The sequence below is a fragment of the Acidimicrobiales bacterium genome (genome assembly GCA_022452035.1).
Taxonomy (GTDB): Bacteria; Actinomycetota; Acidimicrobiia; order Acidimicrobiales; family MedAcidi-G1; genus UBA9410.
Genome location: JAKURV010000007.1, coordinates 1 through 57671, shown reverse-complemented (window position 1 = coordinate 57671; position 57671 = coordinate 1). Strand labels below are relative to the sequence as shown.

Genomic DNA, 57671 nt, shown 5'->3' with positions numbered 1-57671 from the left:
GCCGAAGTCCGCCTGAGGTCCGACGGCACGGTTCTGGCCTCCACCGGTGCTACACCGATCGGAACGGGCCACCACACAACATGGGCCATGCTGGTCGCCGACCGCCTAGGCCTGCCGTTGGACGCCATCGAGGTATTCCACGGCGACACCGATGCCATCCCCACCGGGAACACCACGGGCGGGTCCCGCTCCGTGCAAATTGCCGGCTCAGCCATGGCCGACGCCTCAGAAAAGCTGGTCGAGGTGGCCCGCGAAGCGGCCGCTGACCTCTTGGAGGCGGCGCCTGCCGACGTCGTCCACGACCGGGAACACGGGGCGTTCCACGTGGCCGGCACGCCGAGCATGGCCCGCACGTGGGCCGACGTGGCCGGAGCAGCCGACGGCGAGCTGGCCGGCCTATCCGACCACTCCCAGGACGGGGCCACTTTCCCCTTCGGCACCCACGTGGTAGTCGTGGAACTGGATACGGAGACCGGCCAGGCCGTCATCGACCGGGTGGTGGCAGTGGACGACTCGGGTCGGATCGTGAACCCGCTGCTGGCCGCCGGCCAGATCCACGGTGGCCTGGCCCAGGGCATCGCCCAGGGGCTGATGGAGGAGTTTCGCTACGACGAGAACGGCAACCCGCAGACCACCAACTTGGCCGACTACACAGCGGTTTCCACCATGGAGGTACCGAGCTACGAGCGAAGCTTCATGGAGACCCCGACGCCCCGGAACCCGCTGGGGGCCAAGGGCATCGGAGAGTCGGGGAGCATCGGCTCGACGGCCGCAGTCCAGAGCGCAGTGGTCGACGCTCTGGCGCCGTACGGGATCCGGCACCTGGACATGCCGATGACGCCGGAGAAGGTCTGGGCAGCCATCGACGCCTCCTGAGCGCCGACCCGGGCCGCCCCCGACCACCGGTAGCGTCGGCTGCCATGAACGACCCGAACCCGCACCTGGTCGAGCGGATGCAGGGCCACCGCCTGTCGATCTTCGCCGAGATGTCGACGCTGGCCCTCGAGACGGGATCCATCAACCTGGGCCAGGGCTTCCCCGACACCGACGGCCCTTCCGAGGTGCTCGACGCCGCGGTGGCCGCAATCCGAGCTGGCCACAACCAGTACCCCCCGGACCGTGGTATCCCAGAACTTAGGCAGGCCGTGGCCGACCACCAGCGACGGTTCTACGGCCTGGACGTGGACCCGGCCGACGTCATGGTGTCCACTGGGGCCTCCGAGGCCCTAGGCGCTTCGATCCTGGCTCTCGTGGAGCCCGGCCAGGAGGTCGTGGTCTTCGAGCCCTACTTCGACCTATACGCGGCGATCATCGAGCTGGCTGGCGGGGTACGTCGGTCGGTCACGCTTCGGGCCCCTGATTACTCGTTCGACCAGGCCGACCTAGAGGCAGCCATCGGACCCGACACCCGGCTGATCCTGCTCAACACTCCTCACAACCCAACGGGCAAGGTGTTCAGCTCCGACGAGCTGGCCGCCATCGCCCAGGTCGCCCTGCAGCACGACCTGTTGGTGGTCACCGACGAGGTCTACGAGCACATGACCTACGACGGGATACGCCACGTCCCGCTGGCCACGTTGCCCGGTATGGCCGACCGCACGGTCACCATCTCGTCGGGGGGGAAATCTTTCGGGACCACGGGCTGGAAGGTGGGCTGGGCCCACGCACAGTCGGACCTGATCCAGGCCGTCCATACCGTCAAGCAGCACCTAACGTTCACCAGCGGGGCGCCCTTCCAGCGGGCCATGGTCACCGCCCTGAACCTGGGCGACGACTACTTCACCGGCCTAGCCGCCGACCTCTGGGCCAAGCGGGATCGGGTGTCGGCCGGCCTGGCTGCCGCCGGCCTGGACGTCTATCCCGCTCCGGGCACCTACTACCTGACGGCCGACGTCCGGCCCCTCGGCTACGACGACGGCATGGACTTCTGCCGGGACCTCCCGGGACGATGCGGCGTGGTGGCCATCCCCAACCGGGTCTTCTACGACGACCAGCAGGCAGGCCGGTCCATTGTGCGCTTCGCCTACTGCAAGCGGATCGAGGTCCTCGACGAGGCCATGGACCGGTTGTCCGGTCTGGCAGCCTGAGGCCATGAGGATCGCCGCACTCCAGCACGACATCGTGTGGGAGGACGCCGCGGCCACCTGCGACCTCCTGGAGCCCCTTATCGCCGCCGCGGCGGAAGACGGGGCCCGGCTGGTCGTCCTAACCGAGATGTTCGGTCCCGGCTTCTCGCTGGCCGCCGACCGGATCGCCGAACCTCCCGGCGGCCCCACTGAGCAGTTCCTGGTAGCCCGGGCCGCCGAGCAAGACGTGTGGATCGGTGGGTCAATCCCGACCCGGGACCGCAACGACGCCCACCCGGTGAACCGCTTCCTGTTGGTTGGGCCGGACGGCACCCGACACCACTACGACAAACTGCACCCGTTCACGTTCGCCGACGAGCACAAGCACTACCGACCCGGTCACCGCCCGGTCACCGTGGAGGTGGACGGGCTACGGGTCTCGCTCTTCGTCTGCTACGACCTGCGGTTCGCCAATGCCTTCTGGGACCGGGCCGCCGACACCGACGTCTACCTGGTGGTAGCCAACTGGCCGGAGTCCCGGCGCCACCATTGGCGGACCCTGCTGCTGGCCCGGGCCATCGAGAACCAGGCCTACGTGGTAGGCGTTAACCGGGTCGGGGTGGCCGACGGGCTGACCTACTCAGGCGACACGGTGATTGTGGACCCGATGGGCGAAGTGCTGGCTGAGGGGGTCGACCACGCCGAGAGCGTCGTGGTGGCCGACGTGGACCCGGAACGGGTCGCCGAGGTACGCGACGCCTACCGGTTCCTCCCCGACCGGCGCGGCTGATGGCTGCCCTCGACTGCCTGGAACGAGCCCGCCTCCTAGTCGAGCCAGCCCTGGAGGAAGCGGTGGACCGGCTGTGCCCAGACCTTCGACTCCCGGCCCGTTACCACTTCGGGTGGGATGAGCACACCGGCTCGCCGGCTGGTGTCGGGGCGGGCAAGGGCCTCCGACCGACGCTGGCCCTCCTATCGGCCGAGGCCGTGGGCGCTCCAGCCGAGGTCGGGGTTCCCGGCGCAGTGGCCGTGGAGCTGGTCCACAACTTCTCGCTGGTCCACGACGACATCATCGACGGCGACACCGAACGACGTCATCGGGCCACCGTCTGGTCGGCCTTCGGGGTGGATGAAGCGGTGATATCCGGTGACGCCCTGCACACTCTGGCCTTCCAGGTCCTGCTGGACGACCCGACCCCCGAGCGGGTGGTGGCCACCACCCGGCTGGTTGACGCCACGGCGGCCATGATCGCCGGACAGGCTGCCGACATGGCCTTTGACGACCGGCTCGACGTGGACCTAGCGGCCTGCCTGGCCATGGAGGCCGACAAAACCGGTGCCCTGCTCGGATACGCCGCCTCGGTCGGTGCCGTACTGGCCGGGGCCGACACCACCCGGGTGAACGCCCTGGAAGCCTTCGGGCAGGAGATGGGCTTGGCCTTCCAGGCCGTGGATGACGTGCTGGGCATCTGGGGCGATCCGACGGTGACTGGGAAGGCGGCCGGCAACGATCTGCGGGAGCGCAAGAAGTCACTGCCGGTGGCCCTGGTGCTGAACGCCGGCGACTCGGCGGCTGACGAGCTGCGTGCCGTATACGCCGGCGACGGTGACCTTTCCGATGCCGACGTGGCACGAGCAGCGGCGCTCATCGAGGAGGCTGGGGGCCGGGACCGGACAGTGGTCGAGGCCCGGCAGCACCTGGAGACCGCCCTGGACACCCTGGGTGGCGTCGACCTGGTCGAAACCGTGGTCGTCGAGCTCGCCGGTCTGGCCTGCTTCGTGGCCGACCGCGACTTCTAGGACGGCCACCTCACAGGCGGTGGATTGCCCCTAGGCGGACTACGGCCCGACCCTCCTCGCGGGAAGCGGCCAGGTCCACCTCGCCGTCAAGCACCCACTCGTGGTGGCCCTCGGGGTCGGCGACAGTCTGGCGGACCGGCCACCGGTCAGGTCCGCTGTCATCCAGGGAAAAGAAGGCACCACCCCGGGCGTGGCTGTCGGTAGGGAGCTCGGGGTGCTCCTCCCAGTACGGGGCGATGGACTCCGTCACGTCGTCGGCCGTTCGCCGTACGTCCCCCACCGTGGGCACCCCAGCCAGCGCCTCGTGGTCATCGAGGCGGCGACGAGACAGCAACTGGACCCATCGGAAGACCTCGTTACGGACCATCACCCGGAAGGCCCGGGCGTTGCGGGTCACGTCCGGTCGGTCGGGTGCCTGGTCCTCGACCGTCTCGACCGTCTCATCGGCGGGGTGGCGGAGCTTCTCCCACTCGTCCAGCAGGCTGGAGTCCACCTGGCGGATCGTTTCTCCCATCCAGGCCTCCAGGTCGTAAAGGGCCTCGGTCTTGGAGTCCTCGGGCACATTCTGGACCAGCGCCTTGTAGGCCTCGCCTAGGTACCGCAGCACAGTCCCCTCGGAGCGCTTGAGGCCGTGATGTTCGATGTATTGGCGGAACTCGAAGCCGGTTTCGTACAGCTCCCGGGCCACCGACTTGGGCTTCACGTTCTCGTCGCCCACCCAGGGGTGATGCCTACGGAACACGTCGAACGTGCCGTACAGGAACTCCTTTAGCGGTCGGGGCGGCTCCACCTCGGCCAGACGCTCCATGCGTTCCTCGTATTCGACACCCTCCATCTTGAGCCGGGCCACCAGCTCAGAGCGGAGCCGGTTGACCTGGGCAGCCAGGATCACGCTGGGGTTCTCCAGCACCGATTCGATCACCGAAAGGACGTCCAGGGCGTGGGCCCGGGTCGTGGCGTCCGGATCGAGGTCCGGAGCGGCCGAGATCCCCGGGTCGTTGGGCCGGTCGGCCAACTCGGGGATGACCTCGAGGGCGAACAGGGACAGCGGTTGATGGAGGGCGAAGCGGTCCTGCAGATCGACGCCGACCGAGACCATCCGCCCCTCATCGTCCGGCTCGTCCAGTTCCACGACAATCCCAGCGTCGCGCAGTGACCGGTAGACGCCGATGGCCTTACGGACATGGCGGCGCTGGCGGTCGCGGGGCTCGTGGTTGTCCAGCAGGAGGCGCCTGAGGTCCCGGCGGCCGTCCCCGGGACGGGACAGCACGTTGAGCACCATCTGGTGGGAGACTTCGAACGAGGACGTGAGTGGCTCGGGCGCCCCGGAGACCAGCCGGTCGAACGTCTCCACGTTCCAGTGGGCGTAGCCCCGTTCCGGAGGCTTCTTCCTTACCAACTTTTTCCGCTTGGCGGGATCAGCAACCGCCTTGGCCTCAGCCCGCCGGTTTTCGATCCAGTGAACCGGTGCCTGGACCCACACGTGGCCCTCGTCGTCGAAGCCCCGTCGCCCAGCCCGCCCGGCGATCTGGGCGAATTCTCGGTTACCGAGCAGCCGGGTCGACACCCCGTCGTACTTGCAGAGCTGCGTGAACAGCACGGTCCGAATGGGGACGTTCACCCCCACCCCGAGGGTGTCGGTGCCGCAGATCAGCTTCAGGAGGCCAGCCTGGGCCAGCTTCTCGACCAGGAGTCGGTAGCGGGGGAGCATCCCGGCGTGGTGCAGGCCGATCCCGTGGCCGATGAACCGCTTCAGGTCCTTGCCGATCGGTGTGTCGAACCGGAACCCACCCACCGCCTCACGGACGGCCGCCTTCTGCTCCTTGGAGAGCACGTCGAGGCTGCATAGGTCCTGGGCCTTCTCAGCGGCCGCCTTCTGGGTGAAGTGGACGATGTAGACCGGCGCCCGGTCGGTCTCGACCAGCTCGGTGATGGACTCGTGGAGGGGGGTCTCCTGATACTGGAAGGTGAGGGGCACCGGCCGGACTGTGCCGGCCACGGTGACCGCAGGTCGGCCGGTCCGGCGGATCAGGTCCTCGGTGAACCGGGCCGTTGGACCGAGGGTGGCTGACATGAGCAGGAACTGGGCCTGCGGTAGTTCCAGCAGGGGGACCTGCCAGGCCCAGCCCCGTTGGGGGTCGGCGTAGAAGTGAAACTCGTCGGCTACCACCAGGCCAAACGGGCAGGCCGCACCCTCGCGCAGGGCCTGGTGGGCGAGGATCTCGGCGGTTGCGCAGACGATTGGCGCATCGGCGTTGACCGAGGCGTCACCTGTGACCATGCCCACGTTGGCCGCGCCGAAGTCTCGGGCCAGGGCGAAGAACTTCTCGCTGACCAGCGCCTTGATGGGGGCGGTGTAGATGCTGCGGTCGCCGCGGGCCAGAGCCGCCGCGTGGGCCGCTATGGCCACCAGCGACTTCCCGGATCCGGTGGGGGTGGCCAGCACAACGTGACTGCCGCCCAGAATCTCTAGGACGGCCTCCTCCTGAGCGTCGTAGAGATCCAGGCTCCGCTCGGCTGCCCAGTCGATAAACAGCTCGGCCACCCGGTCGGGATCGGTCCCGGCGGGGATCCGGTCGGCCAGGGAGGCGTCATACACGGCCATCAGGCGGCGTCGGGATGGACGCCGAACCGGGTAGCCAGCAACTCGTAAGACCGGACCCGGGCCTCGTGGTCGTGGCAGATGGTGACCACCATCAACTCCTCGGCACCGAACGCCTCGACCATGGGGTCCAACCGGTCGGCCACCCGGTCGGGTGACCCGTGGGCGACCGACCGGCGGCCCGGTTGAATGGGAACGGGACGGGAGGTCGACCCCCCTGGGGTGGCGGGGATGGGACCCCGGAGGCCGGAGGCCCGCCAGGCCCGAACGGCGGCCGCCAGAGCCTCGGCCTCGTCGTCGGTCTCGGCGCACAGCGCACTGGCACAGAGCAGGACCCGCGGTTCCGGACAGCGGTCCGATGGCTGGAACTGGCGCCGGTAGGCCTCCACGATTGGTGCCCCGTCGACCTGGGCGATGAAGTCGGCCCAGCCCAGCGGTAACCCAAAGTGGGCGGCGTAGGCGGCCGAGTCGGCGCTAGAGGCCAGCAGCCAGACCTCGGGGGGCCGCTCGGGTCGAGGGGTGGCCCGCACTCCCTGGATGGGGCTGTGGGCGGGCAAGGTGTCGTCCAGCAGATGGATCAACTCCTCCAACTGGTTGGGGTAGTGCTCCAGCGGCGTACGGGCACCGCCCCGGGCTAGGGCGGCCGCCGTGAGGTGGTCGGATCCCGGCGCCCGGCCCACCCCGAGATCGATGCGGCCCGGGTGAAGTGAGGCCAGTACGCAGAACGCCTCGGCCACCTTCAGCGGGGCGTAGTGGGTAAGCATCACACCGCCGGAGCCCACCCGGAGCCGCTCGGTAGCCCCGGCGAGGGAGCCAATCAGGACCTCCGGGCTGGACCCGGCCAACCCTGTCATGCCGTGGTGCTCAGCCACCCAGTAGCGGTGGTAGCCCATGGTCTCGCAGCGGCGAGCCAGGTCCAGGGTGTTGCGCAGGGCGTCGCCGGCGCTGGACCCCTCAGGGACTGGTGACTGGTCGAGCACCGAGAGGCGGAGGCTCACCTTGGGCCCCCGGCAACCACTGGCCGAATTAGGTCGGCCCGCTCGCCTTCGACCACGGCGTGTAGGGCACAACCCTCTAGGTGGTCGTTGACCATGCCCATGGCCTGCATCAACGCGTACGCGGTAGTCGGTCCGATGAACGTCCAGCCCCGCCGTTTGAGGTCCCGGCTAAGGGCGGCCGCGGCGGGCGTAGTGGTCGGGACGTGACCCTCGTTGGTCCGGGTCGGCCCGTCGGGTTCGAAGCCCCACAGGTAGGCGGCCAGCGAGCCGAACTCGGTAATCACCTCCAGGGCACGGGCAGCGTTGTTGATAGTGGATTCGACCTTGCCCCGGTGACGCACGATTCCAGCGTCGGCCAGGCATCGCTCCACGTCCTGATCGTTGAACTGGGCTACAAGGGTCGGGTCGAAGCCGGCGAAAGCAGCCCGGAAGTTCTCCCTCTTGCGCAGGATGGTCAACCACGACAAGCCGGCCTGAAATCCCTCAAGGCAGGCCTTTTCGAACAAGCGGACATCGTCAACCACCGGTCGACCCCACTCCTGGTCGTGGTAGGCGAGGTAGTCGGCCCGGTCTCCGGGCCACCAGCACCGGACGATGCCGTCGTGGCCGGTGGTCAGGTGCTCGCCCATGTCTTTGGTTCCACGCCGTCTCCGCTTCCGTCGGTCGGAGAGGCCGACAGTACGCTCCCTGTCGACACCACGGACCTACGGAGGTCTCCATGATCGTCATCGCTGGCACCATTGCGTTCGACCCCGACAAGGCAGAACAGATGCTGGCATCGGCGACCACGCTGATGGAGGCCACTCGGGTCGAGGAGGGGTGTCTCGACTACGTGATGGCTGCCGATCCGCTCATCCCAGGCTTGTTGAGGCTCTTCGAGCGGTGGGAAAACGAAGAGCACCTCGGAGCCCACATGGCTGCTTCCCACAGTCGGACCTTCCAGAAGTCACTTGGGGACTGCGGTGTCTCCGGCGTGTCGATAGACCGCTACGAGGTCGCCTCGGTCACCAAGCTGCTCTAAGCCACGGCGTCGCGCGGCTACTGAACAACCTGGGTTCTGACCACTTGGGGGTGACCACCGACCGGGGTCCGGGATAGATTTCGTTGCCATGGACCTCTCCCTTGTAAAGAATTTTGCCGACGTCATTGACCTCGGGGCAGCGGCCCTCGGGGACCGGGACATGATTGTCCTCGGCGATGACCGCCTGTCGTGGAACGACATCCAGGCTCGGGCCGGCCAGACGGCCAACGCCCTGGCCGCCGACGGCGTCGTCTCTCAGGACCGGGTGGCCTTCATTGACAAGAACTCGATCGAGTATTTCGAGTTGGCGTTCGGCGCGGCCTACCTGAACGCAGTGACCGTTGCCGTGAACTGGCGCCTAGCTCCACCGGAGATGGCTTACATCGTCAACGACTCGCAGGCGAAGGTCCTGGTAATCCACGAGGAGTTCGCTGAGCAGTTGGCGACCTTTGAGGCCGACCTGACCCACGTCCAGCGGATCGTGGTCATCGGTTCGGCAGGGGACCACGTCTCGTACGACGAGTGGCGAGATGCCCACGGATCGGATTGCGAGAGGTTGCCAGTGGCTGACGATGATGTCTGCTCACAGCTCTACACCTCAGGCACTACCGGCCTGCCTAAGGGAGCCCAGATCACTAACGCCAACTTCCAGGCCCTGTTCGACACGGTGGACTGGGACATGGACGAGAATTCCCGCAACCTCTGTGTCATGCCGCTGTTCCACATTGCTGGTAGCGGCTGGGCGCAGTTCGGCATGGCTAACGGGGCCACCACGATCATGATGCGGGAGTTCGATCCGGTGGCTGGACTGCAGATCGTGGAAGCGGAGGCGACCACGCACGCCATCTTCGTGCCCGCCATCCTCCAGTTTTTCCTGATGGTGCCCAGCGAGGGCGTCGACCTGTCATCGATGCAGTACATCGCCTACGGAGCCTCGCCCATCACTGAGGACGTCCTGGTGAAATCGATGGAGCAGTTCGGATGTAACTACTTCCAGGTGTACGGGATGACAGAGACCACCGGTGGAGGCACCACGCTGCCGCCCGAGGACCACGGGGGCGACGCCGACCCGAAGCTGCTGCGGTCGGCCGGCAAGCCCATCCGGGGCATGGAGATGAAGATTGTCGAACCGGAAACCGGTGAGGAAGTGGCTGACGGCGCGGTGGGCGAGGTCTGGATGCGTCACGGCGGGATCATGAAGGGTTATTGGAACATGCCCGAGGAGACGGCCAAGGCCCTGCCGGGCGACGGTTGGCTTCGGAGTGGGGATCTCGCCTATATGGAGGACGGTTACCTCTACATCCACGACCGGGTGAAGGACATGATCATCTCGGGTGGGGAGAACGTGTACCCAGCTGAGGTGGAGAACGCCCTGATGTCGCATGAGGGGATCGCCGATGTGGCGGTAATTGGCGTGCCAGACGAGAAGTGGGGAGAGGTGGGCAAGGCCCTGGTCATCCCGGTAGCCGACTCCGGGGTAACGGCCGACGAGATCCTGGTCCACGCTCGGGAGCACTTGGCCGGCTTCAAGTGCCCGAAGACGGTGGACTTCGTCGAGGCCATCCCCAGGAACCCGTCGGGCAAGATCCTCAAGCGTGAACTGCGCGAGCCCTACTGGGAGGGCCACGAACGCCGGGTTTCCTGACCGTGTCGGGTACGGCGCCCACTTCGGGACGGGCCGGACCCCGGCCCTAGGGTCGCCGGCCATGGACATCCGACTGGACGGCAAAGTCGCCATCGTCACCGGCGGCTCGCGAGGAATCGGTCGCGGCATTGCTGCGGCCATGGCGGAGGCCGGGGCGAAGGTGATGATCACCAGCCGCAACGAGGAGACCTGTGCGGCCACGGTCGAGGACCTCCGGGCCTCGACGGGTGGCGACCTGGCCTGGGTGGCCGGCCACGTGGGAAAATTCGAGGACATGCAACGGGTGCTGGACGGCACCATGGAGGCGTTTGGGGCCGTCGATGTACTGATCAATAACGCGGCGACTAACCCATATGCCGGGCCAGTCATCGACATCGACGTACCCAGGTGGGAGAAGACCTTCGCCACCAACCTGACCACTCCGTTGGTGTGGACTCAGGCCGTCTGGAACCTCTGGATGAAGGAGCACGGCGGGGCCGTGGTCAACGTCTCATCGGTTGGCGCCTTCGGCACCAACGCCATCCTGGGCGTCTACGACCTGACCAAGCGGGCCCTCATCCACCTGACCGAGCAACTGGCGGCCGAGGTGGGCCCAGCGGTTCGGGTCAACGCCGTGTGCCCGGGCCTGGTCCGCACCGACTTTGCCCGTGCGCTGTGGGAAGACGGACGGGGCGATGCCATCGCCGAGGTCCTACCGTTGAAGCGGCTAGGCGAGCCGGAGGACATCGCTCGAACGGTGCTCTTCCTTGCCTCAGATGCCTCGAGTTGGATGACCGGCCACGCCGTGTTGGTGGACGGCGGACAATTGGTCAGCCTTTCCTAGACAGACAGGCATCGAACCTGTCGGTTAGGAGTGCCGGTCAGATCTCGAGTTGGGTGGCTACCGCCTCGGCGGCGTCGATGAACTCCTCCACCATGTCCAGAACGACCTGTCCGGCGCCCCGGGTCCGGTTCATGGTCCCAACCACCTGGCCCACGAAGTAGGTGGCCAATTCCTCCGCTCCCGAACCCTCGCGGTGGGCCGCCCGGTTGATGCGTTCCATCACGGCGCTGGTCAGCATGGGCTGCAGTGGCATTCCTAGCGGCTCGGGAGTCTCGGCCCGGTCCCACTCGTCGGTCCATGCCGTGCGCAACATGCGGGCCGGTTTACCGGTAATCGACCGGGAGCGCAGGGTGTCTCCCGAACTGGCAGCAAGCATCTTGGATTTGACCACCGGGTGGGTCTCTGCCTCTTCTGTGGTTAGCCACACGGATCCGCACCAGACGCCGGACGCGCCAAGGGCCATGGCGGCTGCCATTTGGCGACCCCGTCCAATGCCGCCTGCTCCAAGGACCGGTACTGGGGCCACGGCGTCGACTACCTCGGGGAGCAGAACCATGGACCCGATCTGACCGGTATGGCCTCCACCCTCCGTGCCCTGGGCGATGATGACGTCAGCACCCGCCGCCACATGACGTTCGGCGTGTACCCGGGTACCGGCCAGAGCTGCCACCTTCACCCCTGCCTCCCGGCAGCGCTGGACCATTTCAGAAGGCGGAGGTCCGAGGGCATTGGCAACCAGCGAGGGTCGGTGAGCCAGGGCGATGTCGAGTTGTTGGCTTGCCCGGTTGGCCGAGAATGGGGCCTCTCCCGGACGTATGGCCCAGCCCGCCGCGTCGGGGTCCTCGGGGACCTGGTAGCGCTCCATCAGGTCGTCGAGGAACTCTTGGTGAGCACCCGGGATGGCGGCCACCAGGTCGGCGACGTCCAGTCCTCCCTCCTCAGAGCCTGCGTACCGTGCTGGCACGATGAGATCCACGCCGTAGGGGCGGTCACCGATCTCGGCCTCGATCCAAGCCAGGTCGGTCTCCAGCCCGCTGTCGCTGTGGCCGACGGCACCCAGCACCCCAAGTCCGCCGGCCTTTGATACAGCTGCCACCACATCACGACAGTGGGTGAAGGCGAGGATCGGGAACTCGATCCCGAACATTTCGGTGATCGGTGTCTGCATGGGGCTCCTCGGTTCAGAAGGCCACTAGTCCGTCGGGGTCTATTTCAGCTGTTTGGCCGACGTGCTCCTCGTCGACCATCGCTACGAGGCTGGCACGCTCGGTGCTTCCACCCCACACCCGGGCCCCCTCGTCGGTTAGGAGGGCTACCAGGGCACGCTCCGGCCGGCCATTTCGGTCATAGATAACCGTGTAGCCGTCGATGGTTCCCTTGCCTGTGAAGGCTGGATCCGGCACCCGGACTGGAAGTTCCTCCACCTCGGATTGGAGGTCCTCGCTCCGGTACCCGGCTATCGGGGGCTCCGAGCCGTATACGCCGAAAGCATGCTTGCCGAAATACCCGCCGTTGGCGTAGATCAATCCCATCCCGGGCAGTTCTCTCAGCCTCTCCACCATGGCAGCAAGGCTCTGGCCCACCGAGTTGGAGTGGGGGCCACCAGCAAAGGTCAGTCCACCGGTCACGGTTAGGGGCCGATCTCCGTCAAGGTCGATACCCAACTCGGTCGAGCACACCTGTACTGACGCCGGGAAACACGCGTAGAGATCCAGGTGGTCGACGTCGTCGACTCCTAGGTCTGCAAGGGCAAGGGCCCGGTGGCCAGCGACCCTGGCACCTGGGGACCGATGCAGGTCCCAACGCATACTGGGCGACGGCGGGTCCTCCGCACGTGTTCCCACCTGAGGGAAAATCCAGCGGTCCCGGGGAATTCCCAGAGCTTCGGCCCGGGCAACCGACAGGATCAAGACTGCTGAGGCCTGATCCACGCTGTTGTTGGCCATCATGGCTCGGGTGTACGGGGTGGCGACCATGCGATTGCCATCGATTGGTGTGGTGATCTCGTCAGGGGTCATCGGCGTGCGGACCGCAGCATGGGGGTTTTCCACGGCTACGGCGTTGAAGCGGGACCACAACTCGCCGACCCTTTGTCTGTGTTCAGACACTGATTCGCGCCGGGAGTATCGGATCGCCGTCTCGACAACGGGGTAGAAAACCCCGGGGGCCACAACGCCCCGGCTCACTTCATGGTCGGTGGCCATTGGCAGCATGCCCGCATACTTCTCGGCCGGCGGCAGAGATTCGTCTACGTCCCGGCGGAAGTCCACGCCCATCCGACGGGCCCGTCGGCGCGACCGATAGGACTCGCCGCCGACCATGGCCGCTGCCTCTATGCCTCCGCCGGCGATCTGGGTGGCCAGGTGGTCCAGCAGACACTGGGGCGAGGTCCCGGACAGCCCGGTGAGCAGGGTAGAGGCAATGCTGGCGCCAGCCTGGTCGGCTACTTGTCGTCCAGGGTCGGTATAACTCCAGATGCCACCGACCACGCCGACTACTTCGAGGCCGGCGATGCAGCCGGGGCTGCCTGCGTCGACTGCCGCGCTACGCAGGGCGTCGACCATTAACTCGATAGGGGTCCGGGCGACCGCTGGGTCACTTACCCGGTCGGTGACCTGGGCAACACCCACGATCACCGGGGCCCGGGGGTCGAGGGACATGGTCCAATCATCGCCCGTCCGTGACGACCTGTCTCACCGGGTCGCCCAGCCGCCATCGAAGACTGACGCCTACAATCGTCGGCATGCCATACCAGGCGCCCGAATACCACCCGGCCTTCGAGGAGTACTGCGAGACGATCTTCGAACTCGCCGAGGATGATCTAGAAGTGATCCAGGCTCGGATCGCCGAACGGCTCGAGGTCAGCCGTCCGGCCGTCTCCGAGATGATCAAGCGCATGGAGAAGGAAGGCCTAGTCACCAGCGACGCGGAGGGGATTTCGCTGACCGCTGATGGTCGGGACCTGGCTTCCTCGGTGGTCCGTCGGCACCGCCTGGCCGAGCGGTTCCTAACCGATGTCCTGGGCCTGACGTGGACCGAAGCCCACCATGAGGCCGGCAAGTGGGAGCACGTCATCTCTCCGTCCGTAGAGGACGCCCTGAACCGCCTTCTAGGGAGTCCGACGACCTGCCCCCATGGAAATCCCATCCCCGGAAGTTCCTACCGGGAGCCTGACACCCGCCACCTAGCCGATGTCGCCGTGGGTGAGTCCTTTACGGTGAACCGCATTCCCGAAGAGTTGGAGTTCGCCGACGGTCTGCTGCAGTTCTTGGAGGACTCCAGCCTGATGCCCGGTGAGATGGGTCGGGTGAGGTCGGCTGATGAGGGAACGATCACCGTGGAGATCGCTGGCCGACGAGTGGACGTCGGGTCCTTCGCCGCCGACCGCATCCTGGTCACAACACGTTGACGCCCCGTCCGGTCGGGCGGTCTTAACGCAGGTGCTCGCTTCGGCGTATGACGAGCAACCAAGTCATGGTGGCGCTGATGGCCAGCAGGACCAGTGCCAAGACGGCCATCTCGGGGAGAAACAGCGCCTCGTAGGTGTTCCAGATCTGGGTGGCCAGAGTCCGAAAGCCGATCGGTGAGGCCAGCAGCGTGGCCGGTAACTCCTTCATGGTGGACAGCATGACCAATCCAGCGCCGGCGGCCAGGCCGGGTGCCATGAGCGGAAGTTCGACGGTGGCTAGCCGGCGTAGTCGGCCAGCACCCAGTAGGCGGGCCGCGTCCTCCATGCGGAGGGGGACGGCTTCGACGGCCACCTGGGTCGTCCGGACGGCCTGGGCCCCGAAGTGCACCACGTAGGCGAATACCAGCACGGGCATCGAGCCGATTAGGAACTCGAATGGCGAAGCGTGCAGAGTCCAAAAGACCATGGACAGGGCGACCACCAGGCCTGGGATGGCGAAACCTGCTACCACCACGGCGTTGACCACGCCACCCACACGGGAGCGGTGGCGAGCTAGGAGGTACGCCACGGGAAGGACTACGGCCACGGCCACCACGGCCGTCACCGTGCTCACCCAGATGGTGTTCCACGTCGGCGCTACCACGTCGTCCCAGTCCAGTCGGAGCCCGGCGGCGCCGCGACGGGATCTGAACCATCCGAAGAGGCCCCAGTCGGCTAGCGACACGGCGGGAGCCACCAAGGCCAGTCCAACGACGACGGCCGTGGCCGCGGTGCAGGCCGCTTTCCACCGGCCCAGGGGAACGACGAGAGACTGGCGGTCGCCGATAGCACTGACCCGAGCACCCCTGCGGGTTCCGGAACGGGCCACCGTGCGCTCGGCGGCCACGACCAGAAGGGCCAGGACCAAGAGGAGCAGGGCCAGAGCGAACGACCTGTCCCGGTCGAAGAGGCGGGTGCGGAAGATGGTCTGGGTGAGAGTCTCGAACCGCATGAGGTGTACAGCGCCGAAATCGCTGAGGGTGTAGAGAAACACCAGTAGCGAGCCGGCGGCAATTGATGGCCCCACCTGAGGGAGGACGACGCGGAGAAATACCCGGCGGGGTCCGTCGCCAAGTAGGCGGGCGTTCTCTTCGAAGGCGGTGGAGAGGGTGGTCAGCCGGGCCGCCACCGGAAGGTACACGTAGGGGTAGGTAAAGAGGGTGAGGACCAGCCACGACCCAACCAGGCCGTGGAGGCGAATAGTTAGCTCAATGCCGAATACTCCAGCCAAGTCATGGACCACGCCGCCGGGAGTAAGACCGGAGATAAATGCCGCGGCACCTACGAAGCTGGGGTAAACGAGCGGCAGGGGGACGACGACTCGCCAGAGGCGGCGCAACGGCAGGTCCGTCCGGGTGGTTAGCCAGGCCAGCCCGGTGCCCAGTAGAGCGGTTGAGACAGAGACGAGAGCGGCCAGTTGAACGGTCCGCCAGAGGGGATCAAGGGTCTGGCGGGATCCGAGGAGAGCCAGCGGAGATTCCGAACCGCCGGCCGCTCGCCAAGCCACATACCCGCCGGGAAGGGCGAACAAGGCGGCAATGAGGATCGCCGTCCCCAGAAGTGGTTTCGGGGGCCGCCCGACGCCCGCCCGGCGTCGAGCAGCCCCTGTTCGTGGAACCTTGGTGATGTCCGTCATCCCGGCTGCTCCGCCCAGCGGAGGCCTCGTCGGCGGTTAGTCACCGTGGCCCCCCTGGTTCACTGATCGAGTACGCCGCTCGCCTCGATGATCTCGATCGTGCGAGTGAACTCGGCAGCTATGTCGTCGATGTCGACGGCGCCTATCCGGTCGACGGGAGCCGGTGGCAAGACGTCAGCCGGAGCCACGCCGAGGGCCAGTGGGTATTCGTAGACGCTGTCGGTCAAGTACCGCTGCTGTTCGTCGCTGAGCAGGTGGGTGAGCAGGCGATTGGCGCCATCCTGTTCGTTGCTCTCATTCAGTACAGCTGCCGTAGCGATGATCATCAGACCACCGTCATCCCCGGGGGCGAAACCGTGGTTGGCCGACCGCTGGGCGTCCCCGTTCGCGGCCACCTTCTGGAAGTTGTAGTAGTGGTTCACGAGCCCAAACTGGATCTCGTTGCGGCCCACAGCTTCCACGATGGCACCGTTCTTCGGGTAGAAGCGGGACCCGTTAGCCACCATGTCGTTCAGCCATCCGGTGGCAACGTTGTCACCGTTGCGGAGCCGGAACAGCGTGAACCAGTCCTGGAATGAGGAGTTGCTGCCTGGTACGGCAACTCTGCCTGCGTACTCAGGGCCGGTCAGGTCGAAGACCGAGCCGGGAAGGTCTCCGGTCGCCACCTCGTCCACGTTGTAGACAAGAACCCTTCCTCGCCCGGCGAACCCAACCCAGGTGCCGGTGGGAGATCGATCAGTAGCCGCCACGCGGTCCAATACGTCGTCGTCCAGTTTTGCCAACATGCCTAGATCATCTAGATACCCAGCGGGACCGGGGCTTCGGGACAAGAACACATCAGCCGGGGTCTTGGTTCCTTCCTCAGATAGGAGAAGGGCCAGGTCATTCGACGAGCCGTAGCGAACGTCTAGGGCGATGCCCGTGTCTGCGGTGAATGCCTCAAAGATCGGGCCTACCAATTTCTCACTTCGACCCGAGTAAACGGTCAACGACTCGGGATCGTCGCTCCCGCATGCTGTGAGCATTGCGGTGAGCCCAAGAACTAATAGGAGGGCGGCCGCTATGCGGCTTGGTTGTCTTGGGGTTCGCTGGTCCATGGGTAAGATCCCGTCCTTTGGCTCGATGTGTAAAGGTTCCCTAACAGATTGTGAGGGGAACCTAACAAGAGCAATTCGGGAATCAAACGTCGAGAGCTACCGCTCCAGGGCCGACATATGTCACATCCACCTGGTCCCCACGCTGGAATGCCACGTCGGGCTCAGTGCGCGCCTGGATGAATATGCCGTCGTGGAGCCGGACCAGGACCATTGCGTCGTGGCCGTAGTACTCCACCAGCTCGACGGTGCCGTCTCCACCGCTGGCCACCCGGATGTCCTCGGGCCGCAGCAGCAGCTCGGCTGGCCCGTCCACGTCACGTGACACCGGCACGTCACCCACTGGGGTCGCACAGATTCCGACGGCCGAGGGCACCGGGAGAAGGTTGGCGTCGCCTACGAAGCGGGCCACCCACCGGTCCACCGGGTGGCGGTATAACTCGTCGGGGGTTCCCACCTGGGCCAGGCGGCCGTCGTTGAGTACGGCCACTCGGTCGCCGAGGACGAACGCCTCTTCCTGATCATGGGTGACAAAGACCGTAGTGATGCCTAACTCCACCAAGAGGCGGTAGATCTCCCCCCGAACCTGGACCCGAAGGGAGGAGTCCAGGCCAGAGAACGGTTCGTCCAGGAGCAGTACGCCGGGGCGTGGAGCCAGGGCACGGGCTAGGGCAACCCTCTGCTGCTGACCCCCGGACAGCGATCCGGGCATCCGCCGGTCCAGGCCGGTCAATCCGACCATCTCCAAGGCCTCGACCACCCGGTCGGAGCGGCGCTCTGACCGCGGGAGGCCGTAGGCCACGTTCTGGCCCACGTTGAGGTGGGGGAACAGGGCGCCGTCCTGGAACACCATTCCGATTCGCCGCCGTTCTGGCGGGACGAATGTCTGGTCGTCGCTGAGGACCCGGTTGCCGAGGAGGACCGTTCCGGTCCGCTGGCGTTCCAGCCCGGCGATGGTCCGCAGGAGGGTGGTCTTGCCACAGCCGCTGGGTCCGAGGAGCGCTACCACCTCACCGGCCGCCACCTCGAGCGAGACGTCGTCGAGGACCGTTGGCCCGTCATAGGCCACCGAGAGGTCGGCCACCGTGAGGCCCTCGGCTGTGGCCCGGGGGACAGCCGTCCGCTTGTTCAGCATGCCTAACAGGCTAGGTCGGGTCGGACCACAGCCCACAGGCGGGATCGTCCGGCACGGTGTCCTCGGCTGGCTACCGTGCGAACGTGACTGGGGTTGACATCGGCTGGTGGGGGCTGGCGGCGTCGATTGTCCCGATGGTTGTCGTGGCCGGCATCTCGTTGCGGCGTCGCCTCGGCCTAGAACGCTCGCTGGCCGAGGCCACGGTGCGGGCTGTTGCCCAACTGGTGCTCGCTGGATGGGCCCTCACTCTCCTGCTGGACGGCGACACGCCGATGGTCTGGGCGTGGGCCTGGGTGGTGGCAATGGTCCCGGTGGCAGGCGACGCCGCCCGAAGGCGGGAACCCCGTCTGGCCGGCCTGGGGTGGATGACTGCTGTGGGCGCCTCCCTGGGCCTCGGCGTTTCGCTGGCCACCGTGTTCGCCCTAGGGATCTTGCCCCTGGAGGCCCGGGTGCTGGTCCCGGTGTCAGGGATGGTGGTCGGCAACTCGCTGAAGGTTGTGGTCGTAGCGGCTACCCGGTTGGTCGACGGCCTTCGGGACCGGGTCGGAGAGGTGGAGGCACTGCTGGCCTTGGGGTTCCGGCCAGCGTGGGCCGTGCGCGACGTTGCCTCCGACGCCCTTCGCTTGGCCCTCCTCCCCCAGATCGAGACCACCCGGTCGGTGGGTGTGGTGTTCCTGCCCGGCGCCCTGACCGGTCTGATCCTGGCTGGTGTCGATCCGATCCAAGCGGCCCTGGTTCAGGCGGCACTCCTGTTCCTGATCCTGGGCACGGCCGCCGTGACCGGCCTGGTTGTGGTGTTCTTCGGGGTGCGGGTCTTCCTCACCGACGATCAGCGGCTGGTTCCGCCGACCGTTTGAGCCCGACGGTGCTGAGCCCGACGGTCAGGAACCGGGCCTTCGCACCCACGGGTCGCCGTCGGCCTCCACTGAGGCCAGCAGCTCGAGTGTCGTGGTGACCGGTAGCCCGATGACGTTTTCCCTGCTCCCTACCAACGCGACCACGAAGTCGGCCCCTCCGCCCTGGATCCCGTAGCCCCCGGCCTTGTCGAGCGGTTCGCCGGAGGCCACGTAGGACTCCACCTCGGTCTCGGACAGTGTCCGCCACATCACCTTGGTGGACACGGTGGTGGATGCCCGCCCGGACGGACCGACTACCGCCACTCCGGTCACCACGTGGTGGGTCCGCCCCGAGAGGCGCCGGAGCATGGTGGCCGCCCGCTCCGGGGTCCCGGGCTTGCCCAGCGCCTCGCCGTCCAGTACGACCACCGTGTCAGCGGCCACCACTCGCTCCCCGGGCCCGGCTACCGCATCCCGCTTGGCACACGCCAGGCGCTCCACGAGGGCTGCTGGGTCCTCGCTGGGTCGTGGCGTCTCGTCCACCTCGGCCACCCGGACCTCGGGTTCGATTCCGAGGTCACGGAGCAGGGTTAGACGACGCGGCGAGGCTGACGCCAGAACGAGCCGGTCGGAAACCATGGACGGACGGTCGGAGGTGGTCAGCCGCCGGAGACCAGAACCTCAGCCTCGGCTGATGGGGGCGTGGCGTCATCCAGGTCGTCCAGCCAGCCCTCAGGGAGAACCACGGGCCGGGGTCCGTTTCGGTGGCTCCGGGGCGTGCGCAGCGAGTTTGGGTCCAGGGCCATGTCCGGATCCAGGTCGTTCAGCAGGTCGGCCAGCAACCCGTCTAGGTGGTCGAGGTCGGTGATGGACTGGAGTTGGCTTCGAGCCGCTGGCCCGGTGGCGTAGCCCTTCAGGTACCAGGTGGTGTGCTTGCGGAAGTCTCGGATGCCGTGTGGTCCGGCCCAAGCCACCAGCAGTCGGGCGTGTCGGGCCATGGTTGTCGTTACCTGGCGCAACGATGGGGGAGGACCCGGCTCGCGGCCGCCAGACGACGAGTCAGTTCCGAACACGGAGGCCAGGTCGCCGAATAGCCACGGTCGGCCCAGGCAGCCCCTCCCCACCACCACGCCGTCGCAGCCCGTGACGCGCATCAGGCGTAGAGCGTCCCACGGCTCCCACACGTCGCCATTCCCGAAGACCGGGATGGTGGCTACCGCGGCCTTCAGGTCGGCCACCGCCGTCCAGTCGGCCTCCCCGGAGTACAACTGCTCGGCTGTCCGGGCGTGGAGCGACACGGCCGACGCCCCCACGGCCTCAGCGATCCGGCCTGCCTCGAGGAACGTCAGGTGGTCGTCGTCGGTTCCCTTCCGGAACTTCACGGTAACTGGGACGTCCCCCGAACGTTCGACGGCAGCCCGGACGATGGCTTCGAACAGGCGCGGCTTCAACGGGATGGCCGCTCCACCGCCCCGCCGGGTCACCTTGGGCATGGGACAGCCGAAGTTCATGTCGACGTGGTCGACCCGTCCCTCGCCGACCAGCATGTCCACAGCCCGGCCGATGCTGTCCGGCTCGGTTCCGTATAGCTGGATGCTCCGAGGCGACTCCTCGGGGGCGAAGTGGGCCAGGCGGGTTGTCTTGAGGTGGCCGTCGACCAGGCCCCGGGCGGTGACCATCTCGCTGACGTACAGGCCGGCACCGAACTCTCGGCACATGGTGCGAAACGGGGCGTTGGTGACCCCGGCCATCGGTGCCAGGACCACGGGCGGCCACACCTCTAGCGGACCGATGCGGGGCACAGCGAACTCGCCGGGAGTGGCCAGCTGGACGTCCCTGTTCACCTCGCTGCGCAGGCCCATGGGTTCAAGGCTACGGGCCGACCGGCGGTAGCCCGGTCGCGGGTTCACTGAGCCAGCCGGAAGCCCTGGTGGTCAGTGGTGCTGTCCGGGGTGGTGCCCGATCGGGCGGCCGGTCGGTAGCGGTGGCAGTAGCTGTCGTGACAGAGGTACGAGCCGCCTTTGACCACTCGGTCGACTCCCAATGGCGGCCCGACTGGGTCTTGGATCGGCGTCCCCGCCCCATGGTCGGTGCCGAACCAGTCGGCCGTCCACTCCCACACGTTTCCAGAACAGTTGTAAAGGCCGAAGCCGTTGGGTTCAAAGGCGTCCACCGGGCAGGTTCCGGCCCAGCCATCCTCCGCGCTGTCCTCTGTCGGAAATGTTCCGGTGAAGATGTTGAACCGGTGTCGGTCGGGGCCGTCGGGCTGGGTCTCGTCACCCCACGGCAGGCGTTTCTGGTCCAGCCCGCCTCGGGCCGCGTGCTCCCATTCGGCTTCCGTGGGAAGCCGGCCCCCGGCCCAGTCAGCGAACGCCTCGGCATCGAACCACGACACGTGGACCACCGGATGGTTTGACCAGTTGACGGGGTCGTCCTGCGGACCGTTGGGATGCCGCCAGTCGGCCCCGAACACCTGACGCCACCACTCGGCCCCCACCACGCCCCGTGTGGGCTCGAAGTCGTCGGGTAGGTGCCCGGCGAACACGAATGACCATCCCGCTCGTTCGCTGGTCGTGACGTGGCCGGTGGCTTCCACGAAGGCGCCGAACTCGGCCGTGGTCACCGTGGTGGCCGAGATAGCGAACGGTGACACTCGTACCTCGCGCACCGGGTCCTCGCCATCGGACGGGTACCCGCCGTCCTCGTTCCCCATGCGGAACGCACCACCCGGCAAATCAACCATGCGGGCCAGGGGATCAGTGTTCATTGGTGTTCCGGTCAGAGGCCGGCCAAGAACCGGCACACGGCCGCCGCGCATTCGGTCGGCGCCTTTACGTGGACCATGTGGCCCATGTCGGGAACGATCACTGTTTCTCGCACGTTTAGGTCCCGTTCGAACAGGCTGGCCGAAGCGGCGAAGCGCACGTCGTGTTCCCCGAGCAGCACCAGGACCGGAACCTCGATGTCGGCCAGGTGGTCGATGACGTGGGCATCGGTGTGCATCGAGAGCTCATCGGTTCCGACCGGGAGATCCAGCTTCTCCATGGAGGCCCGAACCGAGGCGTTCCACTGGTCTCGGGCCTCCGCCTTCCGAAACCCCGGTCCGGTGGCCACGAGCACCAAGCCAGCTACGTCGTCCGGGTGGTCCACGGCGTGGGCTAGCGACAGGTACCCCCCGAGGCTGTGGCCCATGAGCACGGCCGGTCGGCCGGCATGGTCCAGTACGGCAGTCAGGTCGCCCAGGGCGTGGGCCCGGGTGTACTCCCCGGGAGCCGGGGCCTCACTGTCGCCGTGTCCACGGAGATCCCAAGTGGTCACCGAGTGGGTTGCGGCTAGGTCGTCAACCATCGGTGACCAGACGCGGCGGTCATTGGCCCATCCCGTGGTGGCTACCACCGGGTGTCCGGTCGGCCCGTCAGGACCACGGGTTTCACTTGCTAGGGCGGTACCACCCGCCCCGACCAGCATCACCGGGCTACTCACCGGAGGGTCCGGAAGAACTCGCGGATGTCGGCCACGAACTCTTTGGGCCGTTCCATGGCGGCGAAGTGCCCTCCCCGGTCGTGTTCCCGCCAGAAGGTGATGTTGCGGTCGGCCTCCACCCACCGACGACGTCCTACCATCAACTCCTCCGGGAAGGCGGAAACTCCGAAGGGAACTTCGGTATTCGGTGGTGGGAGACGCCCCTCGGTCAGGTCCCGGCGGAACTCCAGATAGAAGCGGGCCGACGAGGTGATGGTTCCGGTGTACCAGTAGGTACTTACGTTGGCCAGCAGGTCGTCGCGGTCTACGACGTCCAGGGGATCACCGTCGTGGTCGGTCCAACCGTGAAACTTCTCGCCGATCCACGACAGCAGCCCAGCCGGCGAGTCCTGGAGGCCAACCCCCAGGGTGTGGGGGCGGGTCTCTTGGATACGGAAGTAGCCGTTGTCCTCGGCCTGGTACCAGGCGGATCGGTCGAGGTGTTGCTGCTCGACGGGGGTGATGTCGTCGAAGTCGCCGTCGCGACCCCTCGGGAAGGCGGCGAGCATGTTGAGGTGGCAGCCGACCACGTGGTCGGGATCGTGGCCGGCGATGTGTTGAGACACCAATGATCCCCAGTCACCGCCCTGCACGCCGTAACGGTCGTAGCCGAGGCGGTCAGCCAGCAGGGCGAAGGCCCGTCCCGTCCGGTCAGGCCCCCAGCCTGGCTGCGCCGTCGGGCCGGACCAGGCGTAACCGGGAAGCGACGGGGCGATCACGTGAAAGGCGTCTCCCGGTTCGCCTCCGTGGGCGGCCGGGTCGGTCAGTGGGCCCAGCACCTGCAGGAACTCCACGATCGACCCCGGCCACCCGTGGGAGATGAGTAGGGGGAGGGCGTCGGGTTCTGGGGACCGCTGGTGGATGGCGTGGATCCGCTGGCCGTCGATAGTCGTGGTGATCTGGTCGAAGGAGTTGATGCGGGCCTCGGCGTATCGCCAGTCGAAGCCGTCGGCCCAGTAGTCGGCCAGCTTCCGAAGCCACTCCAGGTCGCAGCCGTCATCCCACCCCGTGTCAGCGACCTGGTCAGGCCACCGGGTGTCGGCCAGGCGTCGTCGCAGGTCGAAGACAGCCTCGTCGGAGACTTCCACGGTGAACTGTTCGAAGAGATCTGCGTCGGCCATCGTGCTCCTGGAGTCAGGCCCCGCTCCCGGGGTGCCGGTCGACCGTACCCGTGGTGCTGGCGGGTCGGGAAGCCGGCTCGGTGGTGGGGCTACGGTCGCCAGCATGGAATTGGTCGGGGCACGGGTATTGGTGACCGGTGGATCGAAGGGGATCGGGGCCGCGCTGGCCCGGGCCTACGCGGCGGCGGGTGCCCACGTGGTGGTGGCCGCCCGGGCCTCCGATGAGCTTCGCGCCGTGGCGGCCGAGGTAGGTGGGCACGCTGTAGTCGTCGACCTGACCGACGTTGGCGCTGTCGAGGCCCTGGTTCGGGTCGTGGAGGCTGACTACGGGCCGATCGACGTGCTGGTGAACAACGCCGGGATGGAGACCACCGATATGGCGGCTGTGATCGACCCTGCTGTTGTTCGGGCCGCCACGCGGTTGAACTTGGAGGCACCTATGGTGCTGACCCGATACGTCCTGCCCGGGATGCTGGCCCGGGGACGCGGGCACTTGGTGTTCCTGTCCTCGATTGCCGGCACGGCGGGGTTTCCGACCATGGCCACCTACTCCGCCACCAAGGCTGGGGTGTCCAACTTCGTGCGGTCATTGCGGTTGGAGCTGAAGGCCACGCCAATCGGGACGACCACGGTGGCGCCTGGGCCGGTGGCCACCCGTATGTGGGACGCCGTGGAGGCCAACTCGCCCAGCGGACAAAAGGTGCTGGCCCGGATGAACCTGGTTCGCATGCTGCCTGTCGCCGATCCGGACCGCTTGGCCCGCCGGGTCGTACGGGCCACCGGTTGCGGGTCGCGCCATGTCCGGACGCCGCGGCGCCTGATGGGAAATTTCTTGCTCGCGGAGGCGGCACAGCGTCTGACCGAGGGCTTGCTGATTGGGGTGCGCCTGGACCCCTCCGACACTCGTCCCGGTACCCGGTAGCTCTGCTGCCGGGCGCTACGCGTGCTCGGCTAGTTCTCGGAGCCGTCCTAGGACGGCGGCCGGCTGGCCGCCGATGGGCGTCACGTTCAGCGACGTCACGCCGGCCTCCCGGTAGGCGGCCAGCCTGTCGATCACGTAGGCCTCGTCACCGCACAGCGATGTGTTCTCGACCAACTCGGCGGGCAGCAAATCAGCCGCCTCCTCCTTTCGACCGTCCAGGTAGGCATCCTGGACGGCTACCGCTTCGTCGACGAATCCGTAGGCCTTGCAGACGTCGTTGTAGAAGTTCTTTCCCCGGGCACCCATGCCGCCGATGTAGAGGGCAGCCCCTGGGCGGGCTAGGTCGCGGTATTGCGTCGCGTCGTCGCCGATGGCCACGAGGCCGCCCGCCACCACGTCCAGCTCTCCGAGGGAGGGGTCCCGGCGGTCCAAGCCGGCGGCCACGGCGTCACCCCAGACCAGGTCCATGCGCTCCGGGTATACGAGGAAGGGCAGCCAGCCGTCACAGGTGGCAGCCGTCTCCTCGACGCTCTTCGGGCCGAGGGCGGCGATGTAGATCGGGATATCGGCTCGCTTCAGGTGGTTGATGATCTTCAGCGACTTCCCTAGGCCGGTGCCCTGGTCAGCTGGGAGGGGCAGGGTGAAGACGTCTCCATCGTGGACTAGGCGTTCCCGGCGCCAGGCGGCCCGGCAGATCTGGACAATCTCTCGGGTGCGGGTCAGCGGCTTGGCGTACGGGACACCGTGGAACCCCTCGATGACCTGCGGGCCAGAGGCGCCTAGGCCTAGGACAAATCGACCATCCGACAGGGCATCCAGGCCGGCCGCCGTCTGGGCCAGGAGGGCCGGGGTACGGCTGTAGGTGTTAAGGATACCGCTGCCCAATTCGACAGTGGACGTGCTGGCCGCCAGATAGCCCAGCAGGCTTACCGCGTCGAAGCCGTAGGCCTCGGGTATCCAGATCCGGTCGACTCCGGCCGCCTCCAACTCCCTGGCCTGGGTGGCGGCTGTCTGAGGGTCGGTGGCGTAGTTGAGGGAGGTCGAGATGCGCATGGCCCGATCTTCGCATCCCCATCGGACCCGGGCCCCAGCCGGAGGGGAGGGGCTAGCGGTGAGGACACGCGGTGCACCGCGGCGGCTGTCAGGAACAACAGTACGGTCCTGACCACCATGGCCAGGCGGTAGCCATCGGCGAAGCTGAGCGGGCTGTCTCGGCCGGTCCTGACCGGACAGCCTCCGGGGCTTGCTAGGCAAGGTGGAGGGCGAAGTTTCCCCGCGAGCGGTTCCCCACGGGCTTGCCGAAGGACTCCACGCTTGAGGGGACGAGTCTCTGGTCACCCGTCACACGGCATCCGGGACCTGACGGACCGTCACCTACCATCAGTCCATGAACCCGGCGCGCCCCGGACCGACCCCCCTGGTTGATGGCTTCGAGCCGGCCTCACGGGCGGACTGGACCGCCCTAGCCGAGGCCGGCCTGCGGGGCCGTACCGTCGATGACCTAGCCATGGTTACAGCAGACGGGATCCGCATCGCCCCGGTGTACGGACCCGAAGACGGACAGCCGGCCGGTCTGCCCGGGGCAGCGCCGTTCACCCGAGGAGCCACGTCCACCGGGGCTACGCCCGACGGATGGGACGTACGAGCCCTGGTCGTAGACGAGGGTCCGGAAGACGCCAACCGGACGGTGTTGGACGAGCTGGAACGGGGTTCCACCTCGGTGCTGCTGGACCCCCAGGCCATCGGCATCGCTGGTCCAGCCGACCTAGCCGCCGTACTGAACGGCGTGTACCTGGACATGACGACCGTGGCCCTGGCGCCCGGGCCGGCAACAAACGAGGTGGCCGGCTGGCTTCTTGATCTCTGGGAGGCGAGCGGCGTTGCCGAGGCCGAACGGCGAGGCCACCTGGGCCTTGATCCCCTCGGGGTGGCCGCACGCTACGGCGGACCGCCGACGATTGACGCCGCTGCGCTGGACCTCGTGGCCCGGGCCCGATCGCTGCCTGGGGTCCGGGCGATGGAAGTCGACGCGACCCCTTACGCCGACGCTGGGACCAGCGACGTCGGCCAGCTGGCCTCCGCCCTGTCCACCGGAGTGGCCTACCTACGGGCCCTCGTCGACCACGGGATCGGCGTATCCGACGCCCTAGCAACCCTTTCGGTCACCCTCCCGGCCGACGCCGACCAGTTCCTTACCGTGGCCCGGTTCCGGGCCTTCCGCCGCGTGTGGGCTCGAATGGCCGAGGCCTGTGGAGCTGACCCGGCGGAGGGCGCCGCTTACCAACATGCCCTCACCTCGGCCGCCATGCTCAGCCGTCGCGACCCGTGGGTGAACATGCTGCGGTCCACAGTGGCTGCCTTCGCCGCCGGAATTGGCGGTGCCCGGTCAGTGACCGTGCGCCCTTTCGACAGTGCGTTGGGGCGGCCGGACGAGTTCGGCCGACGCACGGCTCGAAACCTGCAGCTCCTGCTCCTCGAGGAGAGCAGACTTTCCGCCGTCATCGACCCGGCCGGCGGTTCGTGGTACGTGGAGGACCTGACCAGCCGGCTAGCCGCCGCGACCTGGGAACGGTTTCGGGACCTAGAGGCCGAGGGAGGTATGGCCACCGCGCTGGCCTCAGGCCGGGCGACCGCCGAGGCGGAGGCCGACTGGGCCCGACGGTACGAACGCCTAGCGACCCGGGCCGATCCCCTTACCGGGGTGTCCGAGTTCCCCGACCTTAACGAGGCGGCCGTGCGGCGACAGCCGGGCCCTCCACCGGCGGAGGGCCCGCTGCCCCTTCGTCGGTCGGCTTCGGCGTTCGAGGCGTTGCGTGACGCCGCCGACGAGGCCGCCGATCAGCCGACCGTGCGGATCATCGCCCTGGGTCCCCTAGACGAGCATGCCGATCGGGCCACCTTCGCCCGCAACCTGTTCGCGGTGGCTGGGATTCGTGCCGTCGATGGTGACCTCGACAGCCTCGACTCAGACGGTCCCGCAGTGCTGTGCGGGTCCGACGACCGATACGCCGCAGAGGCTGCCCGGGCGGCATCCTCCCTGAAGGCCTCCGGTGCCGGATGGGTGCTGCTGGTCGGCAAGCCGGGTGACGACGAGGCGGCCTGGCAAGCTGCTGGTATCGACGAGTTCCTCCACCCGGGAATTGACGTGGTCGAGGTACTGGGTAGGGCCCTGGACTGGTGCGGGGTGAAGCGATGAACGCCATCCCCGACTTCAGCACTGTGGAACTGGGAGACAGCCCAGCTCCGAACGACCTGGACGCCTGGGCCGACCGGGTGGCAGCCGAGACTGGGCGGGGTCCCGAGCTACTGGTCCGTCAGACACCCGAGCAGATCGACGTCCCTGCCCTCTCCACGGAGGCTGACGTGGCGGGCTTGGACACCCTTGACGGATGGCCGGGGATCGCGCCGTATCTCCGCGGGCCGTACCCAACTATGTACGCCAGCCAGCCGTGGACCATCCGCCAGTACGCCGGGTACTCCACGGCCGAGGAAAGCAATGCCTTCTACCGGCGCAACCTGGCCGCCGGCCAGCGGGGCCTCAGCGTGGCCTTCGACCTGGCCACCCACCGGGGCTACGACAGCGACCACCCGCGGGTGGCCGGCGACGTCGGGATGGCAGGGGTGTCCATCGACTCCATCCTCGACATGCGCACGCTCTTTGAGGGGATCCCGCTGGACCGGATGAGTGTCTCCATGACCATGAATGGGGCCGTCCTGCCCGTCCTGGCCCTCTACATCGTGGCCGCCGAGGAGCAGGGGGTTGCGCCGTCGCAACTGTCGGGAACCATCCAAAACGACATTCTCAAGGAGTTCATGGTCCGGAACACGTACATCTACCCGCCCGCCCCGTCCATGCGGATCATCTCGGACATTTTCGCCTACACCAGTGCCGAGATGCCGCGTTTCAACTCAATCTCCGTCTCCGGCTACCACATGCAAGAGGCAGGGGCTACGGCCGACCTGGAACTGGCCTACACGTTGGCCGACGGGGTGGAGTACGTGCGAGCCGGTGTGGCTGCAGGGCTGGACGTCGACGCCTTCGCCCCGCGCCTTAGTTTCTTCTGGGCTATCGGCATGGACTTCTTTATGGAGGTAGCCAAACTGCGGGCTGCCCGGCTGCTGTGGGCAGATCTCATGAAGCAGTTCGAGCCGCGGGACCCCCGGTCGTCGTCGCTACGTACCCATTCTCAGACGTCGGGCTGGAGCCTCACCGCCCAGGACGTCTACAACAACGTGGTCCGCACCTGCGTGGAGGCCATGGCGGCCACCCAGGGCCACACCCAGTCGCTACACACCAACGCCTTGGACGAGGCGCTGGCCCTTCCGACCGACTTTTCGGCCCGCATCGCTCGGAACACCCAGCTGTTCCTCCAGCAGGAGAGCGGTACGTGTCGGGTAGCCGATCCGTGGGCCGGCAGTTACCACGTGGAGCGACTCACCCACGACCTGGCGGTCAGGGCCCGGGAGCACCTGGTCGAGGTGGAAGAGATCGGCGGGATGGCCCAGGCCATCGAGGCCGGCATCCCCAAGTTGCGGATCGAGGAGGCGGCGGCTCGCACCCAGGCTTGGATCGACTCCGGACGCCAATCGGTCATCGGGGTGAACTGCTACCGACCGGAGTGCCAGGACGAGGTTGAGGTGCGCCGGGTGGACAACGCCCGGGTCCTGGCCGACCAGGTGGCCAAGCTGGAGCGGCTCCGCGCCGAGCGTGACCCCGCAGCCTGTTCCGCGGCGCTGGACGCCCTGACCCGGGGTGCTGCAGACGTCCGAGCCAACCTGTTAGCTCTGGCCGTCGACGCGGCTCGGGCGAGGGCTACGGTCGGGGAGATCAGCGACGCCCTGGAGACGGTCTACGGGCGTCACGTGGCGGAGGTCCGCACTATCTCCGGAGTGTTCAACAGAGAGGTCGGCGACGGCGAAGCCGTCGGATCGGCGCGTCGACGGGTGGTCGACTTCGAGGCGAGCCATGGCCGGCGGCCCCGCATCCTGGTGGCCAAAGTCGGCCAGGACGGCCACGATCGGGGCCAGAAGGTCATCGCTACAGCCTTCGCCGACCTGGGATTCGACGTCGACATCGGACCCCTGTTCTCCACCCCGGCCGAGGTGGCCCTCCAGGCAGTGGAAAACGACGTGCACGTGGTGGGCGTGAGCTCACTTGCCGCCGGCCACCTGACGCTCGTGCCCGAACTCCTGGCCGAACTGGAGGCCCTGGGCCGGGACGACATCGCCATCGTGGTCGGTGGGGTCATCCCGCCAGCCGACCGCGACGTCCTGTTGGCCGCCGGGGCGGCGGCCGTGTTCCCATCGGGGACGGTGGTCACCGAGGCGGCTGTCGACCTGCTCGACTGGCTGGCCTGACCGGGACCAGGACCATGACCGTCCATGAACTGGTCGAGGGGGTTCTGGCCGCCGACCGAGCCGCTGTTGGCCGGGCCCTAACGCTGGTTGAGTCCACCCGGTCCGACCACCGGGTGCAGGCCCGTGAGCTGCTGGACGTCCTGCTTCTCCACGCCGTGGAGTCGCACCGGGTAGGCATCACGGGCGTTCCCGGCGTGGGCAAGAGCACGTTCATCGAGTCCCTGGGCACCAAGCTGACCGGCGCTGGCCATCGGGTAGCCGTGCTGGCCGTGGACCCGACCAGCAAGCTGACCGGTGGAAGCATCTTGGGCGACAAGACCCGCATGCTCCGCTTAGCAAACGATTCGGCGGCTTTCGTGCGCCCGTCGCCCAGCGCCGGGACCCTGGGCGGGGTGAGCCGGACGACCCGGGAGACCATGGTCGTCCTGGAGGCCGCCGGCTACGACGTGGTGCTGGTGGAGACAGTCGGGGTGGGACAGTCGGAGACCGTGGTAGCCGGCATGGTCGACTTCTTCCTGTTGCTGATGCTGCCCGGCGCCGGTGACGAACTTCAGGGCATCAAAAAGGGCGTCCTGGAGTTGGCCGACATGATCGCCATCAACAAAGCGGATGGGGACAACGCTCCGGCGGCCCGGACGGCGGCCCGCGACTACTCAGCCGCCCTCCGCCTCACCGAGGCAACCAGCCCGACCTGGACACCGAGCGTGGTGACCTGCGCCGGCCTGACGGGCGACGGTCTAGATGAACTCTGGGACCAGGTGGTGGCCCACCGGTCCGCCCTTATGGCCACCGGCGAGTGGGAGGACCGTCGTCGGGCCCAGCGCCTGGCATGGATGTGGTCGATGGTGGAGGACCGGCAGCTGACCGCCCTGCGGACTGACCCCGGGGTGCTGGACCTTCTAGGTTCCGTCGAGGCTGACGTCCGCGATGGGCGGACCTCGCCGGCGGCCGCCGCTGACCGGTTGCTCGACGCCTTCGGCGGCTGACCCAGTGGACCGGCGGGCCTTTCTGCGGAACGGCCTGGCAGCAACCGCCGGTTCGGTCCTCTTGACCACCACCCCAGCGGGCGCCACCGCAGCCCGACCCGGCGCCGGCCCGTACGGATCGCTTGACGGGCAGTCGCCCGACAGGAACGGGCTGGTGCTCCCCGAGGGGTTCGCCTCGCGGGTCGTCGCCGTCGGGGGTAGCCCGGTGAACGGGACGGACTACCGGTGGCCGGTCTTCCCCGATGGCAAGGGGACGGTTCCGATGGCCGATGGGGGTTGGAGCCTGGCCTGCAACCACGAAGTATTCGACTTCCAGACCCCCGGTGAGCGGTGGGGTGGGGCGTCGGCCGTCCGGTTCGCTGCCGACGGATCGATCACTGGCGCCTCGGCCATCCTCACTGACAGCCACTCCAACAGCCGGGGTGCCACCACCCCGTGGGGGACCTGGCTGTCTTGCCAGGAAGCCTTCGGAGGGGACGGTCTCGTCTGGGAGTGCGATCCGATGGGGCATGACCCGGCGGTGGCCCGTCATGCCCTGGGGGTGCGCACCCACGGGTCGGTAGCCGTCGACCCGGCCGGAGGACACTGCTACCTGACCGAGGCCCACCGTGACGGCCGGCTTTACCGTTTCACCATCCTGAACGAGGCGGATTCGGGCGCAGCGTTGGCCGACGGGCTTCTGGAGGCCATGGCCGTCGACCGGGACGGTGGCGTGTCGTGGTTAGCGGTTCCCGACCCGTTGGCGACCGTGATTCCCACCCGGGTCCAGGTCGCCGACGGGTTCGTGACCCCGGTGGGGGGTGGAGTCTGGGTCCACGACGGCGTGCTCCTGTTCACCACCGCGCTGGACGACCGGGTCCACGCCGTGGACCTAGCTGGGCAACACCACTCGGTGGTCTGGGACGGTTCAGGCCACCGCCAACCGCTGGTTGGCATCGGTGACCTGACCGTCCACGCCAGATCGGGAGACCTCTTCGTGGTTGAGGATCGGGGTGACATGGAGGTGGCGGTGATTAGCCCCGAGGGAGAGGTGGCCCCGTTTTGCCGCATGGTCGGTGCCGACCACCGCCTATCCCAGGCCACCGGGCCGTGTTTCGATCCGTCCGGGACCCGGCTCTACGTGAGCTCGCTCCGGGGGCGGGGCGAGGCGCTAGTTCGGGACATGGTGCCGGCCATCGACTGGGGGACCGGTGCCGAGGGCCGCCACGTTGGTGTGACTTGGGAGGTGAGCGGCCCGTTCCGTGCCAAACCCAGTGCATCACCGGAAGGAGGGCCGGGGGTTCCGAGTACCACCACGGAGATCCGGACCTCACCAGCCACGACGACCTCCCATGCCATTGCTACAACGACCTCCCACGCCGTCGGAACGACGACCGTTGCCACCGTGGAACCCGGGACGCCGTCCCCGTCGACGACGCTGGAGAGGGCAGGGGACCTCTCAGCATCGGAGGGATCGGTGGAGGCCGGTAGGCCTCGCCGGGAGCCAAGTGGGGGCCTGCCGGCGGTGGGGCTGGGGGCCGCTGCAGTGCTGATCGCTGGCGGAGCGGCCTTGGTGTTGCGGCGCCGACGGGGCGATCGCTGAACGGTTGTCCTGGCCGACGGCCGAGACTTCGGGCCTAGAAGTCCTCGTCGAACGCCACGTCGCCTTCGACGCCTACCTGGTAGGCGGCGACCGTGCGCTCGAAGAAGTTGGTCAACTCCTGGACGTCCTGCAGTTCCATGAAGCCGAACGGGTTCTTCACGTGGTACCGCCGGCTCAGGCCCAACTGGGCTAGCCGCTGGTCGGCTACGAACTGCAGGTACTGCTTGGTATCGGCGGTCGACATGCCGGGTACCCCCTGGCCGAGGAGGTCCTCGGCGAACCGGTACTCGCAGTCGATGGCCTCCTCGAGCATCTCGTAGATCCGGTTGCTCAGGTCCTCGTCGAACAGCTCGGGTTGTTCACGGCGCACTGTGTCGATGACTGCGAAAGCGAAGTTCATGTGGCAACTCTCGTCGCGGAACACCCAGTTGGTGCCTGCAGCCAGCCCGTTCAGGAGGCCCTTGGAGCGCAGGAAGTAGACGTAGGCGAAAGCGGCGAAGAAGAAGAGGCCCTCGATGCATGTGGCGAAGCAGATGAGATTCAACAGGAACGTCTTGCGTTTCTCGTCGGTGTCCAGCTCGTTGAGGTGCTCCACCGAGTTCATCCACTTGAAGCAGAATTCGCCCTTCTGGGCGATAGAGGGAATGTTGTGGATGGCCGCGAAAGCGTCCTCCCGCTCGGCCATGTCTGGGATGTAGTTGTCTAGCAGCGTCAGGTAGAACTGGACGTGGAGCGCCTCCTCGTAGAGTTGGCGCGACAGGTACATCCGGGCCTCGGGGGCGTTGATGTGCTGGTAGAGGTTCAGCACCAGGTTGTTGGCCACGATCGAGTCACCGGTGGCAAAGAAGGCGACTAGCCGGTTGATGAGGTGCTTCTCGGATGGAACCAGCTTTCGGTCTAGGTCGACCAGGTCGTCGGAGAAGTCGATTTCGTCGACCGTCCAGGTGTTCTTGATGGCGTCGCGGTACATCTCGTAGAACTCCGGGTACCGCATGGGTCGGAGCGTCAGGTCAAATCCCGGGTCCAAGATGTTGATCCGGCGGGCCGCGGCGTCAATGCGCGGGGCGGCCTCGTCAGCCGGTTCCTCGAACGGGACTTCTGCCAGGGCCATCAGTCGCACGCCTCGCAGGACTCGGGGTTCTCCAACGAGCAGGCCACGGTCTCGGCGTCCGTGAACGTGGGCTTTTCCACCGGTTCACCCTCGTCGGGGCCTCCAGCCGGGCCGCCGGTCGTTGTCTTGTTGATGCGGGTTGCCGGACGGGAGCGCAGGTAGTAGGTGGTCTTCACGCCGGACTTCCAGGCGTGAAGGTACATGGAGCTGAGCTTGCCGATGGTGGGTGACTCCATGAACAGGTTCAGTGACTGGCTCTGGTCAACGAAGGCACCGCGTTCGGCAGCCATGTCGATCAGGGATCGCATCGGGACCTCCCACGCCGTGCGATAGACGTTCTTCAAGTCGTCCGTGATGCCCTCCACGTCCTGGATGGATCCCTCGGCCATCTTGACCCGGTTGGCCATGGCTTCGTTCCACAGCCCCCGGTCTTGGAGTTCACGCACCAGGTACCGGTTGATCTGCATGAACTCGCCGGACAGCGTCTCGCGCTTAAAGAGGTTCGAGACCTGGGGTTCGATGCACTCGCAGCATCCGGCGATCGAGGCGATAGTCGCCGTGGGGGCGATGGCGATGAGCAGCGAGTTCCGGAGGCCATGCTCGGCCACTCGGGCCCGCAGGGTTTCCCAGCGGGCGGCGTCGGTTGGCTCCACTCCCCATAGGTCGAACTGCAGGTCGCCCGTGGCCGCCCGGGTGAGGGCGAAGTTGTCGTGGGGTCCCGAGGCCTCGGCCAATTCCGTCGAAGCCCATAGGGCGTTGAAGTAGATCTCTTCAGAGATCCGCTTCGAGAGGTCACGGGCCTCTGGGCCGTCGAAGGGGAGGCCGAGCTTGAAGAACACGTCCTGGAGGCCCATGAGACCCAGGCCGACCGGGCGCCACGCGTTGTTCGAGGTCGACGCTTCCTCAGTGGGGTAGTAGTTGATGTCGACCACCCGGTCCAGGAACGGAACAGCCAGGCGGACCACCTCAGCCAGGCGCTGGAAATCGAACACCCCGTCGGCCACTAGGGCCCCGAGGTTCACCGAGCCGAGGTTGCACACCGCGGTCTCCGACTGGTCGGTGACCTCCAGGATCTCCGTGCACAGGTTGGACAGGTGCACCACCCGTCCTTCGGTACCCGTCTGGTTGCACTTCGTGTTTGAGGCGTCCTTAAACGTCATCCAGCCGTTACCGGTCTGAGCCAGAGAGCGCATCATGCGGCTGTAGAGCTCGCGGGCCGGGACCTGGCGCTCGTAGATGCCCTCCTCCTCGGCCTTTTGGTAGGCAGCCTCGAACTCGGCGCCGTACAGGTCGGTGAGGTGGGGGACCTTTCGTGGATCGAACAGCGACCACTTCCAATCCTTTTCCACCCGCTCCATGAACAGATCGGGAATCCAGTTGGCCAGGTTCAGGTTGTGGGTGCGGCGGGTGGGGTCGCCGGTGTTCTCCCGGAGGTCCAGGAAGTCCTCGATGTCAGCGTGCCAGGACTCCAGGTAGACACAGGCCGCCCCCTTTCGCCGTCCGCCCTGGTTCACGGCGGCCACCGAACTGTCCAGAGTCTTCAGCCACGGGACGATGCCGTTGGACAGGCCGTTGGTGCCCCGGATGAGCGAGCCCTTGGAGCGGATCCGGTGCCAGGCCACGCCGATGCCGCCGGCGAACTTCGAAAGCTTGGCAATGTCGGTGTACCGCTTGTAGATGCCGTCGAGGCTGTCCTCCGGTGAATCCAGCAAATAGCAGCTCGACATCTGGGGGTGGCTGGTGCCTGAGTTGAAGAGGGTCGGGCTGGACGGGAGGTACTGCAGTGACGAGATGAGCCGGTAGAAGCGGATGGCCTCCTCGGGGCAGGTGGAGAGGCCGCAGGCCACTCGGAGGAAGAAGTACTGGGGAGTTTCCACCACCATGCGGTTCTCGGGGTGCCGCAGGAGGTAGCGGTCGTAAACGGTACGCAGGCCGAAGAACTCGAACAGTTGGTCCCGCTCGCCCTCCACGGTGTCGTTGAGCTTTCGGGCGTTGGTGGCCACGAAACCAGCCACCTCGGCAGCGATTAGGCCTTGGTCGACGCCCACGGCTACCGACTGGGAGAACGAGTGGATGTCCTGGTTTCGGACCTCCTTGTCGATCACGGTGGACAAGAGGCGAGCGGCTAGGCGGGAGTAGTTGGGCTCCTCGACAATGAAGGCAGCTGAGGTCCGGATGGACAGTTCGTCGAGCTCTTCGGTGGTGGCGCCGTCGCATAAGCCGGAGATGGTTCGGGTAGCCACCCGCATCGGGTCGACGCCGGGGAGACCGGCTGCGCACCGTTCAACGGCCCGCACGATCTTGTTGACGTCGACCGGCTCCAGGTCACCGTTGCGTTTCCGCACCCGCATGGCCGTGGCGCCGGTCGACTCGGTGTCCGGTCCCCCGATGCGATCCTCGGTGATGGTCATCGCCCAGTCCCTCTTTCCCCCGGTTGTCCCGCCGGTGTTCCCGCTGCCACGGTTCGCCTCGTCCGTTCCCGGAGCGACGCGTGTCCCCTCGAGTGGCCACCGGATGGTGGTTCGGGGAGTTCACGAGCGCGACCCGGAAATGAATTGCACGCATGTAATTACAACCGTGTCAAGAGAATCCCCGTCCTGTCGGACAGGTTTTCCTGGCGGTCGCGCGAGGTGTGGTTGAACCGGGCTCCGAGGTGCCCAGAATCGCGCGCCTCGTGGCCGTCTTCAGAGTGCCGGGACCTTGGGCCCGGCCGCCCATGGTGCTGGTCGGCCTAACGTGTCGGCCATGGCCCAGCCGTCTCCCATCCTCGACGTCGACCTCCCGGCCTTCGAGTCAGGCGATTCGGCGACCCGGGCGGCCGTGGTCGACGGCACCATGCGGAGCCTGGCCACCGGGTTCGTGTACGTCCGCCACGACCTCTCCGAGGACCTACTGGACGATGCCTACGGTCGCCTGGCTGCCTTCTTCTCGCTTCCCCAGGACCGCAAGGACCGGTGCACGGTACCGGGATCCAACGGGCAGACCGGCTACACGGGCCTGCTGGTGGAGACGGCCGCCGTATCCGACGTGCCGGACTTCAAGGAGATGCTCAACTGGAGTGCGCCGGTACCCGGTGGGCATCCGCTGCGTCTGCGCTACCCCCACCGCTACGGCGACCCGACCCTGCCCGAGGAGGACCTGCCCGGGACCACCGAGGTCCTCATGGCGTTCCACCACACGATCTTGGACCTGCAGCGTCGGGTACTGCGGATTCTGGCCGTTGGGCTGGGCGTGGACGAGGGCTACTTCGACGTCATGCTCCGCGACGGGGCGGCCCTCACCCGGGCCCTTCACTATCCGTCGATGGACCTGGCTCCTGGCGACGAGCACGTCTGGGCGGCCGAGCACGGCGACATCAACCTGATCACCGCCCTACCCCGGGCCACGGCGCCCGGCCTCCAGGTCCGGACCAACGACGCCTGGATCGACGCCGTCCCCCCCGACCGCCACCTCATTGTCAACACGGGGATCATGCTCGACCACCTGACCAACGGGTTGATTCCGCCGGGTATCCACCGCGTGGTATCCGATGGTCCCGGCGAGCGCCACTCGGTAGTCCAGTTCTGCCATCCGACGCCGTGGACGATGCTGGCCCCCCTCCCGACCTGCGTAACGCCTGAGAACCCGCTGCGGTACCCCACCATCACGGCTTCGGACCGCCTGGAGCAGGTGATCTGGGAGATCAACCTGGTGGAGTCCGGTCGCCGACTGGACGGCTGACCGGTCCGCGACGGTTCGAGGGTCCGGTCGGACCGCCCGATCAGGCGACGGCCAACGAGAACCGGAGGGTCGCCCCCTCCACGGTGGCTTCCGTGGAACCGTCAGCGTTCGGGTCGATGGTGTCGTAGACCAACTCAACGGCCAGCACCTGGCCGGCGACGTGGGTCTCGTGGGCCCGGATGGCCTCCATAAGGTCCTCGTCGCCGTCCAAGACCAGGCGGATGCGGTCGGTGACGACCAGCCCGGCGTCTCGTCGGGCTTGCTGAACCTGGCGGACTACGTCGCGGGCCAGACCCTCGCGGGTCAGGTCATCGGTGACTTCGGTGTCCAGGACCACGACGGCGTCGCCGCTACTCAGAGCGGCCGCCGTGACGCCGTCGGGCGACTCCACCCCCAGGTCGAACTCACCAGGCACCAACACCTGGCCAGCCACCGTCACCGTCCCGTCATCGTTACGTCGGTAGTCACCCGACCGGGCCGCCGCGAAGACAGCCTGGACGTCGCCACCCAGTCGGGGACCCAGGGCCCGGCCGTCGGGCTGTAGGACCAGGCGGGCATGGCCCTCCAGGTCGTCGGTCAACTCCACCGACCTCACGTTGACCTCATCGACCAGGAGGTCAACCAGGTCGACCAGCGTTTCGCTGTTCACGCCGGCCACCGTCAGGCGAGACAGGGGGAGCCGGACCCGTAGGCCGTGCTCCTCGCGCAGGCGGAGCGCCGTGGAGGCCACGTCGCGGATGCGGTCCATACGAGCCACCAGCGCCGGGTCCGAGGGGAGGTCGTCTAGGTCGGGCCAGTCGGCCAGGTGGACGCTCTGCCCGCCAGTCAGCCCACCGTGGATCTCCTCCATCACCAAGGGGAGGAACGGCGCTGCCACCCGGCTGAAAGTGACCAGGACGGTGTAGAGGGTGTCGTAGGCGTCCCGCTTGTCGGCATCGTCGGCGGTGGCCGTCTTGGCCCAGAACCGGTCCCGGCTCCTCCGGATGTACCAGTTGTTAAGGGCGTCGATGAAGGCCTGGATCTCATGGGCGGCACCCGACAGGTCGTAGGCCTCCATGTGGTCCTGAACCGCCTCGACCAGCAGGCGGGTCTTGGCCAGCAGATAGCGGTCCAGTAGACGTGGTGAGTCGTACCGCATCTCGGCCCGGTGGCCGTCGACGTTGGCGTACAGGGTGAAAAATCCGTAAGCGCTCCAGATGGGCAGCAACACCTGGCGCACCACGTCGTCGATGCCATCGTCGGAAATTCGCAGGTCGCCGCCTCGCACGATGGCCGACGACATCAGGTACCAGCGCAGGGCGTCAGAGCCCTGGTTGTCGAAGATGGCGGTCGGCTCGGTGTAGTTCCGCAGCTTCTTGGACAGCTTGGTGCCGTCCTCAGCCAACAAGATCCCGTGGCAGATGACGTTCTCAAAGGAGGGCAGGTCGAACAGAGCGCCGGCCAGGACATGGAGGGTGTAGAACCAACCACGGGTCTGGTTGCTGTACTCCACGATGAAGTCGGCTGGGAAGTGTTCCTCGAACCACTCCCGGTTCTCGAACGGGTAATGCACCTGGGCGAACGGCATGGAGCCCGACTCGAACCAGCAGTCCAGGACCTCGGGGACCCGACGCATGGTGGACCGGCCAGTCGGGTCGTCCGGGTTGGGTCGGGTCAGCTCGTCGATGAACGGCCGGTGAAGGTCATCGGGCCGGATTCCGAAGTCCCGCTGGATCTCGTCCAGGCTGCCGTAGACGTCTACCCGCGGGTACTTGGGGTCGTCGCTGCGCCACACGGGGATGGGTGATCCCCAGAAGCGGTTCCGGCTGATCGACCAGTCTCGGACGCCGTCCAGCCACATGCCGAACCGCCCGTCCCGGACGTGGTTCGGTACCCAGTTGATCTGCTGGTTGGTGGCCAGCAGACGCTCCCGGAGGTCGGTCACCTTGACGAACCACGAAGAGATGGCCTTGTAGATGATCGGCGTGTCGGTGCGCCAGCAGTGCGGGTAATTGTGCTCGTAGGTGTCGTGGCGGATGATCCGGCCCGCCTCCTTAAGGTGACGGATGATCTCCGAGTTGGCATCGAAAACGTTCTGGCCAGCCCACAGCCCGACCTCGTCGGTGAACCGGCCCCGGTCGTCGACTGGCACCACGCGGCCGATGGGAATCCCAGCAGCCTCGCAGACCTCCTGGTCGTCCTCGCCGAACCCGGGGGCCATGTGGACCGCCCCGGTGCCGTCGGAGGCGTCGACGAAGTCGGCGCCCAGCACCCGGAAGGCGTCGGTCCGGTCGTCGAAGAAGTCAAAGAGCGGACGGTAGGTACGCCCGACTAGGTCGTTGCCCGTGCACGCGCCGACCTCGGTGGTGTCCGACAACTGGTCCTCGTAGTGGGCCACCGCCTCGGCGCCCAGCACGTACACGGTGCCGTCGGCATCCCGGCGCAGGGAATAGGACACGTCGGGGCCCACGGCCAGGGCCAGGTTCGACGGGAGCGTCCACGGCGTGGTCGTCCAGGCCAGGATCCGCATCGGTCCGGGGTCCCCATCAGCCGGATCCAGGTCGAAGGCCACGGTGATGGCCGGGTCCTGCCGGGGTCGGGTGGCGTCGTCGAGGCGGATCTCGAAGTTGGACAGCGGCGTCTCGGCGCCCCACGAGTAGGGCATGACTTGGAAGGCCTCGTAGACCAGCCCCTTGTCCCAGAGTTGCTTGAACGCCCACATGACCGACTCCATGTAGGAGAGGTCCATGGTCTTGTAGTCGTTCTCGAAGTCGACCCACCGGGCCTGACGGGTGACCGTCTTCTCCCACTCACTCGTATAGCGCAGGACCGATTCTCGGCACGCGGCGTTGAAGCGTTCGATGCCGTACTCGATTATGTCGGCCCGCCCGGAGACCGGAAGGTCCTTCACGGCCTCCATCTCGGCCGGCAGGCCGTGGCAGTCCCAGCCGAAGCGGCGGTCGACCCGGTGGCCACGCATGGTCTGGTACCGGGGCACGACATCCTTCACGTAGCCGGTCAGGAGGTGGCCGTGGTGGGGCAGCCCGTTGGCGAAGGGTGGACCGTCGTAGAAGACGTACTCGGCCTCGGCTGGTCGGGCCTCAACCGACGCCGGGAACGTGCCCTCGTCCGCCCACCGGGCCAGCGCCCGTTCCTCCATGGCAGGGAAGTCGGCCCGTCCTACGTGCGGGTAGGGGTCGTTGGACGCGTCTGGGGCGTCGGCAGAGGGAGGGTGCTCGTCGGACATGACCTGGTGCAGGCTACTGGTACGTCCCTGCTGGCCGGGAGGAGGCGGTTCGGTTCAGAGAAGCGCCGCGCCGCGCTGGCGCAGCTCGAACTTGAGGACCTTGCCACTGGCGTTCAGCGGCAGAACGTCAATGACCTCGACCCGGCGGGGTGCCTTGTAGTTGGCCATTTCGTCGCGGCACCACGACACGATGTCCGCCGGGTCAGGGTGGGTGTCGGGGGCCGGTACGACGAACGCCATTCCCACCTCGCCGAGCCGGTCGTCAGGGATCCCGACGACGGCCACCTGACCGACCTCGGGGTGGGCCAGCATCAGGCGCTCCACCTCGGCCGGGTAGACGTTGAACCCGCCGTTGATGAACATGTCCTTCACCCGGTCAGTGATGTCTAGGTAGCCGTCGGCGTCCATGACCCCGATGTCGCCGGTGTGCAGCCAACCCTCGGCGTCGATGGCCTCGGCGGTCTGGTCGGGATCGTCCAGGTAGCCGACCATCACGTTGTAGCCGCGGACGACCACCTCGCCCGGCTGGCCGGCCGGGCACTCGGCTCCGTCGGGGGTGACGACCCGGACCTCGACGTCATCGATGGCCCGTCCCGAGGTCCCGGCGATGAGGGCCGGATCATCGTCGTGGCGACACATGGTGGCGATTCCCGACGCCTCGGTGAGGCCGTAGCCGGTCACCACCTTCTCGAAGCCGAGACGGTCGCGCATGGCGTGGATCATCTGGACGGGGATAGTCGCAGCGCCGGTCACAGCCAGTCGGAGCGAAGACAGGTCAAATTCGTCGAGGTCGGGGTGGTTCAGGATCGTCTGGTAGATGGCCGGCGGACCGGGGAGCATGGTGATTCGCTCCTCGCCGACCCGCCTCATCACTGCCGGGACGTCGAACACTGGGTGGGGAACGAGAGTTACGCCCTTCATCAGGCAGGCCAGGATCCCGGAGTTGAGGCCGAAGGCGTGGAAGAACGGATTGACCACCAGATAGCGGTCGCCGGCCTCCAGGCCGATGACCTCGCTCCACGCGAGGAAGGCCCGGCAGATAGCTGAGTGGCGGAGCATGGCGCCCTTCGGCGAGCCGGTGGTCCCCGAGGTGAACATGAGATGGCAGAGGTCGTCGCCTCCGACGGCTGCCGAACGAGTCGCCCGGTTGCCGTCGTCGACCGTGTCGCCTGCCTCCAGGAAGTCGGCCCACGAAGTGCACCCGTCGGGAACGGAGCCTCGGAGGATGACTACCTCGTCCAGCTCGGTTCCCCCGCCGACGTCGGCGAGCATCGCCACGTAGTCAGCGTCCAGAAAGTCAGTGACGGTGAACAGGACACGAGCCAGGGTGCGATCCAGGAGCTCGGCGGCTTCCCGGCCCCGAAAGCGAGTGTTGATGGGGACAAGCACGGCTCCCGCGCAGTGGGCACCCAGGGCAGCCACCGCCCACTCGGCCACGTTGGGCGCCCAGACAGCGATCCGGTCGCCCGCTCCGATCCCGTGGGCCATCAGGGCCCGGCTGGCGGCGTGGATCTGGTCGCGGTATTCGGCGAACGTCCATCGGAGATCCCCGTCGACGATTGCCTCTCGGTCGCCGAACCGGAGGGCGGCGTCGTCGACCAGGTCGGGGATGGTGGACCACGGCGCATTCATCAGTCGGACCCTAAGGGTCGTCGCCAGACCTCAGGACACCCAGGATGGTCAACCACCGGGTCGCCAGAGCGGACCTCGGCGTGGTGCGCCTTGGCAGGGGCCCCGGGCCGGATCTCGTATCGGACGCCGTCGCCGCAGTACCGGACCGAGACGGCCCGGCGCCGGCGGGTGGTCGACCGGTTGGGTCCTGCGCCGTGGAGGGTTGCGGCGTGGTGGACCACCAGATCGCCGGGCACGGTGTCGAAGCGAACCAGGCGAGGGTCGTCGAGGCGGACGGTGGGGACCGGCTCACCCCCGGTGCCCGGAAGGGGCTGATCGTCTACGAACCAGTTGGGGCGGTGGACCACCCCCGACCGGTGTGATCCGCGGAGGTACGACACGGCGCCGGTCTCGGCGTCAACCTCGTCGAGGGGCGCCCAGGTGGTACAGATCCGGTCCCCGGACAGGTGGAAGTAGCCCAGGTCCTGGTGGAAGGCGGTACGAGCCACGGTCCCCGGTTCCTTGACCAGCAGCGAGTCCTCGTAGAGGTGGATCCGGTCGGCCACCAGGAGGGTGCCGGCGATAGCCGGCAGAGGGGAGGCGGTTGCGAACCGGGCGAACGCCTCGTGGTGTCGCCAGTGGTCTACACCGGAGAGGAAGCGTCCGCCGCCAGGGTCGGCGGTCTCGGCCACCCCGGCCCAGAGGGCCGTCATGTCGGTGGTGGTTACCGGATCGACTAGGGCCTCCTCAACCGGGCCGGACAGCTGGTCTAGCCAGGCCGTGGGGAGAATCCCAGGGAGGTGGACGACGCCGTCCGCGGCGAAGCGAGCGACCTCAGCGGCCGTGACCGGCCGCAGGGGCTTCGAGGACAGCACCGGCATGGGCCGGCCGCCTACTCCTCTTCGTCGGAGGTCGGGGTGTCGGCGGTGTCTTCGGCCGGGGTGTCTTCGTCGGCGTCGGGTGTTTCGTCGGCGGTGTCTTCGGCCGAGGCTTCCTCCGGCTCCTCGCCGTCGCGCGCGCGCTGCCAGGCGTCGACGGCGGTCCGCCACTCAGCCTCCGCTTCGGCGACCGACTCCGCACCACCCCCGCTGTCCTGGGCGCGCTTCAGGGCCGCGGCCGCCTCGTCCTTAGCCTTGACGGCCTTGGCCAGGTTCCGCTCGGCAGCCTTGACGGCTTCAGCAGCCTCGGTCCGGCGGTTGAAGAGCAGGAGGGCCTTCTGGGTGTCGTCGTCGATCTTGACCATGGCCCCATGATCGCCGGTTCTGAGCCGACTCGCACCCCCGCCACGCGAAACTGTTCCGCAGGCGGTTAGAGCAGTGGCCTCACCTCAGCGCCGAAGGCGGCCAACTGGTCGAGGTACTCCTCTAGGGTTCGGCTGCGGAACTTGAGGTGGAAGGCGTTGGCTCCCGTTTCCCGGTCGGCTCGGAGTTCCTCGGCGATCCGCTCCGGAGAGCCGGTCAACCAGGCCGGCGGCAGGTCATCCGGAGGGTCGCCGATGTAGGCCCATCCGGGCATAATCCCGATGTCGAACCGGGCGTCGCCGCGTTCGGCCTCCTCGGCTGACCGGCGGATGGTGTCGATGATCTCCGGGTACTGGTCACGCGATGCGCCCATCGGGATGTAGCCGTCTCCCCGGCGTCCGGTCCGCTGCCAGGCGGCCTTCCCGGCGCCACCGACCCAGATGGGCAGGTCACCACTCGGCGGCCCGGGAGACACCCCGACGTCTGTATAGGAGAAGTGGTCCCCCCGGTAGCTGATGTAGCGGTCGGCATAAGCGCCTCGGACAGCGTCGATGCACTCGTCGAGGATCCGGCCCCGACGGTGGAAGTCCACGCCGAGCGCCTCGAACTCGGCCTCCACGTGGCCGGCCCCGACGCCGAGAATCACTCGGTCGTCGGTCAGGTGGGCCAGGGTGCCGAAGGTGCTGGCCGTCAGGAGGGGGTGGCGGTAGGCGGCGACCCACACCACCGATAGGAGGTGGATGGACCGAGTCTGGGCGCCTAGCCAGGCCAGGGTGGCCACTGGGTCGTACCAGGTGGTCCGCATGTGGGCTGCGTAATCGTTGTCGGGGACGGCCACGTGGTCGCACACCCCCACGAAGTCCAGGCCGGCCTCCTCGGCGGCCCGGGCCACCCGGGCCAGGTCCTCGGGGGTGGCGTCGTCCTCCCACGGATCGGCCAACGTTCGGGTCAGGGTCTGGATCGGCAGTTGGATGCCGTAGAACGCCTCACCCTCGGGAACCAGGCTGGCCATGTCGTCCTCCCCAGTCAGCCGGCGGCCAGAAGGGTGCGGGCCCGTCGGGCCACCGGCTCGTCGACCATCTCGCCACGAACCGAGATCGCCGCATCGCCACGGGCCACGGCTTCCCGGTAGGCGGCGTCCACCTCGCGGGCCCAGGCCAACTCCGCCTCGGTGGGTCGGAAGGCCTCGTCGGCCAGGGGCACCTGGGCCGGATGGATACACAACTTCCCGGCGAACCCGAGGGCTCGGGCCTCGGCGGCCTCGCGTCGGAAGCGATCGTCGTCGGCGAAGTCGGCCACCACCATGTCGACGGCCTGGACGTCGCCGAGCCGGGCCGCCTGTCCGATCTGAGCCCGGGCGGTGGCTACCTCGGTGTTGCCAGACGTACGGACCCCGCCCAGATCGGCCACGTAGTCCTCCGCCCCGAAGTAGCACCATCGGACCCGGGGGTGGGTGGTGATCGTGCGGGCATCGACCACGCCGGCCACCGTCTCCAGGCCGGCGACGATGGCCAGGTCGTGGTGCCCGGCACCGTCCAGGGCGACCGACACAGCGTCGACAGCAGCCGCCGACTCCAGCTTGGGGACGACCACCCCGGTCAGTCCGGGTGGCAGGCCCTCCAGGACGTCGTCGGCAAAGTGCCCAGTGTCGGGAGCGTTCACCCGGACGAACAGCCGCACCTGTTTGACCAGCGACGGCGCAACCTGGTGGGCCACCGCCCGGGCTTCGGCCTTGCGGTCGGGCGGAACGGCGTCCTCAAGGTCAATGACGGCCGCGCTGGGCGATGTTCGGGGCAGCTTGGCCAGGACGTCAGCCCGAATTCCCGGAGCGAACAGCAGGCTTCTCATGGTGAAGTCGTCTCCGCCGGAAGGCATGGTGCCGACGCTACCGACCACCGGCTCGTCGATCCGGATCAGGGCCGGAGGAGGCTGAGGACGAATCAGGCGCCGGCCAAGTCCCGGGCGATGGAGGTGACCTCGTCCATGGCCCCGGCGAGGTCGTCGACCTCGACCTCGGTGGCTCCGTCGGTGGCCAGAAAGCAGAGGAGGACCCGGCGGACGGGGAGGCCGGTGGCCCGCTGAGCGGCTACGGCGTAGGCGGCGCCCTGGAGCCGGTACCGGCGGGCCTTCACCGCCCGGTCGGCGTCGTCTGCCACGGCGTCGGTCTTGTAGTCGACGATGACCAGGCCCGGATGCGGGTCGTTGTCCTCCAGGAAGGCGAGGTCGATGTAGCCCTCGACGACGGGGGCGTCGTCGGCGTCGTCGACGGGCGCTGCCACGTAGAGCTCGCGCCAGTGGCGGGTAATGGCGGCTCGGCGGACCGAGTTGGTTTCCAGCCCGGCCCGGACGAGGGAGTCGATGGTCCGGAGGTCGCCCAGGAGGCCCTCGGTGATTGCCTGCTCGCGCACGATGTCCGAGGGGTCGGTGGTCGTGAAGTCGAGCACCTCGAGGGCGCCGTGGACGGCCCGGCCGACGCCGGTGCCGTGCCGGCCCACCTCGCCCGGTCGAGAGCGGTCCTCGTCGGTCGTCTGGTCGGCGCCGTACGCGGCGATGGCGGTGGCCGACACCGTCCGGGGCCGTGCCGCGGCCTCGAGGGCGTCGTCGCGTTCGGCCATCCAGGTCTGGCGGTCCGGGAGGCCCCGGCCCGAGGGCGCCCCGGTGACCGGCAGGACACCTCCGGTCGGCGACAGGTCGACGTCGACGGCCGCCCGGCCGACCTCGACTAGGGCGCCGGCCAGCAGGCGGCCGGGTCCCGGTCGTCCGGGCTTGTCCGGATCGACGTCGGTGTCCCGGTGGACCGAGACGACGAGGTGGTCGCGGGCGCGTGTGGCGGCCACGTAGAGGAGTCGGATCGTCTCGGCGTCCTTGAAACGCTGATCGACGCCGTGGGCGTCGCGGAACCCGGACGTCTGGACCCCCTCGCGGATGCTGACCTCGGCGGAACCGTCGGCGTCGAGGAGGAGTTGTACCCCGGAGTCGGTCCGGGCGGTCTGGGTCGACATGCCGGAGAGGATGGTGATGGGGAACTCGAGGCCCTTGGCGCCGTGGATGGTCAGGATCCGCACAGCGTCGTCGTCGACCTCGGGAAGCACCGTCTCGGCGACCCGGCCCTTCGCGTCGGCCTGGGCGAGGCACCAGTCGACGAACCCCCGCAGCGAGCCCCCGCCCACCTCGGCGTAGGCGCGGGCACGGTCGGACAGGAGCCGAGCCCGTCGCCAGGCGTCGCGGGGTCGGGTCTCGCCGTAGGCGACCTGGAACACCTTCCGGTCGTGGATGAGGCGTTCGAGAATCCCCGACGGTCCGAGGTGGTGGCGCCAGCGGTGCAATCCGCCCATCCACGCGAGGCCGGAGGCCACCACCTCCACCGTGGAGTCGCCGTCGGGCTGGTCCGCCTGGTGGTTCCACGTGCCGCCGTGGTGGACGCGCCAACGGGCGAGGTCGTCGTCTCCACAACCGAGGTACGGGGTCCTCAGCGCGGCGACCACGGCGAGGTCGTCGGTCGGGTCGTCGATGGCCCGGAGCACCATCAGGAGGTCGCGGACCTGGGGGGTGGCGAAGAGCATGGAGCTGGACTCGGCCCGGTAGGGGATACCGGCGGCCTCCAGGGCGGCCTCCAGGGCGGGCAGCGAAGTACGGGTGGGGAGGAGGATGGCGATGTCGCCGAAGCCACAGGGGCGCTGCCGTCCGTCGGTTCCCTCGACCGTCCAGCGATCGACGACGGCGGTGGCGATGGCTGCCGCTACGTCCGTAGCTTCTAGGTCCCGGAGCCCGGCGGCGTCGATCTCGTCGCCGTGGGCGTGTCGGCCCAGCAGGGTGACCGATGGTCCGTTCGCCGCCGCAGGTCGTCGCCCGACGAGGGGCACATAGCCGGGCTGGACCAGGTGGGAGGCGGCGGTATCCAACGGCGGCCCGGTGCCGATGAGATGGGCGAACACGGCGTTGACCCAATCGATGATCGGCACCGTGGTCCGGAAGTTTTCCGTCAACGCCACCAGGGTGGAGTCCAGGGTGCGGCGGGCGCGCAGGTACAGGGCGACGTCGGCCCGGCGGAACCGGTAGATGGACTGCTTCGGATCGCCGACGAGGAAGAGGGAACCGGGGTCGGGGGAGAAGTCGCCGGGGTCGAAGGAGGGCCCGACCGGGGAGTCCGGGTCAGTCAGCAGGAGGGCAAGCTCGAGCTGGAGCGGGTCGGTGTCCTGAAACTCGTCGAGCAGGACGCGGCGGTACCGCTCGTGGAGGGATGTCCTCACGGCGTCGCCGACGATGGGGTCGGCGAGCAGGTCGCGGGCGATGACCAGCAGGTCGTGGAAGACCAGGGTCCCTGCATGGCGTCGTTCGGTGGCGGCCTCGAGCGTGGCAGCCACCAGATCGGCGAGTAGACGTCGGAGCACGGCACCGGCCGTGGCCCGGAGGAGAGCGTCCCACAAATCCCGTGCGGCGTACGCGGCCTCCACGATGGCCGCCTTGTCGTCGCCCCACACCTTCTTGTTCCCGTCACCCCCGGCGTTAAGGGACTTCCGGTGGTCGTCGTCGGCGAGGACGCGGACCGTGTCGGCCTCGTCGACGGCGCCGCCGAGCGCGGTCTGGGCGTCTCGGATTCGGGTCAGCCTGATCCGGAGTTTGTCGTCCTCGTCGACGTCATCCCGGTCCAGGGCCAGGGCCTCGTCCATGTGTCCCAGGATCCCTGCGACGTCCACGGGGTCGGGTTCCGGAGGGGGCGGGTGGTTTCCGAGGAGGTCCCACCGGTCGTCGAGCGTGCGGGCCAGTTCGCGGAGGTGGTGGGGACGGATGCGCATGGCGTCGGCGAGCAGCACGGTCCGGGCGAGGTCGTCGTCGTCGAGCAGTCGATGCTGGAGGTCCGCCCACCGATCGTCGAAGCCGAGGTGGCTGGACACCTCGTCCAGCAGTTCGAAGCCCGGCGGCAGGCCGGCCTCCAGCGGGTGGTCTCCGAGGAGGCGACGGGCGAAGCCGTGGAGGGTGGTGAGCGAGGCGAGGTCCACGTCGGCCAGGGCGACCTCGGCATGTCGCCGACGGTCCGGGTCGCCGTCATGGCGGGCGACGTCCTCGAGGCTCCGCCGGAAGCCGTCGGCGAGTTCGGCGGCGGCCTTCTCGGTGAAGGTGATGGCGGCGATCTCCTCGACGGCGATGCCCTCGTCGACCACGAGGGCGACCATGCGACCGACGAGGGCCGTGGTCTTTCCGGTTCCCGCCCCGGCCTCGACGAACAGGTTCTCGTCGAGCGACCGGGCGATCCGGTCGCGTGGCGCCTGGTCGCCGGGTACCGGACCGGTCATCGGTCGCCTTCCGGCCGGTCATCCGCATCCACCTCGACGACGATGGTTGGATCTTCGTCGGTGGGTTCGGCCATGAAGTCGGTGACGAGGTGGTCGGCATGTAGGGCGAGGACGGGGTCGTCCGCCTTCCGATCCCGTGCGGCGCGGACTCGGCGGGCGTCCAGGCCGTCGGGGGAGCAGTGGTGACACCAGTGGGCCTCCGGCCGGTCGCTCTCCGGGGGGTGGTGGGGGAAGGCCCCGCCCTCGATTCCGCGGACCACCGAGGCCAGCACCCGCCGGAAGGCGGCCACGACCTCGTCGTCGACGTCGTAGCCGAGGTGCCGGTGGGACTCGGGGACCCCACCGACGAAGGCGTAGGTGGCGTGCGTGACTTCCCGGTTCTTCGTGGCAACGGCGAGTGCGTAGATGGGGAGTTGGAGGAACGAGCCGTCGGGGAAGTGGTCCTCAGGGATCGTCCGGTAGCGGTCCGGTTTCCCGGTCTTGGCGTCGACGACGACGAGCCCGCCATCAGCGACCTCGTCGACGCGATCGACGGAGCCTCGGAAGCGGAGGACCCGACCGTCGGCCAGCGTCACCATTAGCGCGTCGCCGCCGCCGAAACGGTGCTCGGCGGCGATGGGGCGGCTCCCGAATCGGGCCCGGAATGACGAGTCGAGGACCAGGAAGTCGTCGAGCTCCGCGGCGAGGCGGGAACGGATGGTTGGCCAGAAGCGGGGGTGGGCCGCCTCGCCGCGGGCTTCGGCGTGGCTGCACTCCTCGGAGAGGAGCAGGGCGGCGCGGTCGCGGTGCGCCGCGGTCCACGCCTCGCCGGTCCGGGGTGTCGATCCGTCGGCGAGGCTCTCGGCCACCAGGCGTTCGAGCACCCGGTGGACGATCGATCCGCGGACGGAGGGGGACAGGTCGGTCCGCTCCGAGGGTTCGTCGAGTGGGCGGACCCCGAGGACGTACTCGGCGAAGAAGGCGAACGGGCAGTCCACCCACGCCTCCAACCGGGTGGCCGAGAGCTCGCCGTCAAGGACGTCGAGGTCGACGTCGGACAGGTTGCCGTCGAACCGTGTCAGGGACGACCCGGACCGATCCTCCTGCATCTTGATGCCACGGTCGACCACGACGTCCGAGTTTCGGAGTCGATCCACGGCGTCCGGACCACCACGGACCGCGGTGGCGAGGTCGTACTCCTGGGTGGTTGCCGGTTCGTCGCGGTCGAGGGCGTCGGTGAACGAGGCCACGTGGTCGAACCAGTCGGCGGTGAACCGCTCGAGCTGGTCGAGTTCGGGACGGTGGCCGGCCAACGCTTCGAACTCGGCGAGGAGCAGGCGGGACATCGGTCGGTCGCCGGAGCGCCGAAGGTCGCCGCGGGGTTGGACCAGGACGATCCGCTCGCTGGCCGCGGTGAGCGCGGCGAGGAAGGCGTGGTGTTGCCGAGCGGCGTGGTCGTGACGGGTGGGAAGGCCGGTCTGCGCCGAGATCCGTCGGGCGTCCGTGAGCAGGGGGTCGACCGCAGCCCGGGTGGGCAGGGAGCCCTCGGCGAGGCCAACCACGATCACGAGGTCGGCGTCGAGTCCGATGGCCCGATCGATCCCGACCACATGGATGCCGACGCCGGTTCGCCCGGAGCGTCCGACCGGTCGCCGGAGTTCGGCGACCAGGGCGTTCCGGAAGCTCTGTTCCGGGGGAGCGGGTTCGACGTCGTCCAGTTCGGAGAGGGTGTCGAGGATCGCCCCGACCTCATCGAGGGCGAGGATCTCGTCGGCCGGCCAGTCCTCTCGGACAGCGGGCCCGCCGAGGTGATTACGCACCAGGCCGCGTATCCGCCGGCAGCGACCGGACCACGAGGCGTCGTCGGCTAACTCCATCAGCGACCGATCGAGCCTCCCGACGAAGCCGAGGAGTCGTCGGGCCATCTCGGCTTCGGAGGCCAGTCGCTCAACGAGCCACGGCCGGGCTTCCTCGTCAGCCTCCTCGGCGGCCTCGTCTTCCAGTTCGGTTGCCAGCCGGGAGAGTCGGATCGTCCAGTCGTCGAGGCCTCCGACCACGCCGGCCCGGAGCGCCAGCCTGGTCCAGGCCCTGGCCGGGACCAGGTCGTGGTCGGGATCCCAGAGGGGGACGTCGGCCATCCAGGCCAAGAGGTCACCTCGTCGGAGGTTCCGATCAGGCAGACCCAGGAGGCCGACCAGGAATCGTCCGACGACCGTCTCGTCGAGTCGTCGGACGCCGCTTGCGTGGAAGGTGATTCCCGCCGTAGAGAGCCGCTCCTGGACGAGGCGGGCGTCATCGGTTGAGGACGGGTGGACCAGGACGATCCGGTCCAGTGACGTCCCACCCTTTGCCGCCTCGACGATGCGGCGGATGGCGTGCCGGACCGCTTCGTCCTGTTCGGGGACCGATGCCACCAGGAGGGCCGCTCGGGAACCGGCCGGCCCGGCCTCGGGAACCTGGGCGCCGAGGGTGGCGGCCAACGCGTCGAGGCGGGGGTCCGCCGACACCGTGCCATCGGGGGCGTCGGCGTCGCCGACGATGGCGATCACCCGGGAAGCCTCGGCCAGGGCCGAGAGGAGTCGCCGCTCCGAGGCCACGTGGTCGCCCGGGAGGTGGAGGACGACGGGGGGCATCTCGACCATCCCGTCGGCGAGCAACTGGGCAGCCACGTCAGCTCGTTCGCGCTCGTCGTGGAACCGTTCCCGAAGCCGTGCGACCAGACCCCGGTGCAGGGCCACCAGGTCGGCCAGCATGTCGCCACTGGCCGCCAGGCGATCCAGTGCCCTGCGGTGGACCTCGCGGAGGTTGCGGTGGGCGGCGACCACCGAGCGTGCGACCGACTGGTGGTCGGCCACGCGGTCGAACGCACCAGGATGCTCGGTCAGGAGCCGCCGGGTGGCGGCGAGGACGACGGCGTCGCTGACCGGGCGCCGACCGGTCAACCGGGGTGAGCCGGCAGACAGCGACCGGGCCAGGTCGAGGAGGGTAACAACGTCCACCGCGGCCAGGCCTCCGGCACGGGCGGCTAGGCGTCGGCGGACCATCAGGCCTGTGGCGTGGTTGTCGACGACGATGGTCACCGGGGCCAGCGGGTCGCTGCCCTGGAGGTCCTGGACCGCTCCGGCCAGGGCGTCCGTCGCCGGTCGTCCGTACCTGGTCCGCAGGATCTCCGCTGCCATGGACGGACAATAAGTGAGCGCTGTGACATCTTGCTCGGCTCGTGACCCTGTCCCCGCTGCCGACCGGCCGATCCCGGATCGGTAGGTTCCGGCGACATGGACGACGACCTCCAGTACCCGGGCCGCTGGGCCATCGAAAGTCCCGACCGTCCGGCCATCGTGATGACCGGTTCTGGTCAGGCCATGACGTTCGCCGAACTGGACGCTGAGGCGAACCGCATCTCCCAGCTCTTCCGCAGCCTGGGCATCAAACCGGGCGACCACGTCGCCTTCTGTCTGGAGAACCGCATCGAGTTCCTAGCCGTGACCTGGGGGGCCCACTACGCCGGGCTCTACTACACGGCTATCTCGTCTCGGCTAACCGCCGACGAGATTGCCTACATCGTCAACGACTGTGGGGCCCGGGCCTTCGTGACCTCGCCCTACAAGGCCGACGCAGTGGTCGAGATCGACGCCGCCACACCTGGAGTCGAGGCCCGCTACGTACTCGGTGGCGCCATCGACGGTTATGCCTGCTTCGAGGAGGCGGTGGCTGCCCAGCCTGCCGAGCCGCTTCCCGACCGGACAGAAGGCGAGGACATGCTCTACTCCTCGGGCACCACGGGCCGGCCCAAGGGCGTCAAGCGCCCAATGTCCGACAGAGCGTTAGGTGCATCCGACTCGATCACCATGATGGCCGAAGCGCTCTTCGGGGCCACGACCGGTTCGGTGTATCTGTCACCAGCACCCCTCTACCACGCTGCTCCGCTGCGTTTTTGCCTTGGAGCTCATCGCATGGGCTGCACGATCGTGGTCATGGAGCGGTTCGATGCCGAGCGGGCCCTGGCCGCCATCCAGGACCACGACGTCACCTGGAGCCAATGGGTGCCGACCATGTTCGTCAGGATGTTGAAGCTCCCTGAAGAGGTCCGGGGACGGTACGAGCTGTCCAGCCTCGTCTCCGCGGTCCACGCCGCCGCGCCCTGTCCGGTCGAGGTGAAGCGACAGATGATCGAATGGTGGGGCCCGGTGCTGCACGAGTACTACGCCGGCACTGAAGGCAACGGCCTTACCTACACCAACTCGCAGGACTGGTTGGAGCACCCGGGCACCGTCGGAAAGGCCCTGCTGGGCGAGGTGATCATCCTCGACGATGACGGAAACGAGGTGCCGGTCGGCGAGGAGGGAGGGGTGTACTTCCGGGGCAACTCCAGTTTCGAGTACCACAACGACCCGGAGAAGACCGCCGGGGCGAAACTGGACGCCAACACCAGCACCTTGGGCGACGTGGGCCGCCTCGACGAGGACGGTTACCTCTACCTGACCGACCGCAAGGCCTACATGATCATTTCCGGTGGGGTGAACATCTACCCGCAGGAGGCCGAAAACGTCCTCACCATGCACCCGGCGGTGTTCGACGTGGCCGTGATCGGCGTCCCGAACGACGACTTCGGCGAGGAGGTCAAGGCGGTGGTCCAGCCAGTCGCCCCAGATTCCGCTGGCCCGGATCTGGCAGCCGAGCTGATTGCCTTCTGCCGCGCCCGACTCGCTGACGTGAAGTGTCCCCGGACGGTCGACTTCCGAGACGAGCTACCCCGGCACCCCACCGGCAAGCTTTACAAGCGGCTCCTCAAGGACGAGTACTGGGCGGAGCGCCAGACCCGGATCTAGCCTTCGTTCCCGTGGAGACGACCACGCCTGCCGATACCGACGTGGCGGCGCCTCGAGCCCGTCCCCGCCTGAGCCAGCGGTTGGGGCCGGTCAGCCGGCCTCGGAGTGGGTGACGGGCTCCTCGCCCATCCACTCCCGGAGGGTGTTCTTGAGCTTGGTCTGCTGGATGAACAGGTCGTGTTCGGGTCCGGCCTCAGTGGCCGCCTGTGGGGCCTTCAGGTAGAAGGAAAGCCACTCCTGCACACCCGATTGGCCGGCCCGGTGGGCCAGGTCCAAGAAGAGCGCCAGGTCCAGGACGATCGGTGCGGCCAGAATCGAGTCACGGCACAGGAAGTCCACCTTGATCTGCATCGGGTAGCCCATCCACCCGAAGATGTCGATGTTGTCCCACCCCTCCTTGTTGTCGCCCCGAGGCGGGTAGTAGTTGATCCGCACGACGTGGTCGATGTTGCCGTAGAGATCCGGGTAGGAGTCGGGCTGGAGGATGGCGTCCAGCACGCCCAGCTTCGAGACCTCCTTGGTCTTGAAGTTCTCCGGATCGTCCAGGACCTCGCCGTCCCGGTTTCCCAAGATGTTGGTGGAGTACCAGCCGCGCAGGCCGAGCATCCGGGCCTTGAAACCGGGAGCCAGGAGGGTCTTCATGAGGGTCTGGCCCGTCTTGAAGTCCTTGCCGGCGATGGGCACGCCATGGCGGGCGGCCAACTCGATCATGCACGGCAGGTCCACGCTCAGGTTCGGAGCGCCGTTGGCGAACGGGACGTCGCTCATCAGGGCGGCGTACACGTAGATCTGGCTAGGTGAGATGTTTTCGTCGTCGGCCCGTAGGCCAGCCTCGAACGCCTCGACGGTTTCGTGGACGGCGCTGGACTCCTGGTAGGCCTCGGTCGAGCCGCACCAAACCATGACCAGGCGGTCGCACTCGTTCTCGGTGCGGAACCGCTCAATGTCGGCGATGAGGGCCTGGGCTTGGTCCCACTTGGCGGTCTCGGACTTGACCCGGGATCCCTCTAGCTTTTTGACCCAGCGCTGGTCGAAGACGGCGTCCATGGCGACGATGCCCTCCAACTCGGCCGACACCGGGGCGAGGTCCCTTTCTTCCAGCACACCGCAGGTGCGGGCCGCTTCCAGCACGTTGGCCGAGATCGGGTCCCAGCCGCCGAAGACCAGGTCGTCCAGGCCGGCCAGGGGAACGAACTCCCGTATAAGCGGGTTGCGGTCCTCGTCGCGGTTGCCGAGGCGGATATGGGCCATCTGGCTGACCGAGCCGACAGGGGCGGTGAGGCCATTGCGGGCAGCGATCACTCCGGCGATGAAGGTGGAGGCCACGGCGCCCATTCCGGGGGTGAGGACTCCGAGGCGTCCGGTGGCGGGGGCGATGTCGAGGGGGGTGTTCATGGCCCACAGGATAAGCAGATCAGAAACAAAGATGAGTAAGATTCAGAAGAACTAAATTGTCGGACAGGGTCGGCGAAGCCTCGCGGACCGGAGGCTCCCATTCATGGCCGATACACCGACGCTCCCCAACCTGACCGTTCAGCAGCTGGAGTACCTGGTGGCCGTCGCTGCAGCGCCCACCCGAGCCGCCGCGGCCGCCACGGTGGGGGTTACCCCCTCGGCCCTCACTCAGGGTCTGGCCGAGCTGGAGCGACGGGTCGGTGTCCCGTTATTTGAGCGCCACGGCCGCCTCACCCGGCTGCGACCCCAGGCCGGCGAGGTTCTGGCCCACGCCCGGAGGGTGGTGGCCGAGACCCGGGACCTGGCCCGGTGGGCTGAGGCCCGCCGGACCGGGACGGCGGGTGCCGTCCGCCTCGGGGCAATCGACGCCGTGGCCGTCCACCATCGGGCCGAGACGGTGCGCTCCCACCGGCGGGCCCATCCCGACCTGGACTTGCGCCTCACCGTGGCCCCCTCCGGATCCCTCCTTGACGCCCTGCGGGTCGGTGACCTGGACTTGGTCGTCTGTGTGGAGCCGTCCGATCCCGCCGAGGGGATCGACACCGTCCTGTGCCTGGAGGAACCCCTCCACGCCTACGCACCGGACGGCGCAGCGGGCGGACCCCCTGAGGAATGGGGGCCGTGGGTGACCTATCCCACCGGCTCCCACACCCGGGGCGTGATCGCCGCAGGCCTCACCGTCCTTGGTGCCCCCTTCGACGTCGTCGCTGAGTCCAACCAGCCCGACGTTTTGCGCGAGATGGTCCGCCTCGGCATGGGCTGGTCCGTCCTGCCCGAAGCCCAAGCTGAGGCCGGCCCCGAGCCTTTGGCCAGGGTGCGGCGCCGCCCCATCGGGGTGCGCCGCCTGGTTGTGGCTCGCCGTTCCGGTGCCCCACCCGACCCCGCAGTGGACGGGCTGGCCGACGTCTTGGTCAGCGGGTGACCCGCCCGGTTACGGCCTACCATCTCGCCCGGTAGCCTCCCGGCGCGGTAGCGCAACTCGTTGACTCAAGGGGTCGACGACGGTGCTGCCCACCAGAACCGACCAGAGAGCGACCCCCGCTCCCGACCATCAGGTGGTCCCCATGCCCTGGCCCTCCTCCCGAGACGACGAGCTCTTCGGCTACGTCGCCCTCGAGCTCGAACGTCAGAACACGACCCTGCAGTTGATCGCCTCGGAGAACTTTGCTTCGCCGGCCGTACTGGAGGCCAGCGGCTCGGTGCTGACCAACAAGTACGCCGAGGGCTACCCCGGCAAGCGGTACTACGGCGGAAACGTGCACGTCGACGAGGTGGAGGACCTGGCCCGCGAGCGGGTCAAGGCCCTGTTCGGGGCCGACCACGCCAACGTGCAGCCCCACTCGGGTGCTAACGCCAACATGTCCGTCTACCAGGCCTTGCTCCAGCCCGGAGACACCGTTCTGGGCCTGAGCCTCGACCACGGCGGGCACCTCACCCACGGCTCGCCAGTCAACGCCAGCGGCAAGCTGTACGACTTCGTGTCCTACGGCCTGACCGGTAGCGACGAGCGCATCGACATGGATGAACTCCGGGATAAGGCCAGGGAGTCCCGGCCCAAGTTGATCGTGGCAGGGGCCACGGCCTATCCGCGCGTCATCGAGTCGGCACCGCTGCGGGAGATCGCCGACGAGGTTGGGGCCCTGCTCATGTTCGACGCCGCCCACATCGCCGGGCTCATTGCCGGTGGCGTGCATCCCAACCCAGTGCCGTACTGCGACATCGTCACCTTCACCACCCACAAGACCTTGCGCGGTCCGCGTGGCGGCTGCATCCTGAGTCGCGAGGAGCACGCCGCGGCAATCGACAAGTCCGTATTCCCCGGCTCACAGGGTGGCCCGCTAGAGCACCACATTGCCGCCAAGGCTGTGGCCTTTCGCGAGGCGGCCGACCCCTCTTTCGCCGACTACGCCCGCCAGATCGTGGCCAACGCCTCGGTGCTGGCCGGCGCTCTGGTGGGCCACGGGTTTCGCCTGGTCACCGGGGGTACCGACAACCACCTGATGGTCGTCGACCTACGGACGTTTGACGCCGACGTCACGGGCGCCGTGGCCCAGACCACCCTGGACCGGGCCGGCATCACGCTCAACAAGAACACCGTGCCCGACGATCCCCGGTCGCCGTTCGTGACCAGCGGCGTGCGGATCGGTACCCCGTCGACCACCACTCAGGGTATGGCCGAGGAGGAGATGGTCGAGATCGCCGACCTCATAGCGCGCGCCTTGCGAGGCCGCGACGACGATGAGGTCATCGCCGCCGTGAGGGCCGACGTCAACGCCCTCTGCGCCCGCTTCCCGGTCTACGGAGGCTGACCGAAGCCGCCTTCGGGTCGGGCGTCGGAGTCGATCGATGATGCCCGGAGTGCTGGCCCATCTTGCCGTCGGAGCGGTGGCCGCTGCGGTCACCGCTTCTGCCACGCCCCTGGTCCGACGGTTCGCCGTAGCCTCGGGTCTGCTGGTCGCCCCCGACGAGCGCAACGTTCACACGGCCCCCACCCCTTCAATTGGTGGGACGGCCATGTTGCTGGGTCTGCTGGCTGGGGTGCTGGTCGCCTGGCTAATTGGTGATTTCTCCGAGGTCTTCGCCGCTCCGTCGGAGATGCTGGGCGTGGTC

44 protein-coding genes (1 of these 44 running past the window's edge) are annotated in these 57671 nt (G+C 67.9%); 19 read left to right on the top strand and 25 right to left on the bottom strand.

The window, feature by feature from the left end:
* The 4 genes in view from MK181_04020 to MK181_04005 are tightly spaced (at most 44 nt apart) and all read left to right on the top strand, a layout consistent with a single transcriptional unit that may run on beyond the window.
* Nucleotides 1–876, top strand: partial view of a xanthine dehydrogenase family protein molybdopterin-binding subunit gene (locus tag MK181_04020; GenBank protein ID MCH2418964.1) — the final stretch only. Its footprint begins 1410 nt before the window's first position; only the last 876 of its 2286 coding nucleotides appear in the window; its start codon lies off the left edge, out of view; its stop codon occupies nt 874–876.
* Between the two features lie 44 nt (nt 877–920).
* Nucleotides 921–2087 carry a pyridoxal phosphate-dependent aminotransferase gene (locus MK181_04015; GenBank protein MCH2418963.1) on the top strand — a complete coding sequence of 389 codons (1167 nt, stop codon included), beginning with the start codon at nt 921–923 and terminating at the stop codon, nt 2085–2087.
* Between the two features lie 4 nt (nt 2088–2091).
* Nucleotides 2092–2856: a carbon-nitrogen family hydrolase gene (locus MK181_04010; protein MCH2418962.1), complete on the top strand. Its 765-nt coding sequence runs from the start codon at nt 2092–2094 to the stop codon at nt 2854–2856.
* Nucleotides 2856–3866 (top strand): polyprenyl synthetase family protein, encoded by a 1011-nt coding sequence (locus tag MK181_04005; protein ID MCH2418961.1) that lies wholly within the window; start codon nt 2856–2858, stop codon nt 3864–3866. Before MK181_04010 ends, MK181_04005 begins: the two co-directional genes overlap by 1 nt.
* 10 nt (nt 3867–3876) lie before the next feature.
* On the opposite strand, the gene MK181_04000 is transcribed toward MK181_04005, so the two are convergent.
* From MK181_04000 to MK181_03990, 3 genes are read right to left on the bottom strand one after another with little or no spacing between them, the layout of a single operon-like run.
* Nucleotides 3877–6465 (bottom strand): DUF3516 domain-containing protein, encoded by a 2589-nt coding sequence (locus tag MK181_04000; protein ID MCH2418960.1) that lies wholly within the window; start codon nt 6463–6465, stop codon nt 3877–3879.
* Nucleotides 6466–6470: 5 nt separating this feature from the next.
* Nucleotides 6471–7466 carry an LLM class flavin-dependent oxidoreductase gene (locus MK181_03995; GenBank protein ID MCH2418959.1) on the bottom strand — a complete coding sequence of 332 codons (996 nt, stop codon included), beginning with the start codon at nt 7464–7466 and terminating at the stop codon, nt 6471–6473.
* Nucleotides 7463–8095, bottom strand: coding sequence for a DNA-3-methyladenine glycosylase I (locus MK181_03990; protein MCH2418958.1), 633 nt, complete (start codon nt 8093–8095; stop codon nt 7463–7465). The genes MK181_03995 and MK181_03990 overlap by 4 nt, the downstream gene beginning before the upstream one ends.
* Nucleotides 8096–8184: 89 nt before the next feature.
* Here MK181_03990 and MK181_03985 point away from each other — a divergent pair, with 89 nt between their 5' ends.
* The 3 genes from MK181_03985 to MK181_03975 all read left to right on the top strand — a co-directional run bounded on the left by MK181_03985 (nt 8185) and on the right by MK181_03975 (nt 10955).
* Nucleotides 8185–8487 carry an antibiotic biosynthesis monooxygenase gene (locus MK181_03985; GenBank protein ID MCH2418957.1) on the top strand — a complete coding sequence of 101 codons (303 nt, stop codon included), beginning with the start codon at nt 8185–8187 and terminating at the stop codon, nt 8485–8487.
* 88 nt (nt 8488–8575) lie between these two features.
* Nucleotides 8576–10132, top strand: a complete 1557-nt coding sequence (locus tag MK181_03980; protein ID MCH2418956.1) for a long-chain-fatty-acid--CoA ligase — start codon at nt 8576–8578, stop codon at nt 10130–10132.
* Between the two features lie 61 nt (nt 10133–10193).
* Nucleotides 10194–10955: an SDR family oxidoreductase gene (locus MK181_03975; GenBank protein MCH2418955.1), complete on the top strand. Its 762-nt coding sequence runs from the start codon at nt 10194–10196 to the stop codon at nt 10953–10955.
* A 37-nt stretch (nt 10956–10992) separates the two neighbouring features.
* Here the strand turns inward: MK181_03975 and MK181_03970 are convergent, their stop codons facing one another.
* Nucleotides 10993–12123 carry a nitronate monooxygenase family protein gene (locus tag MK181_03970; protein ID MCH2418954.1) on the bottom strand — a complete coding sequence of 377 codons (1131 nt, stop codon included), beginning with the start codon at nt 12121–12123 and terminating at the stop codon, nt 10993–10995.
* Nucleotides 12124–12136: 13 nt separating this feature from the next.
* On the bottom strand, nt 12137–13615 hold the full coding sequence (locus MK181_03965; GenBank protein MCH2418953.1) for a hypothetical protein: 1479 nt from the start codon (nt 13613–13615) through the stop codon (nt 12137–12139).
* 83 nt (nt 13616–13698) lie between these two features.
* On the opposite strand from MK181_03965, the gene MK181_03960 reads away from it, so the two are divergent.
* Nucleotides 13699–14364, top strand: coding sequence for a metal-dependent transcriptional regulator (locus MK181_03960; protein MCH2418952.1), 666 nt, complete (start codon nt 13699–13701; stop codon nt 14362–14364).
* A 22-nt stretch (nt 14365–14386) separates the two neighbouring features.
* Here MK181_03960 and MK181_03955 read toward each other — a convergent pair whose 3' ends face one another.
* The 3 genes from MK181_03955 to MK181_03945 all read right to left on the bottom strand — a co-directional run bounded on the left by MK181_03955 (nt 14387) and on the right by MK181_03945 (nt 18268).
* Nucleotides 14387–16039 carry an iron ABC transporter permease gene (locus MK181_03955; protein ID MCH2418951.1) on the bottom strand — a complete coding sequence of 551 codons (1653 nt, stop codon included), beginning with the start codon at nt 16037–16039 and terminating at the stop codon, nt 14387–14389.
* A gap of 59 nt (nt 16040–16098) precedes the next feature.
* Complete coding sequence (locus MK181_03950) at nt 16099–17136, bottom strand: extracellular solute-binding protein (protein ID MCH2418950.1); 1038 nt, start codon at nt 17134–17136, stop codon at nt 16099–16101.
* Nucleotides 17137–17218: 82 nt separating this feature from the next.
* Nucleotides 17219–18268, bottom strand: a complete 1050-nt coding sequence (locus MK181_03945; GenBank protein MCH2418949.1) for an ABC transporter ATP-binding protein — start codon at nt 18266–18268, stop codon at nt 17219–17221.
* A gap of 83 nt (nt 18269–18351) precedes the next feature.
* Here MK181_03945 and MK181_03940 point away from each other — a divergent pair, with 83 nt between their 5' ends.
* Nucleotides 18352–19125, top strand: coding sequence for an ABC transporter permease (locus MK181_03940; protein ID MCH2418948.1), 774 nt, complete (start codon nt 18352–18354; stop codon nt 19123–19125).
* Between the two features lie 24 nt (nt 19126–19149).
* Here MK181_03940 and MK181_03935 read toward each other — a convergent pair whose 3' ends face one another.
* Genes MK181_03935 through MK181_03915 form a run of 5 tightly spaced genes read right to left on the bottom strand, consistent with a single transcriptional unit; the run spans nt 19150 to nt 23747 of the window.
* Nucleotides 19150–19743: a Maf family protein gene (locus MK181_03935; GenBank protein ID MCH2418947.1), complete on the bottom strand. Its 594-nt coding sequence runs from the start codon at nt 19741–19743 to the stop codon at nt 19150–19152.
* 20 nt (nt 19744–19763) lie between these two features.
* Nucleotides 19764–20966, bottom strand: a complete 1203-nt coding sequence (gene dusB / locus MK181_03930) for a tRNA dihydrouridine synthase DusB (GenBank protein MCH2418946.1) — start codon at nt 20964–20966, stop codon at nt 19764–19766.
* Between the two features lie 44 nt (nt 20967–21010).
* Nucleotides 21011–21871, bottom strand: coding sequence for a formylglycine-generating enzyme family protein (locus tag MK181_03925; GenBank protein ID MCH2418945.1), 861 nt, complete (start codon nt 21869–21871; stop codon nt 21011–21013).
* Nucleotides 21872–21882: 11 nt separating this feature from the next.
* Nucleotides 21883–22587: an alpha/beta hydrolase gene (locus tag MK181_03920; protein MCH2418944.1), complete on the bottom strand. Its 705-nt coding sequence runs from the start codon at nt 22585–22587 to the stop codon at nt 21883–21885.
* Complete coding sequence (locus tag MK181_03915) at nt 22584–23747, bottom strand: epoxide hydrolase (GenBank protein ID MCH2418943.1); 1164 nt, start codon at nt 23745–23747, stop codon at nt 22584–22586. The genes MK181_03920 and MK181_03915 overlap by 4 nt, the downstream gene beginning before the upstream one ends.
* A 103-nt stretch (nt 23748–23850) precedes the next feature.
* Here MK181_03915 and MK181_03910 point away from each other — a divergent pair, with 103 nt between their 5' ends.
* Nucleotides 23851–24669, top strand: coding sequence for an SDR family NAD(P)-dependent oxidoreductase (locus MK181_03910; protein MCH2418942.1), 819 nt, complete (start codon nt 23851–23853; stop codon nt 24667–24669).
* Nucleotides 24670–24684: 15 nt separating this feature from the next.
* Here the strand turns inward: MK181_03910 and MK181_03905 are convergent, their stop codons facing one another.
* The gene (locus MK181_03905) at nt 24685–25722 is read right to left on the bottom strand and encodes an LLM class F420-dependent oxidoreductase (protein ID MCH2418941.1); all 1038 of its coding nucleotides are present in this window, start codon (nt 25720–25722) and stop codon (nt 24685–24687) included.
* Nucleotides 25723–26056: 334 nt separating this feature from the next.
* Here MK181_03905 and MK181_03900 point away from each other — a divergent pair, with 334 nt between their 5' ends.
* The 4 genes from MK181_03900 to MK181_03885 are packed head-to-tail and all read left to right on the top strand — an operon-like array spanning nt 26057 to nt 32595.
* Entirely contained in the window at nt 26057–27865 is a 1809-nt protein-coding gene (locus tag MK181_03900) for a methylmalonyl-CoA mutase family protein (protein MCH2418940.1), read from the top strand.
* On the top strand, nt 27862–30027 hold the full coding sequence (gene scpA / locus MK181_03895; protein ID MCH2418939.1) for a methylmalonyl-CoA mutase: 2166 nt from the start codon (nt 27862–27864) through the stop codon (nt 30025–30027). Before MK181_03900 ends, scpA begins: the two co-directional genes overlap by 4 nt.
* 14 nt (nt 30028–30041) lie before the next feature.
* Nucleotides 30042–31013 carry a methylmalonyl Co-A mutase-associated GTPase MeaB gene (gene meaB, locus MK181_03890; GenBank protein MCH2418938.1) on the top strand — a complete coding sequence of 324 codons (972 nt, stop codon included), beginning with the start codon at nt 30042–30044 and terminating at the stop codon, nt 31011–31013.
* A gap of 4 nt (nt 31014–31017) precedes the next feature.
* A complete protein-coding gene (locus MK181_03885) occupies nt 31018–32595 on the top strand; it encodes a DUF839 domain-containing protein (protein ID MCH2418937.1) in 1578 nt (525 codons plus the stop codon).
* 34 nt (nt 32596–32629) lie between these two features.
* Here the strand turns inward: MK181_03885 and MK181_03880 are convergent, their stop codons facing one another.
* Nucleotides 32630–33706, bottom strand: a complete 1077-nt coding sequence (locus MK181_03880; GenBank protein MCH2418936.1) for a ribonucleotide-diphosphate reductase subunit beta — start codon at nt 33704–33706, stop codon at nt 32630–32632.
* Complete coding sequence (locus MK181_03875; GenBank protein MCH2418935.1) at nt 33706–36117, bottom strand: ribonucleoside-diphosphate reductase subunit alpha; 2412 nt, start codon at nt 36115–36117, stop codon at nt 33706–33708. The genes MK181_03880 and MK181_03875 overlap by 1 nt, the downstream gene beginning before the upstream one ends.
* Nucleotides 36118–36451: 334 nt before the next feature.
* Here MK181_03875 and MK181_03870 point away from each other — a divergent pair, with 334 nt between their 5' ends.
* On the top strand, nt 36452–37426 hold the full coding sequence (locus tag MK181_03870; GenBank protein ID MCH2418934.1) for an isopenicillin N synthase family oxygenase: 975 nt from the start codon (nt 36452–36454) through the stop codon (nt 37424–37426).
* A 40-nt stretch (nt 37427–37466) separates the two neighbouring features.
* Here MK181_03870 and ileS read toward each other — a convergent pair whose 3' ends face one another.
* The 8 genes from ileS to MK181_03830 all read right to left on the bottom strand — a co-directional run bounded on the left by ileS (nt 37467) and on the right by MK181_03830 (nt 51956).
* Nucleotides 37467–40652, bottom strand: a complete 3186-nt coding sequence (gene ileS / locus MK181_03865) for an isoleucine--tRNA ligase (GenBank protein MCH2418933.1) — start codon at nt 40650–40652, stop codon at nt 37467–37469.
* Between the two features lie 54 nt (nt 40653–40706).
* Nucleotides 40707–42284: a FadD3 family acyl-CoA ligase gene (locus tag MK181_03860; GenBank protein ID MCH2418932.1), complete on the bottom strand. Its 1578-nt coding sequence runs from the start codon at nt 42282–42284 to the stop codon at nt 40707–40709.
* Complete coding sequence (locus tag MK181_03855; GenBank protein ID MCH2418931.1) at nt 42284–43144, bottom strand: phytanoyl-CoA dioxygenase family protein; 861 nt, start codon at nt 43142–43144, stop codon at nt 42284–42286. The genes MK181_03860 and MK181_03855 overlap by 1 nt, the downstream gene beginning before the upstream one ends.
* A gap of 11 nt (nt 43145–43155) precedes the next feature.
* Nucleotides 43156–43506 carry a hypothetical protein gene (locus MK181_03850; protein ID MCH2418930.1) on the bottom strand — a complete coding sequence of 117 codons (351 nt, stop codon included), beginning with the start codon at nt 43504–43506 and terminating at the stop codon, nt 43156–43158.
* A 65-nt stretch (nt 43507–43571) separates the two neighbouring features.
* Nucleotides 43572–44516: a TIGR03619 family F420-dependent LLM class oxidoreductase gene (locus MK181_03845; GenBank protein MCH2418929.1), complete on the bottom strand. Its 945-nt coding sequence runs from the start codon at nt 44514–44516 to the stop codon at nt 43572–43574.
* Nucleotides 44517–44530: 14 nt separating this feature from the next.
* A complete protein-coding gene (locus MK181_03840) occupies nt 44531–45379 on the bottom strand; it encodes a CoA ester lyase (GenBank protein MCH2418928.1) in 849 nt (282 codons plus the stop codon).
* Between the two features lie 65 nt (nt 45380–45444).
* Nucleotides 45445–48798 carry a UvrD-helicase domain-containing protein gene (locus tag MK181_03835; GenBank protein MCH2418927.1) on the bottom strand — a complete coding sequence of 1118 codons (3354 nt, stop codon included), beginning with the start codon at nt 48796–48798 and terminating at the stop codon, nt 45445–45447.
* Nucleotides 48795–51956 carry a PD-(D/E)XK nuclease family protein gene (locus MK181_03830; protein ID MCH2418926.1) on the bottom strand — a complete coding sequence of 1054 codons (3162 nt, stop codon included), beginning with the start codon at nt 51954–51956 and terminating at the stop codon, nt 48795–48797. Before MK181_03830 ends, MK181_03835 begins: the two co-directional genes overlap by 4 nt.
* Before the next feature lie 96 nt (nt 51957–52052).
* Between MK181_03830 and MK181_03825 the strand changes: the two genes are divergently transcribed.
* Nucleotides 52053–53606, top strand: coding sequence for an acyl-CoA synthetase (locus tag MK181_03825; protein MCH2418925.1), 1554 nt, complete (start codon nt 52053–52055; stop codon nt 53604–53606).
* A 90-nt stretch (nt 53607–53696) separates the two neighbouring features.
* Here the strand turns inward: MK181_03825 and MK181_03820 are convergent, their stop codons facing one another.
* A complete protein-coding gene (locus tag MK181_03820; protein MCH2418924.1) occupies nt 53697–55001 on the bottom strand; it encodes an inositol-3-phosphate synthase in 1305 nt (434 codons plus the stop codon).
* 103 nt (nt 55002–55104) lie between these two features.
* Between MK181_03820 and MK181_03815 the strand changes: the two genes are divergently transcribed.
* The 3 genes from MK181_03815 to MK181_03805 form a co-directional block, all read left to right on the top strand.
* Complete coding sequence (locus MK181_03815; protein MCH2418923.1) at nt 55105–55983, top strand: LysR family transcriptional regulator; 879 nt, start codon at nt 55105–55107, stop codon at nt 55981–55983.
* A 142-nt stretch (nt 55984–56125) separates the two neighbouring features.
* Nucleotides 56126–57370, top strand: a complete 1245-nt coding sequence (locus MK181_03810) for a serine hydroxymethyltransferase (GenBank protein ID MCH2418922.1) — start codon at nt 56126–56128, stop codon at nt 57368–57370.
* A gap of 37 nt (nt 57371–57407) precedes the next feature.
* On the top strand, nt 57408–57671 hold a 264-nt coding region (locus tag MK181_03805), incomplete at its 3' end, for an undecaprenyl/decaprenyl-phosphate alpha-N-acetylglucosaminyl 1-phosphate transferase (GenBank protein ID MCH2418921.1).

Excerpts from the sequence above, each read along its gene's own strand:
- MK181_03965 (MCH2418953.1), bottom strand. The coding sequence starts at position 13,615 with ATGTCCCTCGACCCCCGGGCCCCGGTGATCGTGGGTGTTGCCCAGGTC.
- MK181_03985 (MCH2418957.1), top strand. The coding sequence starts at position 8,185 with ATGATCGTCATCGCTGGCACCATTGCGTTCGACCCCGACAAGGCAGAA.
- MK181_03990 (MCH2418958.1), bottom strand. The coding sequence starts at position 8,095 with ATGGGCGAGCACCTGACCACCGGCCACGACGGCATCGTCCGGTGCTGG.
- MK181_04010 (MCH2418962.1), top strand. The coding sequence starts at position 2,092 with ATGAGGATCGCCGCACTCCAGCACGACATCGTGTGGGAGGACGCCGCG.
- MK181_04005 (MCH2418961.1), top strand. The coding sequence starts at position 2,856 with ATGGCTGCCCTCGACTGCCTGGAACGAGCCCGCCTCCTAGTCGAGCCA.
- MK181_03955 (MCH2418951.1), bottom strand. The coding sequence starts at position 16,039 with ATGACGGACATCACCAAGGTTCCACGAACAGGGGCTGCTCGACGCCGG.
- MK181_04015 (MCH2418963.1), top strand. The coding sequence starts at position 921 with ATGAACGACCCGAACCCGCACCTGGTCGAGCGGATGCAGGGCCACCGC.
- MK181_03935 (MCH2418947.1), bottom strand. The coding sequence starts at position 19,743 with ATGGTTTCCGACCGGCTCGTTCTGGCGTCAGCCTCGCCGCGTCGTCTA.
- MK181_03915 (MCH2418943.1), bottom strand. The coding sequence starts at position 23,747 with ATGGCCGACGCAGATCTCTTCGAACAGTTCACCGTGGAAGTCTCCGAC.
- MK181_03960 (MCH2418952.1), top strand. The coding sequence starts at position 13,699 with ATGCCATACCAGGCGCCCGAATACCACCCGGCCTTCGAGGAGTACTGC.
- MK181_03845 (MCH2418929.1), bottom strand. The coding sequence starts at position 44,516 with ATGGCCAGCCTGGTTCCCGAGGGTGAGGCGTTCTACGGCATCCAACTG.
- MK181_03880 (MCH2418936.1), bottom strand. The coding sequence starts at position 33,706 with ATGGCCCTGGCAGAAGTCCCGTTCGAGGAACCGGCTGACGAGGCCGCC.
- MK181_03850 (MCH2418930.1), bottom strand. The coding sequence starts at position 43,506 with ATGGTCAAGATCGACGACGACACCCAGAAGGCCCTCCTGCTCTTCAAC.
- MK181_03905 (MCH2418941.1), bottom strand. The coding sequence starts at position 25,722 with ATGCGCATCTCGACCTCCCTCAACTACGCCACCGACCCTCAGACAGCC.
- MK181_03875 (MCH2418935.1), bottom strand. The coding sequence starts at position 36,117 with ATGACCATCACCGAGGATCGCATCGGGGGACCGGACACCGAGTCGACC.
- MK181_03810 (MCH2418922.1), top strand. The coding sequence starts at position 56,126 with ATGCCCTGGCCCTCCTCCCGAGACGACGAGCTCTTCGGCTACGTCGCC.
- MK181_03950 (MCH2418950.1), bottom strand. The coding sequence starts at position 17,136 with ATGGACCAGCGAACCCCAAGACAACCAAGCCGCATAGCGGCCGCCCTC.
- MK181_03855 (MCH2418931.1), bottom strand. The coding sequence starts at position 43,144 with ATGCCGGTGCTGTCCTCGAAGCCCCTGCGGCCGGTCACGGCCGCTGAG.
- MK181_03980 (MCH2418956.1), top strand. The coding sequence starts at position 8,576 with ATGGACCTCTCCCTTGTAAAGAATTTTGCCGACGTCATTGACCTCGGG.
- MK181_03945 (MCH2418949.1), bottom strand. The coding sequence starts at position 18,268 with ATGCTGAACAAGCGGACGGCTGTCCCCCGGGCCACAGCCGAGGGCCTC.
- ileS (MCH2418933.1), bottom strand. The coding sequence starts at position 40,652 with ATGTCCGACGAGCACCCTCCCTCTGCCGACGCCCCAGACGCGTCCAAC.
- MK181_03825 (MCH2418925.1), top strand. The coding sequence starts at position 52,053 with ATGGACGACGACCTCCAGTACCCGGGCCGCTGGGCCATCGAAAGTCCC.
- MK181_03830 (MCH2418926.1), bottom strand. The coding sequence starts at position 51,956 with ATGGCAGCGGAGATCCTGCGGACCAGGTACGGACGACCGGCGACGGAC.
- MK181_03815 (MCH2418923.1), top strand. The coding sequence starts at position 55,105 with ATGGCCGATACACCGACGCTCCCCAACCTGACCGTTCAGCAGCTGGAG.
- meaB (MCH2418938.1), top strand. The coding sequence starts at position 30,042 with ATGACCGTCCATGAACTGGTCGAGGGGGTTCTGGCCGCCGACCGAGCC.
- MK181_03970 (MCH2418954.1), bottom strand. The coding sequence starts at position 12,123 with ATGCAGACACCGATCACCGAAATGTTCGGGATCGAGTTCCCGATCCTC.
- MK181_03870 (MCH2418934.1), top strand. The coding sequence starts at position 36,452 with ATGGCCCAGCCGTCTCCCATCCTCGACGTCGACCTCCCGGCCTTCGAG.
- MK181_03840 (MCH2418928.1), bottom strand. The coding sequence starts at position 45,379 with ATGCCTTCCGGCGGAGACGACTTCACCATGAGAAGCCTGCTGTTCGCT.
- MK181_03910 (MCH2418942.1), top strand. The coding sequence starts at position 23,851 with ATGGAATTGGTCGGGGCACGGGTATTGGTGACCGGTGGATCGAAGGGG.
- MK181_03900 (MCH2418940.1), top strand. The coding sequence starts at position 26,057 with ATGAACCCGGCGCGCCCCGGACCGACCCCCCTGGTTGATGGCTTCGAG.
- MK181_03975 (MCH2418955.1), top strand. The coding sequence starts at position 10,194 with ATGGACATCCGACTGGACGGCAAAGTCGCCATCGTCACCGGCGGCTCG.
- MK181_03925 (MCH2418945.1), bottom strand. The coding sequence starts at position 21,871 with ATGAACACTGATCCCCTGGCCCGCATGGTTGATTTGCCGGGTGGTGCG.
- scpA (MCH2418939.1), top strand. The coding sequence starts at position 27,862 with ATGAACGCCATCCCCGACTTCAGCACTGTGGAACTGGGAGACAGCCCA.
- MK181_03835 (MCH2418927.1), bottom strand. The coding sequence starts at position 48,798 with ATGACCGGTCCGGTACCCGGCGACCAGGCGCCACGCGACCGGATCGCC.
- dusB (MCH2418946.1), bottom strand. The coding sequence starts at position 20,966 with ATGGGCCTGCGCAGCGAGGTGAACAGGGACGTCCAGCTGGCCACTCCC.
- MK181_03820 (MCH2418924.1), bottom strand. The coding sequence starts at position 55,001 with ATGAACACCCCCCTCGACATCGCCCCCGCCACCGGACGCCTCGGAGTC.
- MK181_03860 (MCH2418932.1), bottom strand. The coding sequence starts at position 42,284 with ATGAATGCGCCGTGGTCCACCATCCCCGACCTGGTCGACGACGCCGCC.